General features: G+C 50.7%; 53 protein-coding genes and 2 riboswitches (2 of these 55 cut by a window edge). Of the genes, 32 read left to right on the top strand and 21 right to left on the bottom strand.

The genetic code is table 11. The annotated features are described in order from the left end of the window. On the bottom strand, positions 1–360 hold the 5' portion of the coding sequence (locus M1D61_RS17755) for a futalosine hydrolase (protein WP_458119937.1). Its footprint begins 321 nt before the window's first position; only the first 360 of its 681 coding nucleotides appear in the window; it begins with the start codon at positions 358–360; the stop codon falls past the left edge of the window. 241 nt (positions 361–601) lie between these two features. Between M1D61_RS17755 and fdhF the strand changes: the two genes are divergently transcribed. From fdhF to M1D61_RS17740, 3 genes are all read left to right on the top strand, one after another. Next, a complete protein-coding gene (fdhF, locus tag M1D61_RS17750) occupies positions 602–3,586 on the top strand; it encodes a formate dehydrogenase subunit alpha (RefSeq protein ID WP_458119936.1) in 2,985 nt (994 codons plus the stop codon). Next, entirely contained in the window at positions 3,570–4,145 is a 576-nt protein-coding gene (locus tag M1D61_RS17745) for a DUF1641 domain-containing protein (protein WP_458119935.1), read from the top strand. The genes fdhF and M1D61_RS17745 overlap by 17 nt, the downstream gene beginning before the upstream one ends. 250 nt (positions 4,146–4,395) lie before the next feature. Then, complete coding sequence (locus M1D61_RS17740) at positions 4,396–4,995, top strand: methylated-DNA--[protein]-cysteine S-methyltransferase (protein WP_458119934.1); 600 nt, start codon at positions 4,396–4,398, stop codon at positions 4,993–4,995. A 268-nt stretch (positions 4,996–5,263) separates the two neighbouring features. Here the strand turns inward: M1D61_RS17740 and M1D61_RS17735 are convergent, their stop codons facing one another. Together M1D61_RS17735 and M1D61_RS17730 are read right to left on the bottom strand one after the other, a co-directional pair. Next, complete coding sequence (locus M1D61_RS17735) at positions 5,264–6,067, bottom strand: transglutaminase-like domain-containing protein (RefSeq protein WP_458119933.1); 804 nt, start codon at positions 6,065–6,067, stop codon at positions 5,264–5,266. 139 nt (positions 6,068–6,206) lie between these two features. After that, positions 6,207–6,288, bottom strand: a riboswitch (cyclic di-GMP riboswitch). Positions 6,289–6,458: 170 nt separating this feature from the next. Continuing rightward, entirely contained in the window at positions 6,459–7,109 is a 651-nt protein-coding gene (locus tag M1D61_RS17730) for a sortase (RefSeq protein WP_458119932.1), read from the bottom strand. A gap of 416 nt (positions 7,110–7,525) precedes the next feature. On the opposite strand from M1D61_RS17730, the gene M1D61_RS17725 reads away from it, so the two are divergent. Both M1D61_RS17725 and M1D61_RS17720 read left to right on the top strand, forming a co-directional pair. Further along, positions 7,526–8,902 (top strand): alpha-L-fucosidase, encoded by a 1,377-nt coding sequence (locus tag M1D61_RS17725; RefSeq protein WP_458119931.1) that lies wholly within the window; start codon positions 7,526–7,528, stop codon positions 8,900–8,902. A gap of 240 nt (positions 8,903–9,142) precedes the next feature. Continuing rightward, the gene (locus tag M1D61_RS17720) at positions 9,143–9,781 is read left to right on the top strand and encodes a LysE/ArgO family amino acid transporter (RefSeq protein WP_458119930.1); all 639 of its coding nucleotides are present in this window, start codon (positions 9,143–9,145) and stop codon (positions 9,779–9,781) included. A gap of 284 nt (positions 9,782–10,065) precedes the next feature. On the opposite strand, the gene M1D61_RS17715 is transcribed toward M1D61_RS17720, so the two are convergent. The 3 genes from M1D61_RS17715 to M1D61_RS17705 all read right to left on the bottom strand — a co-directional run bounded on the left by M1D61_RS17715 (position 10,066) and on the right by M1D61_RS17705 (position 12,958). Then, the gene (locus tag M1D61_RS17715) at positions 10,066–10,938 is read right to left on the bottom strand and encodes a sugar phosphate isomerase/epimerase family protein (protein WP_458119929.1); all 873 of its coding nucleotides are present in this window, start codon (positions 10,936–10,938) and stop codon (positions 10,066–10,068) included. 104 nt (positions 10,939–11,042) lie between these two features. Beyond that, positions 11,043–11,900 carry a sugar phosphate isomerase/epimerase family protein gene (locus M1D61_RS17710; RefSeq protein ID WP_458119928.1) on the bottom strand — a complete coding sequence of 286 codons (858 nt, stop codon included), beginning with the start codon at positions 11,898–11,900 and terminating at the stop codon, positions 11,043–11,045. Then, positions 11,897–12,958 (bottom strand): Gfo/Idh/MocA family protein, encoded by a 1,062-nt coding sequence (locus M1D61_RS17705; RefSeq protein WP_458119927.1) that lies wholly within the window; start codon positions 12,956–12,958, stop codon positions 11,897–11,899. Before M1D61_RS17705 ends, M1D61_RS17710 begins: the two co-directional genes overlap by 4 nt. A 250-nt stretch (positions 12,959–13,208) precedes the next feature. Here M1D61_RS17705 and M1D61_RS17700 point away from each other — a divergent pair, with 250 nt between their 5' ends. From M1D61_RS17700 to M1D61_RS17680, 5 genes are all read left to right on the top strand, one after another. Next, positions 13,209–14,081 (top strand): helix-turn-helix domain-containing protein, encoded by an 873-nt coding sequence (locus M1D61_RS17700; RefSeq protein ID WP_458119926.1) that lies wholly within the window; start codon positions 13,209–13,211, stop codon positions 14,079–14,081. A 119-nt stretch (positions 14,082–14,200) separates the two neighbouring features. Further along, on the top strand, positions 14,201–14,419 hold the full coding sequence (locus M1D61_RS17695; RefSeq protein ID WP_458119925.1) for a hypothetical protein: 219 nt from the start codon (positions 14,201–14,203) through the stop codon (positions 14,417–14,419). A gap of 11 nt (positions 14,420–14,430) precedes the next feature. Further along, positions 14,431–14,961, top strand: coding sequence for a hypothetical protein (locus tag M1D61_RS17690; protein WP_458119924.1), 531 nt, complete (start codon positions 14,431–14,433; stop codon positions 14,959–14,961). 43 nt (positions 14,962–15,004) lie between these two features. Then, a complete protein-coding gene (locus M1D61_RS17685; protein ID WP_458119923.1) occupies positions 15,005–16,234 on the top strand; it encodes an RtcB family protein in 1,230 nt (409 codons plus the stop codon). Between the two features lie 538 nt (positions 16,235–16,772). Then, on the top strand, positions 16,773–18,068 hold the full coding sequence (locus M1D61_RS17680) for an MFS transporter (protein ID WP_458119922.1): 1,296 nt from the start codon (positions 16,773–16,775) through the stop codon (positions 18,066–18,068). 199 nt (positions 18,069–18,267) lie between these two features. On the opposite strand, the gene M1D61_RS17675 is transcribed toward M1D61_RS17680, so the two are convergent. From M1D61_RS17675 to M1D61_RS17665, 3 genes are all read right to left on the bottom strand, one after another. Then, on the bottom strand, positions 18,268–19,113 hold the full coding sequence (locus M1D61_RS17675; RefSeq protein WP_458122550.1) for an SDR family oxidoreductase: 846 nt from the start codon (positions 19,111–19,113) through the stop codon (positions 18,268–18,270). Positions 19,114–19,435: 322 nt separating this feature from the next. After that, positions 19,436–20,548, bottom strand: a complete 1,113-nt coding sequence (gene uxuA / locus M1D61_RS17670; protein WP_458119921.1) for a mannonate dehydratase — start codon at positions 20,546–20,548, stop codon at positions 19,436–19,438. Positions 20,549–20,613: 65 nt separating this feature from the next. Next, entirely contained in the window at positions 20,614–21,549 is a 936-nt protein-coding gene (locus tag M1D61_RS17665; protein ID WP_458119920.1) for an AraC family transcriptional regulator, read from the bottom strand. Positions 21,550–21,851: 302 nt separating this feature from the next. Here M1D61_RS17665 and M1D61_RS17660 point away from each other — a divergent pair, with 302 nt between their 5' ends. Both M1D61_RS17660 and M1D61_RS17655 read left to right on the top strand, forming a co-directional pair. Further along, positions 21,852–22,769 carry a PD-(D/E)XK nuclease family protein gene (locus M1D61_RS17660; protein ID WP_458119919.1) on the top strand — a complete coding sequence of 306 codons (918 nt, stop codon included), beginning with the start codon at positions 21,852–21,854 and terminating at the stop codon, positions 22,767–22,769. A 104-nt stretch (positions 22,770–22,873) separates the two neighbouring features. After that, a complete protein-coding gene (locus tag M1D61_RS17655) occupies positions 22,874–26,344 on the top strand; it encodes a PAS domain S-box protein (RefSeq protein WP_458119918.1) in 3,471 nt (1,156 codons plus the stop codon). A gap of 113 nt (positions 26,345–26,457) precedes the next feature. Here the strand turns inward: M1D61_RS17655 and infC are convergent, their stop codons facing one another. Beyond that, entirely contained in the window at positions 26,458–26,934 is a 477-nt protein-coding gene (gene infC, locus M1D61_RS17650) for a translation initiation factor IF-3 (RefSeq protein ID WP_458119917.1), read from the bottom strand. Between the two features lie 220 nt (positions 26,935–27,154). On the opposite strand from infC, the gene M1D61_RS17645 reads away from it, so the two are divergent. The 14 genes from M1D61_RS17645 (at position 27,155) to M1D61_RS17580 (ending at position 40,635) form a co-directional block, all read left to right on the top strand. After that, positions 27,155–28,654, top strand: a complete 1,500-nt coding sequence (locus tag M1D61_RS17645) for a copper amine oxidase N-terminal domain-containing protein (RefSeq protein ID WP_458119916.1) — start codon at positions 27,155–27,157, stop codon at positions 28,652–28,654. 725 nt (positions 28,655–29,379) lie between these two features. Next, positions 29,380–30,378 (top strand): hypothetical protein, encoded by a 999-nt coding sequence (locus M1D61_RS17640; RefSeq protein WP_458119915.1) that lies wholly within the window; start codon positions 29,380–29,382, stop codon positions 30,376–30,378. Between the two features lie 315 nt (positions 30,379–30,693). Then, the gene (locus M1D61_RS17635) at positions 30,694–31,674 is read left to right on the top strand and encodes an aldo/keto reductase (protein WP_458119914.1); all 981 of its coding nucleotides are present in this window, start codon (positions 30,694–30,696) and stop codon (positions 31,672–31,674) included. Between the two features lie 798 nt (positions 31,675–32,472). Further along, complete coding sequence (locus M1D61_RS17630) at positions 32,473–32,775, top strand: hypothetical protein (RefSeq protein WP_458119913.1); 303 nt, start codon at positions 32,473–32,475, stop codon at positions 32,773–32,775. A 55-nt stretch (positions 32,776–32,830) separates the two neighbouring features. Further along, positions 32,831–34,783: an asparagine synthase-related protein gene (locus tag M1D61_RS17625; protein WP_458119912.1), complete on the top strand. Its 1,953-nt coding sequence runs from the start codon at positions 32,831–32,833 to the stop codon at positions 34,781–34,783. A 29-nt stretch (positions 34,784–34,812) separates the two neighbouring features. Beyond that, positions 34,813–34,950 carry a paeninodin family lasso peptide gene (locus M1D61_RS17620; RefSeq protein WP_200897658.1) on the top strand — a complete coding sequence of 46 codons (138 nt, stop codon included), beginning with the start codon at positions 34,813–34,815 and terminating at the stop codon, positions 34,948–34,950. A gap of 66 nt (positions 34,951–35,016) precedes the next feature. Then, positions 35,017–35,157, top strand: coding sequence for a paeninodin family lasso peptide (locus M1D61_RS17615; protein ID WP_458119911.1), 141 nt, complete (start codon positions 35,017–35,019; stop codon positions 35,155–35,157). Between the two features lie 62 nt (positions 35,158–35,219). Then, a complete protein-coding gene (locus tag M1D61_RS17610) occupies positions 35,220–35,354 on the top strand; it encodes a paeninodin family lasso peptide (RefSeq protein ID WP_458119910.1) in 135 nt (44 codons plus the stop codon). A gap of 57 nt (positions 35,355–35,411) precedes the next feature. Beyond that, the gene (locus tag M1D61_RS17605) at positions 35,412–35,549 is read left to right on the top strand and encodes a paeninodin family lasso peptide (protein ID WP_458119909.1); all 138 of its coding nucleotides are present in this window, start codon (positions 35,412–35,414) and stop codon (positions 35,547–35,549) included. Positions 35,550–35,925: 376 nt separating this feature from the next. Next, the gene (locus tag M1D61_RS17600) at positions 35,926–36,768 is read left to right on the top strand and encodes an aldolase (protein WP_458119908.1); all 843 of its coding nucleotides are present in this window, start codon (positions 35,926–35,928) and stop codon (positions 36,766–36,768) included. A gap of 101 nt (positions 36,769–36,869) precedes the next feature. Further along, a complete protein-coding gene (locus M1D61_RS17595; protein ID WP_458119907.1) occupies positions 36,870–37,172 on the top strand; it encodes a lasso peptide biosynthesis PqqD family chaperone in 303 nt (100 codons plus the stop codon). After that, positions 37,153–37,617: a lasso peptide biosynthesis B2 protein gene (locus M1D61_RS17590; protein ID WP_458122549.1), complete on the top strand. Its 465-nt coding sequence runs from the start codon at positions 37,153–37,155 to the stop codon at positions 37,615–37,617. The genes M1D61_RS17595 and M1D61_RS17590 overlap by 20 nt, the downstream gene beginning before the upstream one ends. Before the next feature lie 31 nt (positions 37,618–37,648). Continuing rightward, positions 37,649–38,842, top strand: a complete 1,194-nt coding sequence (locus M1D61_RS17585) for a nucleotidyltransferase domain-containing protein (RefSeq protein WP_458119906.1) — start codon at positions 37,649–37,651, stop codon at positions 38,840–38,842. Next, positions 38,839–40,635 carry an ABC transporter ATP-binding protein gene (locus tag M1D61_RS17580; RefSeq protein ID WP_458119905.1) on the top strand — a complete coding sequence of 599 codons (1,797 nt, stop codon included), beginning with the start codon at positions 38,839–38,841 and terminating at the stop codon, positions 40,633–40,635. Before M1D61_RS17585 ends, M1D61_RS17580 begins: the two co-directional genes overlap by 4 nt. 139 nt (positions 40,636–40,774) lie before the next feature. Here the strand turns inward: M1D61_RS17580 and M1D61_RS17575 are convergent, their stop codons facing one another. Continuing rightward, a complete protein-coding gene (locus tag M1D61_RS17575) occupies positions 40,775–41,701 on the bottom strand; it encodes an aldo/keto reductase (protein WP_458119904.1) in 927 nt (308 codons plus the stop codon). A gap of 106 nt (positions 41,702–41,807) precedes the next feature. Between M1D61_RS17575 and M1D61_RS17570 the strand changes: the two genes are divergently transcribed. Continuing rightward, positions 41,808–42,665, top strand: coding sequence for a helix-turn-helix domain-containing protein (locus tag M1D61_RS17570; protein WP_458119903.1), 858 nt, complete (start codon positions 41,808–41,810; stop codon positions 42,663–42,665). 71 nt (positions 42,666–42,736) lie between these two features. On the opposite strand, the gene cysC is transcribed toward M1D61_RS17570, so the two are convergent. The 8 genes from cysC to M1D61_RS17530 all read right to left on the bottom strand — a co-directional run bounded on the left by cysC (position 42,737) and on the right by M1D61_RS17530 (position 48,912). After that, entirely contained in the window at positions 42,737–43,357 is a 621-nt protein-coding gene (cysC, locus tag M1D61_RS17565; RefSeq protein ID WP_458119902.1) for an adenylyl-sulfate kinase, read from the bottom strand. 209 nt (positions 43,358–43,566) lie between these two features. Continuing rightward, positions 43,567–44,295 carry a polysaccharide deacetylase family protein gene (locus M1D61_RS17560; protein ID WP_458119901.1) on the bottom strand — a complete coding sequence of 243 codons (729 nt, stop codon included), beginning with the start codon at positions 44,293–44,295 and terminating at the stop codon, positions 43,567–43,569. 313 nt (positions 44,296–44,608) lie between these two features. Further along, on the bottom strand, positions 44,609–45,418 hold the full coding sequence (locus M1D61_RS17555; protein WP_458119900.1) for a hypothetical protein: 810 nt from the start codon (positions 45,416–45,418) through the stop codon (positions 44,609–44,611). A gap of 119 nt (positions 45,419–45,537) precedes the next feature. After that, positions 45,538–45,631, bottom strand: a riboswitch (cyclic di-GMP riboswitch). Positions 45,632–45,835: 204 nt separating this feature from the next. Next, positions 45,836–46,612 (bottom strand): peptidylprolyl isomerase, encoded by a 777-nt coding sequence (locus M1D61_RS17550; protein ID WP_458119899.1) that lies wholly within the window; start codon positions 46,610–46,612, stop codon positions 45,836–45,838. A gap of 180 nt (positions 46,613–46,792) precedes the next feature. Next, the gene (locus tag M1D61_RS17545) at positions 46,793–47,716 is read right to left on the bottom strand and encodes an AEC family transporter (RefSeq protein ID WP_458119898.1); all 924 of its coding nucleotides are present in this window, start codon (positions 47,714–47,716) and stop codon (positions 46,793–46,795) included. Positions 47,717–48,048: 332 nt separating this feature from the next. After that, the gene (locus M1D61_RS17540; RefSeq protein WP_458119897.1) at positions 48,049–48,288 is read right to left on the bottom strand and encodes a hypothetical protein; all 240 of its coding nucleotides are present in this window, start codon (positions 48,286–48,288) and stop codon (positions 48,049–48,051) included. Between the two features lie 16 nt (positions 48,289–48,304). Continuing rightward, the gene (locus tag M1D61_RS17535; protein WP_458119896.1) at positions 48,305–48,550 is read right to left on the bottom strand and encodes a hypothetical protein; all 246 of its coding nucleotides are present in this window, start codon (positions 48,548–48,550) and stop codon (positions 48,305–48,307) included. Next, the gene (locus M1D61_RS17530) at positions 48,547–48,912 is read right to left on the bottom strand and encodes a GIY-YIG nuclease family protein (RefSeq protein WP_046213228.1); all 366 of its coding nucleotides are present in this window, start codon (positions 48,910–48,912) and stop codon (positions 48,547–48,549) included. The genes M1D61_RS17535 and M1D61_RS17530 overlap by 4 nt, the downstream gene beginning before the upstream one ends. 331 nt (positions 48,913–49,243) lie before the next feature. Between M1D61_RS17530 and M1D61_RS17525 the strand changes: the two genes are divergently transcribed. The 4 genes from M1D61_RS17525 to M1D61_RS17510 all read left to right on the top strand — a co-directional run bounded on the left by M1D61_RS17525 (position 49,244) and on the right by M1D61_RS17510 (position 54,687). Continuing rightward, the gene (locus M1D61_RS17525; RefSeq protein WP_458119895.1) at positions 49,244–49,951 is read left to right on the top strand and encodes a M50 family metallopeptidase; all 708 of its coding nucleotides are present in this window, start codon (positions 49,244–49,246) and stop codon (positions 49,949–49,951) included. Beyond that, positions 49,948–51,312, top strand: coding sequence for an N-acyl-D-glucosamine 2-epimerase (locus tag M1D61_RS17520; protein ID WP_458119894.1), 1,365 nt, complete (start codon positions 49,948–49,950; stop codon positions 51,310–51,312). Before M1D61_RS17525 ends, M1D61_RS17520 begins: the two co-directional genes overlap by 4 nt. A 41-nt stretch (positions 51,313–51,353) precedes the next feature. Next, positions 51,354–52,526 (top strand): pectin acetylesterase-family hydrolase, encoded by a 1,173-nt coding sequence (locus M1D61_RS17515; protein ID WP_458119893.1) that lies wholly within the window; start codon positions 51,354–51,356, stop codon positions 52,524–52,526. 88 nt (positions 52,527–52,614) lie between these two features. Next, a complete protein-coding gene (locus M1D61_RS17510) occupies positions 52,615–54,687 on the top strand; it encodes a class I SAM-dependent methyltransferase (protein ID WP_458119892.1) in 2,073 nt (690 codons plus the stop codon). A gap of 414 nt (positions 54,688–55,101) precedes the next feature. On the opposite strand, the gene M1D61_RS17505 is transcribed toward M1D61_RS17510, so the two are convergent. Together M1D61_RS17505 and M1D61_RS17500 are read right to left on the bottom strand one after the other, a co-directional pair. After that, positions 55,102–55,308: a hypothetical protein gene (locus M1D61_RS17505; RefSeq protein WP_458119891.1), complete on the bottom strand. Its 207-nt coding sequence runs from the start codon at positions 55,306–55,308 to the stop codon at positions 55,102–55,104. 17 nt (positions 55,309–55,325) lie between these two features. After that, the gene (locus M1D61_RS17500; protein WP_458119890.1) at positions 55,326–55,835 is read right to left on the bottom strand and encodes a hypothetical protein; all 510 of its coding nucleotides are present in this window, start codon (positions 55,833–55,835) and stop codon (positions 55,326–55,328) included. A 688-nt stretch (positions 55,836–56,523) separates the two neighbouring features. Here M1D61_RS17500 and M1D61_RS17495 point away from each other — a divergent pair. After that, positions 56,524–57,671, top strand: the 5' portion of a protein-coding gene (locus M1D61_RS17495; RefSeq protein WP_458119889.1) for an MFS transporter. It continues 82 nt past the right edge of the window; only the first 1,148 of its 1,230 coding nucleotides appear in the window; it begins with the start codon at positions 56,524–56,526; its stop codon lies beyond the right edge, outside the window.

Below are 57,671 nucleotides of genomic sequence, written 5' to 3'. Positions count from 1 at the left end.
CGCCGCGATAACCGACGAGCCAAAACCCAGCTCATCGACCGAAATAAATCCATGTTCCGGTGTTCCGGAACCGAGATCGGCCGCGATTATTCGGCTCGACAGCACAATAGAGCCGTGAGCCGCATGCGGTTCGAACCCGCCGCCAATCCCTGCACTGATGACCAGATCGTACGAATCTCGGGCGAGCAGAAGTGCCGTACGCGCAGCCGCTGAGGCTGGGCCGACACCGGCGAGCTGGACATCAAACCGCTGTCCGGCTGCATCGCCGATTCCTCGCAGTACCGCTTCGCGTTCTGCTTCGACTGCAGTCATGATTAGTATTCTGGTGGATGATGTATTGTTAAGGCGTGAAGCCTCCATATCAGCGTACCTCCTTCAACCCATGCGGGCTCTTCCAAGCAAGCTTGTCTTCTAACGTTACTCCTGTTACGGAATATTGTAAAGTAAGTAAACTTAACAGAATACTGGCACAATTAAAAATGACCATTCATATAAATAAAATAACATATACAGCGATCTGTGACATTCATGCATACTTTTACTGGAAACGGGTAATAGGTTTCAAAATATCCTATTACACAGACAGAGGTGAAGCGGCATCATGAAGATGGATGGTCAGGAGAATATTGTGATTCATGTCGATGGACAGTCGGTCGTGGCTCAGCCTGGTATGACCATTGTTCAGGCAGTCAATACAGCACCGGATCTGTATATTCCGCAGATCTGCTATAATGAGCAGCTCGGACCGATCAATACCTGTGATACATGCATGGTGGAAGTGAACGGAGAGCTGGTACGCTCCTGCAGCACAGTGATTACGCCAGGAATGAACATATCCACCCAGACCCCGCTCGTCAAGGAAGCCCAGCAGGAATCCATGTCCCGAATACTACGCAATCATGAACTCTACTGCACGGTCTGCGATAACAATAACGGTAATTGCGTGGTACATAACACCACGGAAAAGCTGGGCATTGAGCATCAGACCTATCCTTTCCGCAATAAACCCTATGAGATCGACAACACCAACCCGTTCTATCGTTATGACCCGGACCAGTGCATTCTGTGCGGCCGCTGCGTAGAGGCCTGTCAGGATCTGCAGGTCAATGAGACGCTGTCGATTGACTGGAGCCGTGAGCAGCCGCGCGTCGTCTGGGATGATGATGTGCCGATCGATCAATCGTCCTGCGTCTCCTGCGGACACTGTGTAACCGTCTGTCCGTGCAATGCACTGATGGAATCGTCCATGCTTGGAGAAGCCGGATTCATGACCAATATCGACAGCAAGCTGATGGAGCCGCTGATCGATCTGACCAAGGCGGTGGAGCCGGGATACTCCGGCATTTTCCAGATTTCCGAGATCGAGGCGTCCATGCGCAATTCGCGTATCGAGAAGACCAAGACGGTATGTACATACTGCGGGGTCGGATGCAGCTTTGAAGTGTGGACCAAGGACCGTCATATTCTCAAGATTGAGCCGTCCATCGATGCGCCGGTCAACGGCGTATCCACCTGTATCAAGGGCAAATGGGGATGGGACTTTGTCAATAGTGAGGAGCGTCTGACCCGTCCATTGATCCGTCAGGGTGACCGGTTCGTGGAATCAACGTGGGATGAAGCGCTGGCACTGATCGCCGAGAAGCTGGGCGGCATCAAGGCGCAGCATGGTTCCGACTCGATCGCCTATATCGCGTCTTCCAAATGCTCCAATGAAGAAAATTATATTTTCCAAAAATTTGCCCGTTCGATCATGGGCACTAATAACGTCGATAACTGCTCCCGCTACTGTCAGTCGCCAGCCACTTCCGGGCTGATGCGTACGGTCGGCATGGGCGGAGACAGCGGAACAATGGTAGATATCCAGCAGTCCGAGCTGGTCATTATCGTCGGTGCCAATCCGGCGGAATCCCACCCGGTACTGGCGACCCGGGTCAAGCGTGCGCACAAGTTGAACGGCCAGAAATTGATCGTATCCGATATCCGCAAGAATGAAATGGCCGAACGTGCCGATCTTCATCTGCATCCAAAGCCGGGATCGGATCTGGTATGGCTGTCGGCGGTGACCAAATACATCATCGACCAGGGCTGGGAAGCGAGCAGCTTCCTCGATACCCGGGTAGAAGGGTACGAAGAATACCGTGAATCGCTGGCACCATACACGCTCGATTATGCGGAGCAGGTATCCGGTCTGACCCGTGAACAGCTGATCCGGACAGCAGAGATGATTCATGAGTCCGGTTCGGTCTGTATCCTGTGGGCGATGGGCGTAACCCAGCACCGGGGCGGTACAGATACATCGACAGCAATCTGCAATCTGCTGCTGGCTACCGGCAATTTTGGTCGTCCGGGTACGGGTGCTTATCCGCTGCGCGGTCATAATAATGTGCAGGGCGCCTGCGATTTTGGTACGATGCCAGGCTATTTCCCCGGTTATGAAAAGGTGACGGATGAAGCGGTCCGCAGCCGCTATGAACAGGCATGGGGTGTACAGCTTCCGGCAGAGCCGGGACTGGATAACCACGAGATGGTCGATGCGATCGAAGAGGGTACGCTCAAAGCCATGTATCTGTTTGGAGAGGAAATGGCATTTGTCGATTCCAACTCCAACTTTGTGGAAGAGATGTTCGGCAAGCTGGAATTTTTCGTGGTACAGGATATTTTCTTCTCCCGTACAGCCCAGTTTGCGGATGTGGTCCTGCCGGCTTCGCCAAGTTTAGAGAAGGATGGAACCTTTACCAATACGGAACGCCGCATCCAGCGCTTCTATCAGGTATTCGAGCCGATGGGTGAGTCCAGACCGGACTGGAGAATTATTCAGGATGTGGCCAATGCACTGGGAGCGAACTGGAATTACACTCATCCAGGTGAAATTATGGCGGAAGCGGCCAGTCTGGCCCCGCTGTTTGCCGGTGTCCGTTACGATCGTCTTGAAGGCTGGAACAGTCAGGTATGGCCGGTACAGCCGGACGGCAGCAGCACCGAGCTGCTGTACACGGAAGAATTTGCCTTTCCGAGCGGCAAGGCGCGTCTGTTCCCGGTCAGCTGGACCCTGCCGTATGAACCGGAAGCCGAATACGATCTGCATCTGAATAACGGTCGTCTGCTGGAGCATTTCCATGAAGGCAATATGACCTACCAGTCCCCAAATATTCGTCACAAGGTACCATCCACCTGGCTGGAAGTATCGCCGGAGTTGGCTGCCGAGCGCGGCATCGAGACCGGAGCCAAAGTGCGGCTTGTCTCCCCGTATGGGCAAGCCAAACTGTCGGTTGTCGTAACGGATCGGGTCAAAGGCAAAGAGCTGTACCTGCCGATGAATACCCAGCATGCCGGTGAAGCGATCAACCGGCTGACCAGCAGTCATACCGACAAAATCACCCATACGCCAAGCTACAAGGAAATCAGCGTACGGATGGAGGTGCTGGAAGACCGCGGCGTATCACCGCTGCCGCAGGTGAATCACCGGTTCGCTCAGCGTCGTCCGCAGATCAGCGTCCGGGTCGAGGACAAGTGGAAGCGTCAGGATTATGAGCCGATCGCGGATACCATTCGGAAGGAGCGTGCCCAGTATGGCCAGAGCCATTAACCGGATTGAACGCCATGAACCGACAGAAGCGGAAGTGCAGGCAGAATCGCTGACCCAGATCATCAAAGCGCTCAGCGACAACAAGGAAGCAATCCTCAAAACGTTCGATATTATCAAGGAGCTGGATCAGGCAGGAATGCTCGATATTGTCAGTGCATTACTCAAAAACCGGACAGAGGTAGGGGTACACGGAGTGAATCTGATCAACTCGCTGAATATTCCGCCGCTGATCCGTAATGCCTTTACCCTGAGCCAGATGGTTGGCAAAATCGATCCGCTGGAGATGGATCGATTGCTGAATGCGCTTGGTAACGGATTAAGCCATCTTGGCGATATGGACCCTGCCAACCAGAAATACGGCGATCACCGGGATAACGAACCGCCGGGTATGCTGCATCTGCTCAAAACGATGCGTGATCCGGATGTGCGTACGACGATGGCCTTCGGGCTGCAATTTCTCAAATCGATGGGCGGCGAGCTGAACAAGCCAAAGCCCGATCCGTCCGAGGTTTTCTCCGATCCAAAGCGCAAGGAGAGTGAGACGCATAAGGAAGTATAAAATCCAAAGAGCTGCAATTTTCAGCCGATGCTGAGAGCTGCAGCTTTTTGCTCTATGTAATTTTAAGATTCATAGTATTTATGCATTCTCATTTTATGATTTTTGGCAGGATCATCATAGCCGATATAAACTTTAAATTTTCCGACCAAATCAGGATGTTAGGCGAATAAGAGCGCAACATTTTAGACATCCAGCCATGGTATAACTAAGTTAGAAGCAATCATATGCGCAGGACGAGGAGGATATGAATATGCAGCATGCAGATAATCCGGTGATGTACTATACCCGGATCGATGATAAAAAATGGAATCTTCCAGTTGCTGCAACAGCAGATGGATTATGCTATGTCGGTTCACCGGGGCAGCCGCTGGAAGATCTGGTATTGTGGGCGAACAGTCGGTTTCCCGGATATTTGCTGGTAGAAGATGAGCAGCGGATGGAAGCATACACGTTGTCACTGATGGATTATTTGCATGGAGAGCGTGCAGGATTTGAAAAAATCAAACATGATCTGCGAGGGACACCATTTCAGCTGGCGGTATGGGCAGCATTAAGCCGTATTCCGTATGGTCAGACGCTATCGTATTCGGCAGTTGCGGAAATGGCTGGCAAACCTGCAGCTGTCCGGGCAGTAGGAACCGCGATTGGAGCCAACCCGGTACTGATCACCATTCCCTGCCACCGGGTCATTGGCAAAAATGGTGCCCTGACCGGCTACCGCGGAGGCATGGAGATGAAGCAGAAATTGCTGCAGCTGGAGCAGTCTTCGGCAGAACAGGCAGATACAGATGAAAATATCTCTTTAGGTACACCACTATTATTTCTGGAGGCCCAAAAGACTTCGCTGTAATGGTTATTCGTACATTTCATTACTACAATGGGAATACCATTTGTGGAAGAGACGAAGGAAGGAGAATGATCGAAGGAAGGGAAGTGCTCAAAATAAAAACCCATGCAGATCATCTGCATGGGTTTTGTTGTGCTTAACAGGTAGTTAAAGGAAGAATGTTTATTATTAATCAAATCAATGATTCCTTAAAACAGGGCCGAACCATTCATATATTACAATTGTATATTATCTAGGCAGCAGAGGCTGCAATAGGGCTGTAGCTATTCTATTAGTATACTTTACTGGTATGATACTTGGCAGCATCTTTGGCAAAAGGTACCTGCTTGCCGTTTTGTTGAAGCGAAGCATCTACGGTTGCATCGACAGTAACCCATTTACCATTCAGATAGACTTCATTCCAGGCATGGTATTCCTTTACTGCTGATGCAGTGCCCATTACCAGCTTGGCAGGGATGCCCTGGCTGCGCAGCATCGCTGCATTCAGAGATGCATAATCGTAGCAGATTCCTTTGCGGGAAGACAATGTTTGCTGTGGATCGGGTATATATACAGTCGGCAATGTGCCAGCTAGTTGATAATCATATTTGATATTAGCAGTGATGTAGTTGTAGATGGCCTGAGCCTTTTGCTGATCGGTTATGGCATTCTGGGTCAGCTTGGCTGCGAGTGAAGTCACTGCGGGACTGTTTTTCCAATCAATGTTCTGGGTGGAAGCGAGATAGACGCTGTTCTCGCTGCTCAACTGCACCTGCAGGGAATCGGAATATACTTTTTTGTAATTGTTACCTGCGGTATTTTCCAGCACGCTTACCTGATACGTACCGCTGCCCAGCTGCAGGGGCAGGGAAGTATCTGCACGGGAAGAATTCAGGTTATACGTATAGCTGGTATCGTTTTTGGTAATCATAACTTTGGTGCGTGTATTGGATGGTGCTTCATAATGAACAGCAACGTATCCCTGATTTGCGTTGGAAGTGTCCAGCCAGTTGGAACTCTCGGCTGCAAATACAGAAACTGGGGTTGCTGCAAAAAGCGATAAGGTTGTCAAGCAAGTTAGCAAAAGTTTCTTCATAACGAAAATCCTTTCAGAGGCTACTAGCCAATCCGAACAACTATCACCATAACACGCTGTTATCCGTCGTTTGACTATACCATTATATTCTATAAAGTGTAATATTTTACAATAGAATGATGTGAAAAGAGCTTTTCCGTTCGGTAGCTGGCTGCCAACCCTGCGGGTAAGGCCCTGTAGCTTTGCGTCCCTGTCTTTAGACAGGTTTGCCGTTATCGTGTAAAAGCTCTGAAATAAGCAAGTTACATATCAACAAATATTCAATTGATGAATAATCATATATTTTATGGGTAAACGAAATGTTACTAGTTAGTTATAATACCATAGTATCACAGTGGTAATTCGACTAAAAGCGCCAAACTATAATGTACGCGAAATGAATAAATTGCCATTAATTTGCATTATTGTCGACGCGTATCGCATGTACAATCAAGCGATGTGTCGGGTTAATGAGCGGATCGCAGGTTACAAGCGTCAGTTCCTGAGAATGATGATCGCTTTCCAGCACTGAGACTTCGGTAGGTTCCACAATACGAATCCGGTCTACCTGGTAGTTGTACTGCTGACCGGAAGATTCAATCTGAATCTGGTCTCCGACTTTTACTTCACCCAGACGGTTGAACAGGCGTCCTGTTTTATGGGCACGATGAGCAGCAACGGCAAAGTTTCCTTTTTGTCCCAGCTGATCGGTCTCGGAGATATGGACAGCGGCGCTGCGCATATTTTCACGAGTCGCACCTTCCACAACCGGAAGCTCTACGTCGATTACCGGAATACGAATGACCCCCAGAATCTGACCATTTACCGGTGTTTCTGTCTTGCTATTTATATTATCGGCAGCAGCACCCTCATTTAGTAGAGCATTTACTTCAGAATAGCCAATTTTTAAATTTTTTGTCGTATCCTGAGGAGAAGCCCCAGCTTCCAGCTCTGCCTGGCTGAGCAGACGTTGCTGCTGCCAGTCGTCATACCACTCATTCGCCTGTGGATATACGATCACCAGAACGCCCAGAATAATCAGCGTATACGCCCACTTTTTCATATAGATGTTAATCCTCCTGCAGCTTGGATTTGTCGAAATTACCCGGTGTATTCCAAGGATAACACTCTATATCGGATATAAAAAGGATAAATTCCCTCTACCTATTAATAACCATATATTGTAATTTGATAAGCTAAAATCAGGAATTATTTGGCATTTTTGTTTTTGTTGGTCAGTTGGATTTCAAATTTGTAATATATGCTTTGAATCTTGCATTAGAGGGATTTACCGATTCAGGAAAATGATATAATGCAATAAGATATAACATTATAATGTTTGAAAGACCAGCTGTGTACAATTGGAACCAGCCTAGTCACAGCCGATCATTGGCCAGACGGACAATCAGGTATATTGATTCAGTCAACACAGATACAAGACCAATCTAAACACGCTGCAGGCGGAATGGAGATGGATGTATGAGGACTGGGAATAATGATGACAATGCAAAGCAAATGACAGAGCAGTGGAAATGGTTCACGGACAGCCGGTTTGGGATGTTTATTCATTTTGGACCATATGCGCAGTATGGACGCGGAGAGCAGGTGCTTTTTCGCGAGCATCTGGACCATCAGGAATATGCACAGCGCGCGTGTGCCTGGAACCCGGAGCATTTCAATGCCCGATTATGGGCGCAGACGGCGCGCCGGGCCGGGATGAAATATGCCTGTATGACTACCCGGCATCATGACGGGTTCTGTCTGTGGGATTCAAAGTATACGGATTACTCGGCAGCTGCCCAGGCATGCGGACGGGATCTGGTGCGTGAATTTGTGGAAGCGTTCCGGACGGAGGGGCTGCGTGTCGGACTGTATTATTCATGGATGGACTGGCGGATTCCGGCGTTCTTTGACGGGCCGGGTCTTGATCCTGAGGGCTGGCAGGACATGAAAGAATATATGCATAACCAGGTGGAGGAATTGCTGACGGAGTACGGGCAGATCGATCACTTTTTCTTTGACGGGGTGTGGCCGCGGACGGCGGAAGAGCTGGGCAGTGTGGAGCTGGTGCGACGGATGAAGGAGCTGCAGCCGCATATTCTGGTCAATAACCGGCTCGGGCCATCGGAAGGTACGAAGACGTATGCGGATGGAGGAGCAGGAGCCGGAGATTCGGAAGTGCTCGGTGACTTTGGCACGCCGGAGCACCAGATTGTAGCCGATCCGAGCAGGCTGTGGGAATCCAATCAGGTAACGACCTGGCGGCTGTGGGGTTATGCATCCGGAGAGCGCTGGCGCCCGGCGGATGTGCTGCTGGATATGCTGTGCGAATGCGCGGAGAAAGGCGGGAGCCGGGGTGGCAATCTGCTGCTTAATGTCGGTCCTCAGCCGGATGGCCAGCTGCCGTCGGAATTTGTGCAGCGTGCTCTGGCCATTGGGCAGTGGCTGGAGGTGCATGGAGAGGCGGTATACGGATCGGATGGAGGTGGTGTGACGGAGTTCGTCACCCGGGGAAGACAGACGACGAGCGGGAACAATCTGTATCTGATCATTCGCTTCTGGGATGGCGAACCGATACTGCGGCTGGCAGATCTGGTATCACAGGCAAAACGGGTAACTCTGCTGACGACCGGACAGGATCTGGTATTTGAACAGCAGGAGAACGTGCTGTGGATCAAAGGACTGCCCAAAGAACGGCCAACCGCACTTTTCCCGGTCATACGTGTGGAATGTGATGGGGTACCGGAGAGTAATGTATGGGGGAGGCAGCGATTATGGGAAGGCAACCCGTCGCGGATCGCCGACTGGGCGAGGACGAGAGGCACGTCGGTGTATGCGGATGGTCAGCAGAGATAGACCGGGGAAAGGGGGAAAAGAGATCGCTATGCTTTCATTTTGCTCGTCTGGATAATCAGGTTCCGGGCAGCAGCGTTCCAACCGGCTGCCACAGCCGGTTTAGACTGTACTTCACTGTTCCTCTGAAATATACAGGTATAATTAACGTCGATGCATAAAAAAGCGGCAAAAAAAGTCTGGCTATAGGCAGCCTGCCGATCCCGCGTTACACTGGGTATTGTGAATAAGGGGGAAGCGCATATGGCTGGTGTACTGCTGCATGCTTTTATACTGGCACTCGGGCTGATTTTGCCGCTCGGTGTTCAGAATGTATTTATTTTTCAGCAGGGAATGGTACAGCGCAAAATATGGAAAGTTCTGCCGGTAGTGATTACCGCCGGATTGTGCGATACGCTGCTGATCGGTCTGGCGGTCGGCGGGGTATCTGTGCTGGTGCTCGGGCTGCCATGGGTCAGATCGGCGCTGATGATCGTGGGAGTTCTGTTTCTTGCATATATGGGCTATGTTACCTGGCGCAGTGCAGCGGTAGATTCTGCAGCAACGGATGCCGGGGGAGGACAACAGGATGAGGCTCATGCTCTGCCGGCGCGCAAGCAGATTCTGTTCGCACTGTCGGTGTCACTGCTCAATCCGCATGCCATTCTGGATACGATCGGTGTGATCGGGACCAGTTCGCTGCAGTATGAGGGTCAGGAGAAACTGGTATTTATGCTTACCTGTATTACGGTATCCTGGATCTGGTTTGCCCTGCTGGCTGCTGCAGGTATGATCGTCGGAACGCTGGATCGCAGCGGGCGCTGGTTCCGGATATTGAACCGCTGCTCGGCTCTGCTGATCTGGGGAATTGCTCTGTATTTGCTGGTATCGCTGCTAAGGTAGGCTGTGAAGCAGAGCGAGATGTTGGAAGAACATGATTTTAAAAAGGAAAAATGAATTTTAAAAACAAAAAGCTGATTTCATCCGCTATCTGCAGCGATGAACTCAGCTTTTTGCATATGGTCGTTATTAATAATGTGTCTGTTATGAATAAATGATGATCCATAGGCGGGATTGCCGATATCGGATCGTCTCTATTTCATATTAAAATGTGCAACCCGAATAATCACGTTTACCGAGGGCTTGCAGGACCAGGGGAGAAGCATCTCACTGTCCCGGAATATTTTTTACACCTTTGCCTTGAACCCCTGGATAAATTCAACAGCCTGGCGGATATCCTGCTCCGGCTGATTGCCAACCTCGCGTTCGATCGTCAGATAGCCGATGTAGCCGATATCCTGCAGCGCGGCGAAATACGCCTTGAAATCAACGCTGCCTTCACCGAGTGCAACTTCTTTGAACCCGATACTGCCATCCTCGAAGGCGGCGACCTGTTCGTGACTCAGATTGCCATACACATCATGCGGATTGACTTCGCGGGTGCGGATACCATCTTTGACATGGGTATGCACGATATAGTCGCGCAGCGTATACACGCCCTGGACCGGATCGTCGCCCGTGACCATTACCATATTGGCCGGGTCAAAATTCACAGCGACACCTTTGCTGTCGAGGGAATCGAGGAACTGCTTGAGCCTAGCAGCCGGTTCCGGGCCGGTCTCGATCGCAAAGTAGCCGCCTAATTCCGAAGCGAATGCTGCCAGTTCATTGCAGGCTTTTTGCATGATAGCATATTCCGGGGCAGAAGTGTCTTCAGGCACGATGCCGATATGAGTCGTTACAATCGGAGTTCCGAGTTCCAGCGCCAGAGTGAGAATCTTTTTGGATTTTTCGATTTTCCAGATGTTATCCTGCTCGCTCTGGAAGCCGTTGCCGCCAAAGTCTGCACATAACGCAGAGATTTCCAGTCCGAGTCCAGCCAGATATTCCTTGAGATCGAGGCGGCGGTCGATACCGAGATTATCCGGGTCCATAACGCCTTCGGTTGCCCAGATCTGTACGCCGTCTGCACCGACTTCTTTGGCTTTGAGCAGATTCTCACGCAGTTCAAGTTTGAATGCATCGGCGATGACACCGATTTTGCCAAGTTCTGTTGCCATGGAATCACTTCCTTTACAGTTTTGGTAGAAGAAAAATAAGGTTGCCAGTAGACAGACCCAAAGGCATGCTGTGCGGTACTAGGCGATCCCTCTCTTTTCGTCACTTATACCTCGTCCCAGATCCGCTGTACATTTTCCATTCCGATGCGGGCGCCGGTCATGCCATCTTCCATGCCTTCAAATTCAACCGAAATATAGCCGTCGTAACCGGACGCCTTGATAATGTGCAGGATCTTCCACATATCGAGATCGCCCTGTCCGATAATGGCGCCGCGCAGATAGACGCCGCTTGTACTGGTGAACCAGCCAGCTCCCGGGTTGCGGTGGGAGGGACGCAGGTAAAAGTCCTTGATGTGCACCATGGAGGCATACGGCAGATTTTTCTGCACAGAAGCTACCGGATTCTCGTCCGCACATACAAAATTACCCACATCCAGCGTCGTGCGATAGTTGGGACGGTCAACCGCCTGAATCAGTGCCTGCACCCGGTCAGCGTGCTGGATCAGAAATCCGTGATTCTCGACGCTGGTGGTAATCTCATATTTGGCGGCATAGTCGGCGATTCGGCGGCAGGCATCTGCGAGCCGGTCCAGATGGCGGTTAAAGTTGGCGATGGACACATCCGGTGAAGAGGCCACATCATGGCGCATCAGCTTCACACCGAGCCGAGCCGCGATATCGACTTCGCTCATGACCCGTTCGATTTCCTTTTCATAGGCACTCTGGTCATCGGTCAGAAAATTGGCACCGATTGCATAATTGGACAGCTCAATCCCCTGCTGGCGGGCACGTTCGGCGATTTGCAGTGTCAGCTCCGGATGGTCGGACAGGCTGTAACTGAGCGGCACAATCTCCACATGCTGGCCGCCCAGTTCAGCCGTATAATCGATCACATCGAGCACGGTCATGGCCCCGGAGCTGAGCGCTCCATGCAGGCTGTACGTACTGAGTCCCAGCTTCACAGGATCACCTCCCGGCGCAGATGAGCCGATTCATAAATGGCTGTCAGCATGCGCATCATCTGTACGCCGTCTTCGACCGGACTGATCGGCTGGCTGCCGGTACGCACACACTCGACGAAATGACGAATCTCATTCTCGAATGCTCCTTCAAAATAAAAGCCGGGATGGTCGGTCTGCGGCTGGATATTGAGCACGGTGTTGTACTTTTCCGTCGTAATGGAGACGGCAGGATCGACCTCGAATCCGCCCTTGCTGCCGTACAGGCGGATCATGCCTTCATTTTCCTTGGCATGAAGACTGAAGCTGACATCCACCATCAGGGAAGCACCATTTTTGAAGCGGATCATGACGTTGGCCATATCTTCCACATCGTTCTTGGTCGCGTCGTAGTCGGCTGCTTTGTAGTGGGATAAATGCTGGATATGGGCGCGGTTACCGAGCTCGTAATACGTATTGCCGCTGACCGAGACGGGTTCGGGGCGTCCCATCAGATACCAGCACAGATCAATGACGTGTACGCCGATATCGATCACCGGACCGCCGCCGGAGCGTTCGATATCGCTGAACCAGCCGCCGGGATTACCGAAGCGACGGATATAGGAAGCCTTGGCATAATAGATATCTCCAAAGTCACCCTGATCGCTGAAATGCTTGAGCATCTGAGCATTATCGTCATAGCGGCGAACGAATCCGACCATGAGCAGCTTGCCGGATTCCCGTACAGCGGCTTCGATCTGATGTGCTTCTTCCATCGTGCGGCAGAGCGGTTTCTCGACGAGTACATGCTTGCCGGCCTTGAGGGCGGCGATACTGATTTCGGCATGTGTATTGTTCCAGGTGCAGATGCTGACGGCATCGATCTCCGGATTGGCGAGCAGTTCATTGTAGTCGCTGTAGGCACGGGCGCCTGCATAATGGGCAGCGACCGTTTTGGCTCGTTCTTCATTTTTATCGCAGACGCCGAGAATGCTCACGCCCTCATGATTTGCATAAGGCTTCAGATGATACTCCGAGATGCTTCCGGTTCCAATGACTCCAATACCAATCGTCGTTTTCATGTGCAGTATCTCTCCTGTTCAGCGGAAGTTATGTAGATTGAACCGATTATATAATCCGGCTATGGGAGAGGTCATGAATGGATTTGCGGTTTATTTGGACAATTGTGCTATCCATGATCTTTACGGTATAGTTAAAATTGGAAAAGAAGCCTACATATACTGTTATTTCAATGGAAATCATTCGACGACGTACAGGGAGCTGACGCGTCATCTGCTGTCAGACCCGTACGGTATCAAAGGAGGATGGCCCGTGAACTGGCCGGTGGATCTGCAGGAACCGATGAGTATGCCCGACCCCTATTTTCCGATCAAGCTGAACTTCTGCAAGTCTTATGAGTACGGGCAGGTGATGTTCCCGCATCACTGGCATCGTCATATGGAATTTCTGTATTTTGAGAGCGGCGAAGCGATCATTGAGTGCAATGCCGAGCCGGTGCATGTACGGGCCGGTGATCTGATTGTGCTGAACAGTAATGATCTGCATCAGGGGACGAGCCTGTCCAATCATCTGATCTATTATGCGCTGATCGCCGATCTGAATTCGCTGCAGAGTCCCTCGCAGGATGCGGTGGAGACCCGGTTCATCACGCCGATGAGCCAGAACCGGCTGCTGTTCCGCAGTCATATTAGCGGGGATGAGCGGCTGCAGCGGTGCATGTCGGAGATTGTGGAGGAATTCCGCAGCCGGGAAATCGGACATGAATTATCGGTAAAATCGTACATGTATCAGCTGCTGTCCCTGCTGGTACGCGGTTATGTCGCGAATATCTCGGACTGGAAGCATACCGAGCACCGGATGAAAAATCTGGAGCGGTTCACTCCGATTCTGCAGTATATTGAAGAGCATTACGCTGAAGAGATTACGATCGATCGGCTCGCCGGATTGGCAGGGCTCAGCCGGTTTCATTTCAGCCGTCTGTTCCATGAACTGACCAACCGGACGGTGACTGAATATATTAACCGGGTGCGGATCAATCGGGCGGAGTATCTGCTGCTCAATACGAGCATGACTGTCTCGGAAGTGGCGATGGCTGCGGGGTATAACGATATTTCCTATTTTAGTCGTACGTTCAAAAAATACCGTGATTTTGCACCGTCCGAGACACGAATACTGCTCTCCTGATCGCTATCCAGTGCGCCAGTCTCGCAGTAGGGACAGGAGCAGCATGGAGCAGAATAATGACTGGTTTGAAGAATTGTGCTAATTTTACGGCAACTCGGGAATAAGGGAGATTGGAAAGTATGTTAAGTATGTTGTTATGGGGCGGCATGATTTTTCTGGCGCTCGCGGTATTGTTGAGCAGCCAGATCATGGGCGGAGGATATGCCCGTTGGTCGATGGATGAAGAAGCCGCAGAGACCTACCGGAACCGCAAAAAAGTGCGTATGCGCTGGGCGCTTCGCTGTATACTGGTGGCGATAATTTTATTTGCTGCAGCACTGGTTATATATAATCTGTAAACGAAACAGCATTGATAGAAGGACTTGGGATTGCGCCGTTCCATATTCTGGCGCACAGCAGCGGTTCATTGATGGATCGATCGCATGAATGGCATATGCAGCATGCGGCTGAACTGGCGGAATACTGTCCGCTGTTTATGTCGACCGAATACCGGGTCATGGATATTGAAAACGATCCGGACAGCGAGCAGGAACTGATTCGCTGGTGGACAGAGATGACCGAGGATGGGCATGAAGGAATCGTGCTCAAACCGGAATATATGACGATGTATGATGGAGACCGGCTCATCCAGCCGGCGATCAAGGTCAGAGGCCGCAAGTATCTGCATATGATCTATGGTATGGATTATCTGCAGCCGGAGCATCTGAAAAGATTAAAGCAGCGCAAAACGCGTAAAAAAGAACGCCATGCACTGATGGAATTTGCGCTTAGCTTGGAGTCGGTTGAACGCTTCGTGCGCCGTGCGCCGCTGGAGCGTATGCATGAATGTGTGCTCGCTGCGCTGAGTCTGGAATCGGACGCTAACGATCCGAGATTATAGATATACCAGCAAACGAACATTTATATAAAGGAGTGTGAATAAAATGGCATTTCAAGTGATAGAAGGTGTACGCATCTGGGGTGAACCTGATCCTGGAGCATTGAGTCAGGCGGTGACCTGCTCGCGGACCGGTAATGTGGTGCAAACGCTGCTGATGGCGGATCATCACAAAGGCTACAGCCAGCCGATCGGCGGTGTAGTTGCTTACAGCGGTCAGATCTCGCCGTCAGGCGTTGGCTATGATATCGGCTGCGGCAATAAGGCGGTGCGCACCAATCTGATGGCAGCGGATATTCGTCCGCAGATCAAGGCGGTGATGGACCGGATCTCAGCCAGTATCTCTTTTGGCGTCGGTCGGGTGAATCAGCAGCGGGTCGATCATGAACTGTTCGATGATCCGGACTGGGATGTGTATCTGTCCGCAGCAGGCCGCGAAGGGCATGACAAAATGAAACGGCTGGCCCGTGAGCAGCTCGGTACGGTCGGCAGCGGTAATCATTATGTCGATCTGTTTGAAGAGCAGGAGACCGGCAGACTGTGGATCGGGAACCACTTTGGCAGCCGTGGATTCGGTCATAAGACAGCCAGCGGATTCCTCAATCTGGCGGCAGGTCGGGAATTCCTCGGCAAGGCACCGGGAGAACATATGGATCAGCCGCCGGTACTGCTGGATCTGAACGATGAGCTGGGGGATATGTATTACCGGGCGATGAAGCTGGCCGGGCGGTATGCGTATGCCGGTCGGGATTATGTGATTGACGAAGTGCTGAGACTGCTTGGTGCCGAGGCGGATTTTGAAGTGCATAATCATCATAATTTTGCCTGGAAAGAGCAGCATAACGGGCAGGAGACGATTGTGGTACGCAAGGGCGCCACACCATCTGCACCGGGACAGCTTGGCTTTATCGGCGGCAGCATGGGTGATATTTCGGTGATCGTGCAGGGCAAGGACAGTGCAGAGAATGCGGAGGCCTTTTACAGTACGGTACATGGGGCTGGTCGGGTTATGAGCCGTACTCAGGCTGCCGGTAAAATGAACTGGAAAACCCGTACACGCTCCGGCGGACAGATTACACGCGAACAGATGAAGCAGGCTGTATCCAGCTTTGGCGTGGAGCTGCGCGGGGCAGATACGGACGAGAGTCCATTTGTATACCGCAAGCTGCAAACTGTCCTGGATGCGCACAGCGAGACACTCGATGTGCTGCATGTACTTAAGCCGATTGGCGTATGTATGGCGGGTGCCGATGAATTTGATCCTTATAAAGACTGAATACGCTTTACAATAGTAATAAATGGAACAGATAAATATACTATTTTGGATATGGAAAGAGCAAAGCGTTATCTCGCTGTGCTCTTTTCTGTCTATCTGGAAGAAGCAGAAGAGCGAAATAGCAACATTTTGAGTTATAAATATCTTAAATAAGTTAAATATTTTATTTTAATCGTAATTACGTTATTATTATATGGATAAAACCAGATTAATCCATTAATATAATATTCAGGTTTAGGGGATAGAAATCTATTTTTTTATTTTTTGCCTAGTCAATCGGCTGTACGCATGCGATACTTAAAATTGACAAAAGCAAAAAGAAAATCATATACTATTTCTAATTCTAAATTATGGATATAATTACTATTTAGAACAATTTAATACCATACATATTTAGCAAGTTTGTTGTATATCCATACAGCCTGACCTGTTTCGATATATTGATTGCATTTTAATTTAAAGCGCTTCAATTTTTAGAATCCATACCATATCCATGTATTTAGAAGATCAAGGATTAGCAAAGAAAGGGATGGGGTTTTTGATTAGAAAATCGTTTTATATGTTATGGGGTACACAGACCGTATCGAATATCGCGGATATTGTGTATACGCTCAGTCTGGTGACACTGGTATTTACAGAGAGCGGCTCGTTGTTGACGACGATCTTTATTCCATTGTTCCGGATGCTGTCCAAAATGATCAGCGGGTTGATCGCTCCGCTGGTCATGTCTAGGAGCCGACTCACTTCCATTCTGATTGGATCGCAGCTGGGGCAGTTTCTGATCTTCACGGGGCTAATCTTTTATTTGTGGACGAGTGTTGAACCGTTGTATCCGATTATTTTCATGGCGGTGTTTGGGATGTCCTTTCTGGATGGATGGACCGATCCTGCGCGTAATGCATTGATCCCGAGGCTGGCGACCGGTGACGGTCTGATGCGGGCCAATGGACTGATGTCGGTGAGCGACCAGATCGTCAAGTGCTCCGGCTGGGCACTCAGTGGCGTGATCGTCGCTGTGATCGGGGCGATTCCGACGATGTGGATTGCGTCGGTCAGTTACTTTCTGGCGATGTTTTTTACGGCATTTATCCGTGATCCGTATGCGGCAGCCGGGTTAAGGGAGGCCCACTCCGCAGATTCTGCAGCGTCCGGTGCAGAGGGGGAGCCGCGTAAACCCACTTACGGGCAACAGCTCTCCGAAGGATGGAAAATTCTGGCCACCAACCGGCGTATCCGTACGCTGGCGATTGTCGATAATATCGATACGCTGGGCGGAGCAGCCTGGCTGGGTGCGTTTATTCTTGCCTTTGTCGTGCAGGTGCTGCATAAAGACGTAAGTTGGTGGGGATTTATGAATACAGTCTTCTTTATTGGATCAATTGCAGGAGGCGTGTTTATTATAGCCCGTGTGAAAAAAATACAAAAGAATGCATATCTGCTCATGCTGCTCAGTCTGCTTGTTTATGTAGTGGTTACATTCTTCTTTGCTTTTAATACGATTCCTATGCTGGCCCTTATATTGCTGGCCATATCAGGACTGCCTGTACAAATCGCTGGTGTCATTCGTCAGACACTGATCCAGCAAAATCTGACGCCGGAAGAGACGCCGAGCGCCATGTCTGCCCTGAGTGTGCTGAGTAACTTCACATTCGCGATTGCGATGCTGCTGCTGGGGTGGATTGCCGATCGGTTTGGGATGCGGGATATGTATGTAGTGGCGGGACTGATGACCACTGCGGCTGTTGTGCTGGGATTTGCCTATCGGGCGGTGTTCCGGGAGCAAGTGGCAGGGGGCTATGCGGCGGAAGAGAATGTTGTGGTAAACAAAGCCTGAGATGTGCCAATGTAAATGTACTGATTGAGCATTATTTACTTTCATAACTAAAGGCATAAAAAAAGAACATACACTAAAAAGAACATACATCAAAAAGAAGCAACGGCTTTCGCCGACCTGCTTCTTTTTGGCATAGTCTTCTATAGTCATCTTCTACAGTAACATTATACGAATGAGCCGCTTGTTCCACTACGCTGGGCTATACACCGGAGTAGGCCATAAAGCCGCCGTCCACAGGTACGACAATACCGGTAACGAATCCGGAAGTATGCGGATCGGCCAGCCAGAGCAGGGTGCCGAGCAGGTCCTGCGGTATGCCGAATCGCCGCATGGGGGTATGGGCAATGATTTTCTCCGAACGGGCAGTCAGTGAGCCGTCGTCGTTTTTGAGCAGCTTTTCATTTTGTGCGGTCAAGAAGAAACCGGGGGCGATCGCGTTGACCCGGATGCCGGCATCGGCAAAGTGAACAGCCAGCCACTGGGTGAAATTGTTGATCGCTGCTTTGGCTGCGCTGTAAGCCGGTACTTTGGTCATTGGAGCGAAAGCGCTCATGGATGAAATATTGATCACTGTTGCACCCGGGCGGTCGATCATGTTGCGCGAGAATACCTGGGTAGGGATCAGGGTGCCGGTCATATTCAGATCGAGTACCTGCCGGAACCCGTCAATCTTGATATCGTAAAAGGTCTTTTTCAGTTCATCGTCCAGATCGGCTTCCCGAAAGCTCTCCTCGGAAGTGTTGGCATCCGGGTGGTTGCCGCCTGCCCCATTGATCAGAATATCGCAGGGGCCGAGCTGGGTAGTCACCGTGGTCTCAGCGAGAATGACACTGTCTTCGCGGGTCACATCGCAGCCGACCGCTATCGACTGTACGCCAAGGCTGCGAATCTCCTCGGCCAGCTGTTCCCCTTTCTCCACGGTACGATTCAGGATGGCAATATGGCAGCCCTGATGGGCAAGCTCCAGTGCCATCGCCCGGCAGAGCACGCCGGCCCCGCCGGTAATGACGGCAACTTTTCCATGCAATCCTTCATGCAGCGGCAGGGGCTGGGTACTCGACTCGGCAGGCGGCTCATGTTCCTTGGCCTTTACGGTACGGATTACTTCGCGCAGTGTCTTGTCTACCAGCGAGCTGCCGGTAGAGGGAGCTGCCGGAGCAGCTGGCGGCTGGGGAATATCGGAAAAAGACTGCAATCGCGTATTATCCGCAGATCCGGCAGCCTCAAAAACCGGAATGCGGGAAGCCGCCTCTGCAGATCCGGCAGTCCAAGAAACCGCAGTGTCGGAGTCTGCCTCCACAAAGGCAGGCTCCTTGACGATACCCGAAGCAGCGAAGCGATCGGCAGCTGCAGTTTGCGGCTTATATTTATTCATCGCTGATCCCTTCCTTTCGGTTCGTCGCTGCAGCAAGAGGGCGATTCTGGCGATACTGCAGGGAGTCCCATAATCCCCACAAATACATAATCCCGAGCGCACGGTCATACAGTCCATAGCCGGGGCGGCACTGCTCTCCCCAGAGATGGCGTCCATGATCCGGACGGCAGTACCCGGTGAATCCTTCTTCATGATAAGCCTGCACGATCCCGGCGATATCAACCGTGCCATCTATAGTACGGTGCGATGTCTCCTGAAAATCGCCGTTTTCTTCCACTTTGACATTGCGGATATGTGTAAATGGAATCCGGTCTGCAAACTCATGAATCATCGAAATGATATCATTGTCCGGATTCGCGCCGAGCGATCCGCTGCACAGCGTAATACCGTGCGCCTTGCTGTCATACATGCCCAGGAAGCGGCGGATATTGTCCTGACTGCGTATAATGCGCGGCAGGCCAAAGATCGACCAGGGCGGATCGTCCGGATGAATCGCCATCTGGATGCCGTTGGCCTCAGCTACAGGAATAATCTCGTCCAGAAAATACTGCACATTCCTCCACAGATCCTCTTCCGTAAATCCCTGATATGCTTCAAACAGCTCGGTCAGATGGGAGAGGCGCTCCGGCTCCCAACCGGGCATGGTCAGCGCGGAGTTGGATTGAATCTGCATCACCAGTTCAAATGGGTCCATATTCTCAATCCGGCTGTTTTCATAAAACAGGGAATTGGATCCATCCGGCAGCGGATGATGCAGATCAGTGCGAAGCCAGTCAAAAATCGGCATAAAGTTATAGCAGATCACTTTGACACCGGCTTCACCCAGATGTTCAATCGTCTGCTTATAGTTGGCGATATAGCGGTCACGGCTGGGAAGTCCCAGCTTGATGTCCTCATGGATGTTGACACTTTCCACGACTTCGATATGTAAGCCGTAACGCTCGCTGAGTGTCTTCATCTCCTGCACCCGTTCCCGTGGCCAGATTTCACCCACGGGAAGATCATGCAGAGCCCAGACGATACCTTCCACGCCTGGAATCTGGCGCACCTGGTCCAATGTAACGGTGTCATTATTCTCACCGAACCAGCGAAATACCATTCTCATACGGTTCACACTCCATTGTTGATATTATGCTGCGCATGGATGTCTTGGCCGGTTGTGTGCTTTATTTATACACCTGCCTCCAGCGGTTGACGCATCTGGAGATAGGTTTTGCGGTAATGACTTGGAGAAATGCCCGACCAGCGCTTGAATTGGCGGCTGAAATGAGCGATATCCCGGTAACCGAGCGTAGTCGCGATATTCTGGATGGACATCTGCGGATCGGCCAGCAGCAGCTTAGACTTGTGCAGCACCAGATTGGACAGGTAGCTGCGCGGCGAGATGGCAAATACCTGATGGAAAATGCGGTTACAGTGCGAAGGGCTAATGCCCAGCTCGGCAGCAATATCGTCGATGCCATAATGTGAATCCGGACGCTCGGCGATCTGGCTCGGATTGCGGCTCACGATGCCCTGCAGCCGGGCGGCAATCTGGTGTGCCAGCTCCATATGGGCATAGGTGGACGGTGAGACCTGCGCCGCTTCATTCAACAGAATTTCCCACAACACGCTGAACAGCTCAAAGGAAGCTGCCTGCAGACGAATCCGGCGGGTAATCATGTGCTGGCTCTCATGTTCGGCAGCATGGACGAGCTTCATGATGCACGGCTGAATCTGCTGCGCCGCCATGCTGTCCTTGCGAAAAACAAGCTGATGCAGACGTTCCAGCAGCGACAGGAACACCCGATCATTCATTTCAAAATGAATGCATACATAGACCAGCGACTGATCCCCGACACTGCGGCTCGTATGCGGAATACCCGGCGGCAGAATAACGACATCGCCGGCCTGCTGGGTATAGCTGTGTGTACCCGCTCTCATCTGCTGGGTTCCCTGCAGAACATAATTGATCTCATACTGGTCATGCTTATGACTTGGGCATTCCCAATCCCGGCTAACCTCCCGCAGATGGATACCCAGCAGATTAACCGTCGTCTGTACGTCCGGACAGATGGTCTCAGACAGGCTGATTCCCCATTCCGGTGATATAAAGGAAGTAGACATCGATAACCTCCAATCTCACATTTTATGCTTGAAAGAGTTCTGTTGTAAAAGGCTTCAATGAGCTGTACAGTATCGTAATAAATGGATATGGGTAATTTTGCTAGTCTTATTATTCCCAGCATACATGGATATCATTAAAAATGAAAGGGTTTTCATTAATAACGTTGAAATGAATATTAGGCGAATCCCAGACTGGTTGGAAGCTCTTTGCAATACTCTCTAAAGAGTTATCGCAAAACCTCTGGTATAATGGGTATAATTACGATAAATATCTACAAGTATCTACAGAAAGGCTGTCTGGCATGGCAAAATACCCGCAATGGTCCTACTCACAGTCCAGGGCCAATATGTTTGATGAGTGTCTTCGTAAATATTACTTTCACTATTATGGTTCCCATAACGGCTGGAATGAGAAGCTCGGTTCGGAAGAGCAGGTGCAGGCCTATCGGCTGAAGCAGCTGCGTAATTTCTATCTGCTGTTTGGCGATCTGGCGCACCGGATGTGCGAATCGGCGCTGCGACAGTGGGACGAATCCAAAAGTTCACCGCGGCCCGAGTTTCTGGATACCACGATGCGCAAGCTGCTCAATGACGCGTATGTACAATCCCGCGACCTGGAAGGCTGGTTGCGTAATCCCAAGCATCATATGATGCTGTCCGAAATCTATTATGGCGACGATACCCTGAACAGCCGTATTGCCACAATCAAGCAGCGGCAGGAAGAGTGCGTGCGTCACCTTTATCATAACAAGACCTGGCAGGAGATTACCGGCAGCCAGGTGAATATTCTGGAAATCGAGAAATGGGATACGATGATTCTGTTCGACACCAAGGTTTATGTCAAAATGGACTTGTTATATCGCAAAGAAGATGGCACAGTCGTCATTGTAGACTGGAAAACCGGCCGCGAAGATGACTTTTCCGACCAGTTGTACCTGTACGCCTCGTATGTTCAGGAAAAATACAATATGCCCCTGGAAAATATCCAGATCCGGGTAGAATATCTGGTTACGGGAGAGCATCAGGAATACAGCGTAACCCGTGAAGATATCGCCAAAGTTGAACAAAACATCGGCAGGTACATCGAAGAGATGCGTTCCTGTCTGGATGATGATTATTATAACCGGCCCAAGCCGGAGTCCTACTTTACAGCAATGCCGTCTCTACGCAAATGCAAAGAGTGCAATTTCCGTGAAATCTGTAAAGACCGTGCAGTCTGAGCGTCGGAAGATCTGCCTATTGGAGCAAGCTGACGGGATATGTAATGAGCAATAACTGACCGTGCACTACGTTCAGGGCATATTAATTAAAGGAGGATTGGTTCGTGGATATCTCATCTGCACCAGGCATGTCCTTACTAGCGCATATATATAAGCATACCCCGCAAGGGATTGCAGTCTTCTCGCCTCAAGGTGAATGTCTGCAGGTCAATCCCGCTTTTTGCCGGTTACTGGATTATGAAGAGGACGAGCTGAAGCAGTTTTTGAATATACAGAAGCTGGCGGACAGCTGGCTGTATCAGCAGCAGAACGACACATTGGAGCGGCGTCTGATGCGGCGCGACCAGAATACGATCTGGTTATCCCTGCAAGCGTCACGCTATCCGGATGTACCGGAGCAGGATATGGAGTATCTGGTGCTCTATGCCAGTGAAATTGCCGATCGGGAAGAGGAAGACCTGTATACGATGGTCGCTCGCAATTCATCCAGTATAATCTCCGTCAGCTTGCCGGACGGTACGATTAACTACGTATCGCCTTCGATCAAAAAAGTGCTCGGCTACGAGCCGTATGAAGTTATGAATTCCAAGCGGATGGAGTATTACCATGAGCAGGACGCCCAGGATATGCTCAAGCCGGGCCATATGTATAATGACAGCAAAACATTTATTCGCCGGGCTAGGCATAAAGAAGGGCATTATCTGTGGATCGAGGTCTTTACCCAGACGATGCATAATGCAAGCGGCGAAGTGGAGCGAATTCTCAGTATTGCGCAGGATGTAACCAAGCGCAAAGCCCAGGAAGATATTATCTCCCGTGCCCACAAGCTGGCCCAGATCGGTGCCTGGGATTGGGATATGGTCAATAATCGGATTCATTTCTCCAGGGACATCCGGCGAATCTTTGGCAATGTAATGAAACCGGTGGAGCTGAATACCGATTCGTATATGTCCACCATTCACCCGGACGATGCCGAACGGGTCATGAAATGTATTCTGGATGCGGTTCGTGACGGTACCAATGGGGAAGCCCTTTACCGGATTGTACTGCCCGGTGATATACAAAAAGTCGTGCAGGCTTACTGGGAAGTGATTACCGACAAAGTCAGCGGTCAGCCGCTGCAAATTATCGGCATCGTGCAGGACGTAACCGCCGGCCATCAGATGAGTGAGCAGCTCCGGCAGAGTGAACACAATTACCGCCTGATTACGGAAAATTCACTCGATATGATCTCCCGGCATTATGATGATCAGGAATTCACATTCCGTTATGTATCGCCGGCCAGCATGATTATTCTTGGTTATGAACCCGAAGAGCTGATCGGTCGTTCCTGCTATGAATTCCTGCACCCGGAAGATGTCGACAAGGCACATCAATTCCTCGAGGAAATCAAAGGAAAAGGCAGCCAGCATGATACAATCATTTTCCGCTATCGGCACAAAAAGGGCCATTACATCTGGTTCGAGACCGTCAGCCGGTACGCCTACAACGAGCAGGAAGGCAGCTATGGCTATACCTCGGTCTCTCGTGATATTACGGAACGCAAATATCTGGAAATGGTGCTGCGTGACAGTGAATATCGCTACCGGTCCCTGTTCGAGAATAATCCATCCGGCGTATGTGCAATGGATCTCAAAGGGCATTTCCTGTCGGTCAACAGCAGTCTCGAGGAGATTACCGGCTTCTCTCGTCATGAATTGATCGGGCGCCGGATCTTCAGCTTTTTCTCGGCCGGAGATCTCGAAAAAATTACTCACCATGCCCGGATGGCGGCACGTGGCGTTCCACAGACGTATGAGATTTCGGTGCCGCGCAAGGACGGCTCCTTTTTCCCGGCGGACGTTATTAATGTGCCGATTATGGCGGATACCGAAGTTATCGGGCTGTACGGCATTATTACCGAGACGACCAGGCTTAAGCAGTATATCAGTCAGATTGAGAAGCTGGGCAATGAACGTGCACTAATCCTTGATTCGGTCTCGGAAGGCATATTCAGTGTGGATGCGGAAGGCCGCGGCATTTTCATCAACCGGGCCGGTGCGGAAATGCTGGGTCTGACGATACCCCAGCAGGAAGGCCAGGGTCTTTATAACGCCGATGGCTGGAATCAGGCACTCTATGATGTGGATATCCTGAACGAACAATCGGCGATTATCCAGGCGATCAAGCAGGGAACCCCGCATCAGGCCCAGGAGACGATTTTCTGGAAAAATGACGGATCCAGCTTCCTCGCTACCTACCGGGTGACACCGGTGTACGAGCAGGGAGAATACCGCGGGACGGTTATCGTCTTCCGGGATATTACGGATGAGAAGGAGATTCTGCGCGCCAAGGAATCCGCCGAAAAGGCAGACCGGGCCAAGTCGGAATTCCTGTCTGTGATGAGTCATGAGCTGCGTACACCGATGAATGGTATTATGGGCATGACCGGTCTATTGGCCGATACGGAGCTGGATGAACAGCAGCGCAGCTATCTGGAAATTGTAATGAACAGCAGTGAGACTTTGCTGCAGCTGCTCAATGAAATACTGGACTTCAGCAAGGCTGAAGCCGGAATGCTGACACTGGAACCGGCACCATTCGAGACGACAAGAGTACTCGATTCGGTCGCGGAACTGTTCCTGATAAGAGCTTCCGAGAAGGGGAACGAACTCACTGTCGAGATCGGTCCCCAGGTACCGGAGATGCTGGTCGGTGATTCCGGGCGGATTCGCCAGATTCTGATTAATCTGGTAGGGAATGCGGTGAAGTTCACGGAGCAGGGCCAGATCAAAGTGTCCGTCCGTGCCCTGGAGCGCTCCGAAGGACAGAGTGACCATCCGGAAGAGATCTGGCTTGAATTTGCTGTACAGGATACAGGGATTGGCATTGCCCTTCATCAGCAGCACCTGCTGTTCCAACCGTTCTCCCAGCTGCATCCGGTCTGGAACCGCAAGTATGGCGGCACCGGTCTCGGACTGTCCATTTGTAAAAAGCTGGTGGAGTTGATGGAAGGCAGTATCGGTGTGTTTAGCGATGAGAATCAGGGCGCGATGTTCCGGTTTGTACTCAAGCTCGGTATTGTCCCTTCGCATCAGCAGGACGAAGCCGATAAACAGCAGCCGGTGAGTATTCATGCCGGCGGTCACACCGTCAGGACAGCTGCGGTCAGCATAACGACAGAAATGCCGGAGCTGCGCATACTGATTGCCGAAGATCATCCTTCCAATCAACGGGTGATGCTGTCCATGCTGCAGCGGGAAGGTTACACGGCGGACCTGGTCATGAATGGGGAAGAGGCTGTTCAGGCCTGTCTGGCCAAAACGTATGATCTAATCTTTATGGACGTACAGATGCCGGGCATGAATGGACTGGAAGCTTCCGAAATGATCCGGGGCCATTTTACTGATGAACAGACTCCCCTGATTATCGGAGTAACGGCATTTGCACGTCATGAAGACAGGGAGCGCTGCCTGGCTGCAGGCATGCATAACTTTATCAGCAAGCCGATAATCGGTTCCGAACTGCAGCGGGTACTGCAGGAAAGTATAGCCATGCTCCGCCTGCGACGCCCGATCCGTGATCCGCAGCTGTAAGGATCAGAGACGTCTTCCAAAGTGGCAGCAAGGCGCTGTATAAGAAATAAAAAAGGATCGCCCGGCAATCATTCGGGTGATCCTTTTTTGCATGGATTTTCCAAAATATAGTGTTATACCGGATCGACCTGTACCATGGATTGTTTGCCGCTGACCTGAATGCCGGTCTGGGGTTTGCCGACTTCCTTGAGATCGCGGAGCAGGTCTTCGATAATCGCTTTGGCTTTGGCGGTTTCCTTGCTTCCCTGGGTTTTAACAACGAGCAGGACGGCATTACCGGACTGCAGAATGCGGTGTGCCTGATTTTTCTTGGTTTCATAATCGCGATCTTCGATATTGGCAGTAAGACGAATTTCTTTGACCTTGGCCGGGCGGTCGCTTTTGGCAGCCTGCTGTTTGTTCTGTTTGGCGGCTCCGGCAGCGATCAGCTGACAGGGCGGCGGGCTGCTGAATAGCGAATTGCATACCAGATCGACCTTTAGCTGCCTAGCCATCTGCAGCGCTGCGTTCGTCGGCATAATCCCGAGATCTTCACCGCTTAGACCGGTCAGATGTACTTCGGATGCTTTGATCTTTTCATTTTTTATCATGGATGATTCCTCCAGCTTGTCTATTGATCTTGTCTTATTATCAGTTACACTAGCTATCAGGCTGTATTGTACCATAATCGCTCTCCCGCAAGGCACAGCAAGCCATGCGGATAGCCAAATATCATACACCCATATTTACATAAAATTACAGAGTTATTTTACAAATGGTTGGGAAGCTGGGATAATGGAAAGGAATTCCGACTACGAAAGGGGATTAATCATGAAAAGGAAATTATGGATTACACTTCCACTGGTACTGCTGTTAATCGTGCTGTCCGGTTGTCAGGCGGTTGGGAATCTGGATATCAAAAATGCCATGATCCGCAACTTGGATGTCAAATCAATGGAATCCAGTCAGACGCTGTCGGTTCAATTGACACCTTCCAGTACAGCCAGTGCAGATGACATCAAGATGGCCACCATCCTGAACTCGCTGCAGTTGAATATTGATAGTGCCAAACTTCAGGCAGACGGCAAAGTTTCCATAAAAGGTGCCGTGCAATACAGCGGCCAACAACTGCCATATCACCTCTATCTGGATGACAGAGGAATGACCATCGATCTGGAGGGCGCGAAACAGCCAATATACATATCTTTTGCCCTCAATGATTCCATGACAGGCCTATCCGGTCTGAGTGGCAGCTTGACGACTACTTCCCTTCAGGGAGAAGAACAGGAATTTGCCAAACAAATCATCTCTTTCCTGTACACCCATTTGCCGAATCCATCCGATATCTCGGTGAGTTCCGTGCAGCAGTCAGTATACGGCGAGACTCTTGATCTGACTCAGCTGCATGTGGAGCTGACAGGACAGGAATTAATCACACTGGTCAAACCGTTCCTCACCAGCATTTCGCAGGATGAGCAGGGAATCCGTGAGCTGATTGGTGTATTCTATGACTTTATGGCCTCTACACTCGAAAAAGCCGATGACCAATCATCAATGGACACGATGGGAAGCAGAGAGGAATTTGTAAATAGCGGATACAAGGAAATCAGCAAAATGCTTACACTCGTTCTGAAAGAGTATGACAGCCAGCTGGCTGAATTGCAGGAATCGCCTGAATTTAATACTGTGTTCGGACCGAATACACGTGTCAGTACCGATGTATATTTCGATAAGGATATGTATATCCGCAAGCAGTCCATGGAGTTGACGATTGCACTGCCGGATACGGAGTATACACCATTTAGCTCAATCGGTATTACAACAGCAAGCGAAGTGTGGAATATCAATGGCGATGTGACTGCCGATCCGGTGGATACTGCAGGTGGTGTACTGCAAGTGTCCGAGAAGACAACGCCAGGTACATTCCTGCGTAACTTTGAGGAGACGTCTCCACTGTACATGCTGCTCAACAGCATGAATGGCATCACTGTAAAAACAGTTTATTTTGGAGACTATGGTGATTATAACGATGTTATTACCCGCAATCGTGTAACTCTGGTCCCGGCCAAGGATCTGGCAGAAGCGCTGGATGCCAAAATGGAATGGAATGCATCCGCCAAGCAGCTCACACTGACCGATGATATTACTGGCACGGTGACTGTACTGAAGCTGAATTCCAACCAGGCTGTAGTCGATGGACAGACCCAGACACTGTCTTCCAAAGTGATCAACGTCAAGGGCAAGGTTTATGTGCCCCTGCGTTCGGTAGCTGGAATTCTGGGTGCGACCGTGACTTCCGAAGGAACTGCCTTCACAGTAAACCGTAAATAAATTCACATTTGTGCAGAAGCATATAATAATAACGAAAAGGACCATATCCCATGGCGGATTGGTCCTTTTTATTATATGAATATTTACATAAAAATGCATATTCCTTGTCGAAAAAAGTCAATGAAAAGGCAGCACAGAGAAACAGAGACGGAAAGAGCGCATAAAAATGCCTGTTATTCGGTCAAATTCAGTCATTTAAAGGTAAAAAACGAAAAAAAAGATAAATGAGTAATTCGCATCATCTCAATTAAAGCAGATGGAGGTAGAATTTATCCATAAATACTTTTTATTAGAAATATATAGGAGTCGCAGCAAAAATAGTCCTCTATTGATGAGCAGAGACTGTACATAGTTCTCTCCAGTACACCTAACAACTGTGAAACCTGTATATTCTAAAAATAAGGCATGGGAGGAGGCAGCCATCCTGTGGCTGGGCAAAAAACAGGGATGATAAAAGCGTGAATAAAAATGGAAAAATATAAAATAATATGTAATCAAGTGAGTCAACAATCTAAAATATGGTTATTTAACCGTCAGGGAAATATTCATTCATTTTTTGGGGAGAAATGGATGTAGACAGTAACATCAGTCTTTAAACTCAGACGGTTCTATGGGAGTGGAACTGTAATTGGTACTCGATGATGTATTGCACTTCTACAGAAAGCTATCCCATCCGCTTTATCACAAATATAAAGAACGATTGAATTCAAAAGGAGAGATTTAAAATGGGATTGCTTACTTTTAAAAACGGAATGGTACTGGCTGGCGCATTGTTTCTGGGGACTGTCTTTCAGGGTGGAACAGCGCATGCATTGCAATATGGTGGAGATATCGTACCGGCACTAAGCAGCAGTGTTGGCAGCAACGGTACAGCCAAAGCCAGTGTAGAAGAAACAGGCTATGAAGCATGGAGAGCTTTTGACAATAACGGAACTGGCGACAGCTACTGGAGAGCACCGGCAGGCGGCATGTCCAGCCTGTCTTACGAACTGAACCAGAAGCAGGTTGTCAATAAATATACAGTACAGGCAGATACGTATGATGCGGCAGATGCACCAAAAAAATGGCAGTTCGCCGGCAAGATCGGCAACAACTGGCTCGTAATCGATGAGCAGTCCAACCAAAGCGGCTGGGCAAAAGGTGAAAAACGTACGTTCGAAGTGGATAATGATGTTGCTTACTCGGGTTATGCCCTCTTCATTACCGGCAACAACGGCAGCAAATGGGTAGGCATCAATGAGCTGGAACTGGCCCAGTTTGACGGCAATACCAATGTCATCCCGGCCATGAGCGCTCCTTCAGCGACACCCGGCAATACAGGTCTCGCAGCTGGCAGTACAGCTACAGCATCTGTGAATGCAGAGTCCGCCTGGAAAGTATTTGATCATTCACTGAGCAGTGACAGTGCCTGGACATCCGATGCACAGCGCTATGTAGATGCATCCCTGACCTATACATTTGCCAGTCCAAAAGTGATCAAAGGTTATGCGATCGCGGTAACCAGCAAATCGACGGCTCCGGTATCATGGATGCTGGTAGGCTCCAATGACGGCAAAGAGTGGGAAGAAGTCATTCATGAAGTGAAATCCTCCATGCGCTGGGAGCCAGGCCAAAAGAAAATCTATGCTGTAGATAACGATAGTGCCTACAAGGCGTACAAACTGATCATTAACCGCAACTCCGGCCCGACTCAGATTGTAGTGAATGAATTGGAATTGTATTAATAAAGAGTAAACGTAGAGAGCAGCAGCAGTTTGAATACCGTTTTCTCTATATATAGTAGAGCGATAACAGAAGTATGGAACATAAGATGATATAGGTACGATATGTAAAAAGGAGCAGCCTCTGCATAGGCTGCTCCTTTTTTGTTGCGGACAGGGTCTGGACCTTATCGGATAAGCTCGGTGTACGTCCATTGAAGGGAATCGCCATATCTTCTGCCTATTTTATGGGTAATAATACGATAGCTTGTGCTCACCGATGCAATTATGAGAACATAGGATAGAATAAGAGCGCTATCATAGACAGGAGGAAATACAATGACCAAGATTATGCCACTGGCCCGGCGCGGAATTTCAAGCAGTCGTCTGGCTCTGGGCTGTATGCCTTTTGGAGGCGGCTGGGATCAGACGCCATTTACCGATGAACATGTCAAGGAAGCGGAAGCAGCGGTGGATGCTGCGCTGTCGATCGGCATCACCATGTTCGATCATGCGGATATTTATACAAAAGGCAAAGCAGAGCAGGTATTCGGACGTGTGCTGCATAACCGCCCGGAACTGCGCGAACGGATCGTCATCCAATCCAAATGCGGGATTCAGCTGCAGGACGATGATCTGCCTGGCCGTTTTAATTTCTCCAGGGAACATATTCTAAATTCAGTCGATGGGAGTCTGGAGCGTCTGGGCACCGAGTATCTGGATGTACTGCTGCTGCACCGCCCGGATCCGCTGGTGGAACCGGAAGAGGTAGCCGAAGCTTTTGCTGCACTCAAAGCTTCCGGTAAAGTACGCTATTTTGGCGTATCCAACATGAGTGCTGCACAGATTGCTTTCCTGCAGCAGGCGATACCGGATTCCTTTGCCGTTAATCAGCTGGAGATGAGTCTCGGACATCTGCACTTTATCGATCAGGGTGTACATGTGAATCAGGCGGCGGGCACAGCGGTAAACTTTGCAGAGGGATTGATGGAGTACTGTCGTGCACAGGATATTCAGCTTCAGGCCTGGGGACCGCTCGCACAGGGCAAATTCTCCGGCCGCAATGCGGAAGAGGAACCAAAGCATATTCAGGAGACGGCCCGGCTCGTACAGCAGCTGGCGAATGAAAAGGAGACAACTCCCGAAGCGATTGTGCTCGGCTGGCTGATGCGTCATCCGGCAATGATCCAACCGATTATCGGTACGGCCAATCCACAGCGGATCCAGGCCTGCCAGGATGCTGAACGCCAATCTCAGCTGATGACCCGGGAAGAATGGTATACTCTGTATGTAAGCGCAAGAGGGGAATCCTTGCCATAAAAGATTCGAAAAGCAGTTGCAAAGAGCAGGGCATAACTACAGCCCTGCTCTTTTTTTCTTGAAAATGATACTTAAAAAAGTAAATGGCCCAGCTGATTGAAGACAGGGTGACAACATAAAAATAAATGGGATAATAGCTAAAAGATTACATAGGAGGTCAGTAAAAGGCATGAATACGGATATAAACTCAGTCAGATAGCTAAAATTTTAAATATTTTAATTAGGTATATAAAGGGAACATACGATCTTTTGTTGGGATAAATAGCATAATTGATTACAATTAAAATGTCTTTGTAACAAAAATGTAATAAAATTAAACGCTTACTATTGTCCTATTACCAAAGAGAATAAAAATAAAAAAAGTAACAATAGACCATGATTATAAGTTAGCAAATACCCTTATGATATAAGGTTTTTTGCAATTATTTTTACTTAAAATACCATAAATGTTAGATAAGAATCTATACCAGCCTAGGTCTCTCAGCATTTGTTCATTCAAAGAAAAAAATAATTTATCTTAATAATTGGAAAATTTATCATGTAAATTATTCGATTAGAGTATATAATATGTTACAAATCAATAAAGTTATTCAAAACGAATAACAAATGGGTAAAGGTAACAATGAGTAAATTTGCTCGGTGATTAATTAACAACCTGTATACCTGTTAAACAAACCGTTCATCCAAGCAGAGTTTGTCGAAGCGATGATTTTACGTTTTTTCGTAAATGGTTCAGGTCTAACAACAGATGTAATTGTTCGCAGCAGATCAAGAGAGTGGACAGGAGGGAGAAATCAGATGATAATTGCGGATGATAAAACTAACTTATTAAATAAACAGTTGATTCGTGCGCAGCAATCAGACGGATTCAGGCCCCTGGCTGCCAGCGGTTTGAATGGCAGCAAAACAGACAAGTACATATCTTGTACCTTGCCCGATGCCTTGCTGACGGAGACAGAGGTATACCAGGTAATCTCTTTTATTGAGCATCATCAACGGCGTCTCCTGCATTATAGGAAGCAGCACGATCAACTCAAGCAGTACAGTAAAAAGCTGCTGCATGAGATGCCGAGAGTTTATTATTCCACACCAATACAGTAACTGATTTATAAATACACAGATATTGAAATAACTAACCACCAAAGGGGGTGCAGGCATGAGTGCAACAGCTGGAATCTGGGACATGGCAGGACGGCATAACAGCGAAGAATTGCAGCAGCAGGGCAATCGTATGATGCAGAGTATGGAGAAATATCCTGCTGATGCTTCGGCAGTATGGCAGGGGGAGCATCTTTTCCTCGGCTGCCATGACCAGTGGGTGACACCGGAAGCGGTGAATCAGCAAGTGCCCTACTATGATGCGGTTCGACGAATGGCGATCACGGGCGATGTCATTATCGATAATCGTGAGGAGCTGTTCGGCCAGCTGGGATTAAATGCTTCCCTGATCGATATACCCGATATCATGCTGCTGCTGCATGCCTATGATAAATGGGGCGAGCAGATGCCTCGTTATCTGAACGGCGACTTCGCCTTTGCTATCTGGGATGAATCCAGACAGCAGCTGTTTTTGGCCAGAGACTGGTCCGGTAACCGGACGCTCTACTATTACCAGACCGCAGAGAAGTTCATGTTTGCCAGTACGATGGAAGCCCTTTTCCAGACCGGGGATGTGAGCAAGAAATTATCCACTCCGTGGATGGCGGAATTCCTGACGACAGTCGCTATGGAAGAATCGACCGATATTCAGGCAACAGTATACGAGCAGATCAATCAGCTGCCTCCGGCACATGCGATGATACTGTCTGCAGACAAATCATCCATTTACCAGTACGGAACCCTGCTGCCGGATGAACCGCTGCGGCTCAAGTCGGATGGCGAGTATGTGGAAGCATTCCGCGACGTATTTGAACGGGTCATACGAGCGAAGGTGCGTACCCGCCATGGCGTAGCAGCTACACTGAGCGGTGGACTTGATTCCGGCAGCGTCGTCAGCTATGCCGCGAAAATTCTATCCGGTCAGAACAAGCCGATTCATACATACAGCTTTGTGCCCATTCCCGGCTTCAAAGACTGGACCTCCTCACGCCTCATGGCCAATGAACGGCCGTATATTGAAGAGACCGTGAGACATGTCAGCAAAATCCATCCTGTGCATGATACGTATATGAATTTTGCCGATCGGAGTCCCCTTAGTGAAGTGGAACACTGGCTTGCCCTGATGGAGATGCCTTACAAGTACTTTGAGAACTCTTTCTGGATTCGCGGCATTTTCGAACAGGCGCAGAAGCAGGGAGCAGGTGTACTGCTCACGGGAGCACGGGGGAACTTTACGATCTCCTGGGGACCGGCGATTGAATATTATGGTGAGATGCTCAAGAAATTCCAGTGGATTCGCCTGTATCAGGAAATGAAGCTGTACAGTCAGAATGCCGGCATACGGCGCAAGAAGATCATTCAGCAGATTCATCAGTCCGCCTTTCCCCAGTTGAGCCGCAGTACCCGCGATCTGGGACGGCCGGATGCGTTGAAATGGATTAATCCGGAGCTGGCGGAGCGAACCGGAATGGCGGAGCGAGTACGACGGGCCGAGCTTGATCTGGTCGGCAGTGATACGATGAGCGATCAGGATATCCGGCTTGGCAAGTTCTCCAACCTGGCGACGGCCAACAAGGACGGTGCAGTCACCTCCAAGATCTCAATGGGCTACGGTGTCTGGGAACGCGACCCAACCAACGACCCGCGGATTATCAAGTTCTGTCTGTCGGTTCCATATAACCAGTATGTGCAAAATGGAATGGATCGCGCGCTTATCCGGCGTGCAACAGCCGGAGATCTGCCGGACAAGATCAGGCTCAATCAGAAAGTACGCGGTCTGCAGCCTGCCGACTGGGTACAGCGTATGCTGCCGATGTGGCCTGCTTTTACGAGCGAGATCCGCGAGATCTGCCGGGACCCGGCAGCTGCGCAGTGGATGAACACCGGCAATATTATGGAAGCCCTGAAGGAAGTGGGAGATTCACCAACCGCTGAAGCGGCATTTAATCCGGCTACACGCTTGCTGATGCGCAGTCTCATCGTGGGACGCTTTATCCGCAGCTTAGCATAGCAAGGTATACCCTATAAAGGAGGTGAATAATGAACATGACAAAAATGGAATGGCAAGCTCCAGAAATGCAGGTCCTGGATGTGAATGAAACTGCAGCTGGTAAAGGCTGGAGAGTCATTGACTGGGTTACTTACGATGATGCCGATCTGTACAACCCGGGCAGCTAATTGTCGCATGTTAAAGGGGTAAGTTGCACGACCAATCTATCCAAAACATTTGAGGAGGAAAATCTCATGAAAAACGAAAAAATGCAATGGCAAGCTCCAACGCTGGAAGTTTTGGATGTCAATGAAACAGCAGCCGGTAAAGGCTGGAAAGTCATTGACTGGGTTACTTACGACGATGCGGATCTCTACAACCCAATTGGCAGCTAATCTATTTACATGTAAGTAACAGGCTCACCCCTGAATCCAAAACATTTGAGGAGGAAATATCAATGAACCAGGAAAAAATGCAATGGCAAGCACCAACCTTGGAAGTTTTGGATGTTCATGAGACTGCGGCAGGTAAAGGCTGGAGAGTCATCGACTGGGTTACTTACGACGATGCGGACCTGTACAACCCGAGCTGATTTCCATATCTTATCCATAGCAAATCATTCTATTTAACGAGTAAGGAGGAACACAGGATGAAAAACGAAAAAATGCAATGGCAAGCTCCAGCGCTGGAAGTTTTGGAAATGAACGAAACTGCGGCAGGTAAAGGCTGGAAAGCAATTGACTGGGTCACTTATGATGACGCAGACCTGTACAATCCGGGCAGCTAATTGATTTAGTGCCAGGTGAAGGCTGAAAGGTCATCGACGAAGTCGAATATAAATGATGCAGATTTGCGTAAGTCTTGCTGATTGTTTTTGGTAAGCAACCTGTGTTGCTTCGTAAGACCGGCAACAATGTAATTCTCAAAGTGACCCTTATACCCCAAAAATGTATAAGGGTCCATTTTCTTCAACAGGACTTTGGCATGATGGAATCACCGGTGTGCATTAAGTTCCTGAAGCAGTAAGCAAGGGAACCTATCGGGAGGTTATTACTATTAACACGATCCAACAAACCGTATACCAAGCCTTTGGTCTGCGAATTAAAAGCGAAATTTCCTTGCCTGAGCTACAGCAAGTTAATAATACAAATAGATCAGCTGATGTGACTGTCCGCTTTGCGGATCTATCCCAGTGGGCGGAAGCGATCTCTACCCGTGAGACCAACTTTACGATGCAGCCGCCAGGCTTTATGTTCCAGATGCCGGATACCGGCATTTTCTGTATTCATGAGGGCAGTAGTATCGTAATTGACCCATCCCCTCAGGTCAGTGAAGCTAAGCTGCGCCTGTTTGTATTGGGCACCTGCATGGGCATTCTGCTGATGCAGCGTGACATTTTCCCGTTGCATGGCAGTGCGCTGCTAATCGAAGGTCAGGCGTATGCCTTTGTCGGTCATTCGGGAGCAGGGAAGTCGACGCTTGCGGCTACTTTTATGCAGGCTGGCTATCCGCTGATCACCGATGATGTGATTGCCGTAAATTATGAGAATGGAGTACCCCATGTGTATCCGGCCTACCCGCAGCAGAAGCTGTGGCAGGAGAGTTTGAATCATTTCGGGATGTCATCGGATCAGTATTCGACCTTGCATGACGAATATGATAAATTCGCAATTCCGGTCGGCGACCGCTTTTACAATCAGCCGGTGCCGCTGGCAGGAGTGTTTGAACTGGTGAAGACCGATGCACCGGAAGCGAGAATTACGGAATTGAACCGGCTGGAACGGCTTCATATTATGCTGGCCCATACGTTCCGCGGTGCGATCGTGCCGCGCCTGGGGCTGAAGCAACGTCATTTTTCCCAGATTGCCGCACTGGCAGGGGAACTGGACGCGTACCAGATCGAGCGCTCGACAACGGCTTTTACCGCACCGGCCATCATGGACAAGGTACTGGACATTATCCGCTCCAAAAATCACGCCGCATCCCGCTCCGGCAGCAATGCCTGAAGGCAGAGAGATGAATGGGCCGAGGAGATAAAAAGCCTACCCTATATCGAGATACCAATGTCTGACCATATACCAGCTTACGAGCGAAAGGGGAACCATTAATGTCTAAAAACCTGATCAATGCCGAACAGAAAATCACCCAGAATTCCAACTATATCGCCAGCGATATGAATGGAGAAAAAGTCATGTTGGATATCGAATCCGGCAAATATTACAATCTGGGCGCTATTGGAGGCCGAATCTGGGATATCAGCGAAAATCCTGTTACTGTCGATGAGATTGCAGCTGTACTGGTACAGGAATACGAAGTTGAACCGGAAGTATGCAAGCAGCAGGTGAGAACATTTGTAGAAAAAATGCTGCAGGAAGGGCTGGTTGAGGTCAATGGCGCAGCCGTTCGCTAAATTGTCCAAAGTAGCCAAACTGCGCAGCTATCCGGCTTCGATGCGCAAGCTGATGCTGGAAGCCCTGTTCTACCTGGCCTGGGGGCGTATCATGAAGATGCGTCCTTTTGCCAAAGTATCGCCTTCTCTCGGTGATTACATGCAGGAGACCCCGTATGAGTCGGATCGGGATGCCCATCGTGAGGCGGTACAGATCTCCAAAGCGCTGCATCTGGTCAGTCCGCATGTGTTCTGGGAAACGGAATGTCTCGTTATGGCCTTTGCCGCGATGAAAATGCTTGAACGCCGCAAGCTGCCGAGCACGCTCTATCTGGGCATGCGTCGTGACGCCAAAGGCAGCAATGCCGCCCATGCGTGGCTGAGAAGCGGACGCTTTTACTTAACCGGCGCCAAGGAAATCGAACAGTATACGGTTGTCGGACGTTTTGCCAAGCAATTTAACTGATTATTACGAATACAGAATAAAGGAGTAAGCCATGAATAAGGAATGGGGCCTTGATCTACGGAACTTCCCTGTCGAATTGAAACTGATGCTGGATTCAATGAAGGATAAGCCTGCTGACCTGTTACTGGCTGGCGTGGAATCTGCGCTGGACTGGCAGGAGTTCAGTTCGCTGTCCATGCACCACCGGGTCTATCCGACCATCCATGCGCATCTGTCCCGGCAGAGCGAACTGCTGCCTAAGGAAACGATGCAGTGGCTGAATCACAGATATCACCATAATACATTTACGATGCTGCAGCTGAGCGGTCAGATGCAAAAGGTCAGCCAGAAGCTCTCGGATGAGAATATTCCGGCTCTGCAGCTCAAAGGACCGGTACTGGCCCAGCTGCTGTATGGTGATCTGTCCCGCCGCACGTCCAAGGATCTGGATGTGCTCGTACCTATGGACCGCATCGAAGAGGCGGAGCAGGCGCTGGTAGAGCTTGGTTATACCAAGACCCAGGCAGTAGACCGGACGCTGGATAAGTGGAAATGGCGCTATAATCATGAATCCTACACCCATGAACGCACCGGGGTGGAAATCGAGCTGCACTGGCGGCTGAACGGGGATGCCGGCGCCGAGCAGAGCTTTGCTGATCTGTGGGAACGCAGACAGACGCTGACATTTGGCGGAACAGCGGTGCATATGCTCGGCAAGGAGGATTTGCTGATCTACCTCGCTGTTCATGGAGCACGTCACGCCTGGTTCCGGCTGCGCTGGCTGGCCGATATAGACAAGCTGGTCCAGATGGATATCGATTGGGAACTGCTGAGCCGTCTTGTTCGCCAGTACAAATGCAGTCATATTATCGGACAGGCATTCCTGCTGTCGGCTTCCCTGCTCGAGACACCGGTAACGCTGCAGATGGAAGTGCTGATGAATCGGCCGCGGGCGAAGGATCTGGCCCAGCGGGTCATTATCTTTATTCGGGAAAAGGTAAGCCTTTGCCCGGAACCCGAGACCGAGCAGCTCGCGAAGAAATACCGTTCCTACCAGTACGCACTGCGTACAAATGGACAGAAAGCATTGTTCTGGTGGCGCAAAATGACACCGGATGCCTGGGATATGCAGACCTTGCCGCTGCCTAAGCCGCTGCATTTCATGTATTATCCGCTGCACCCATTTCTGCTGCTGTACCGTCGTAACCAGCGCCGCAGTGCCTTGCAGCGGGAGGTGGGACAGTGAAAGAGCTTCGCAGCTATGTAGATGAACTCCGTCAATATGGCGGTAAACGGATCTATTTCTATATCGGTCTCATGCTGGTCATCAGTCTGCTCGATATGGTCACCCTGTATATGCTGGTACCGCTGCTCAGCCTGATTGGTGTATTTGGCGGCGGAGGCAGCAGTACGCTGCCGATGGCTGGACTGTTCGAACCGCTCAAGCAAATGCCGGTCACCACGACGCTGATCATTATTTTGTCCATCTACAGTCTGCTGACGATTATGCAGGGACTGATGCAGCGCAAGCAGGCGATTATGGGCGCCGAGATCCAGCAGGGATTTATCAAAAGCCTGCGTCTGCGTGTATATCGCTCGATTATGCGCTCCAACTGGTCGTTTTTCCTGCGCAAGCGCAAAGCGGATCTCAGTCATATGTTGACTACCGAACTGGCCCGGGTCAGCCAGGGTACCAATCTGGTGTTGATGCTGTCCACTTCGCTGCTGTTTACCGTGATTCAGATCGGATTCGCCATGGTGCTGTCATTCAAAATGACGCTGCTGGTAATGATCGGCGGCGGATTGCTGGCGCTGTATTCGCGCAAATTTGTTCGCAGATCCAAGTCCTACGGGGACAAGATGACCCAGCTGTCGCAGGACTATTTCTCCGGGATTCAGGAGAACCTGAATGGTATCAAGGATATCAAAAGCAATATGCTGGAAGCATCGCATTTTGACTGGTTCCGCAAAATGGCCAACAAGCTGGAGTATAACCTGATCCAGCAGATTCGCTTGAATTCGGCGACACAGCTTATCTACAAGCTGATCTCGGTTGTGTTTATCGTGGGCTTTATCGTATTGTCTGCACAGGTATTCAAGCTGCAGCCAGAGCGTTCGGTGCTGATCGTACTGATCTTTGCCCGGTTGTGGCCGAGATTCAGCGGGATTCAGTCGTATCTGGAATACATAGGTGCATTGCTGCCTGCCTTCCGCGCACTGTCCAAGCTGCAGGCCGAATGTGAACAGGCCGAGGAATCGTATCGTCCGGTCGGCTACGGTCAGGGACCGGTACAGCCGCTGCAGGAAGGAATCCGCTGTGAGCAGGTATCGTTTCGCTACAGTGAGGAGCATGGCAATGCCCTTCAGAATATCAATCTGTTCATTCCGGCAGGTCAGATGACCGCTGTCGCCGGACGTTCGGGAGCAGGCAAGAGTACGCTGATCGATATGCTGATGGGGCTGATGGAGCCGCAGGAAGGCCGGGTTACGGTAGATGGAGAGGTACTGACCGGAGAACGCCTATTGTCCTGGCGCAATTCGATCGGTTATGTCGCTCAGGAGCCGTTTCTGTTCCACAGCAGTATTCGTGAGAATCTGCTGCTCGTGAAGCCGGATGCGAGTGAAGACGAGTTGTGGGAAGCATTGTCTTTTGCCGCCTGTGAAGAGTTTGTGCGGCAGCTGCCCGCTGGACTGGATACGGTCATTGGGGACCGGGGAGTTCGCCTGTCCGGAGGAGAGCGTCAGCGTATCGTGCTGGCCCGTGCCATTCTGCGCAAGCCGGAAGTGCTGATTCTCGATGAGGCGACCAGCTCACTCGATACGGAGAATGAAGCCAAGGTGCAGCTCGCTCTGGAGAAGCTGAAAGGCAAGATCACGCTGATCGTGATCGCCCACCGTCTGTCCACGATTCGCAACGCCGATCAGGTCATCGTCATGGATCAAGGCCAGATCGTACAGCAGGGCGGATTCAACCAGCTGTCCAACGAGACCAAAGGCACGTTCCACCAGCTGCTGGCGTATCAGACGGCTGCACAGTAACAGTCATTTATAATAGTTTAACAAAAAGGAACAGACGACTGCATAAGCAGTTTAATCTGTTCCTTTTTTGAATGGTAACAAGCAGGTTGGATCATAAAAATTCGATAGGAACGGCTTATTTGATGCTTTCTTTCCAGCCTTATTTCAGATCCAGCCAATCTACCTCTTCGCGGGACAGGGCAATACGTGCACCCTCATCACACGACAGCAGCTCTTCACGATTCTGTGCGCCGATCAATGCACATGTTGGAAATGGCTGATTGAGCACATAGGCGAGTGCAATCTGGATCGGAGTCGTCTGTTTCTGTCCGGCTAGCTGCTCCGCTCGGTGCAGGCGCTCCCAGTTGCCGTCGCTGTAGAACACACGCACCAGATCTTCATTGTCCCGCACTTCCGGGGTGAAGCGTCCGGTAAAGAAACCTCTCGCCTGGGACGACCAGGACAGCAGCGGCAGCTGCGTCTGTTCATGCCAGTCCAGCATCTGATGATCAGCGGATACACAGCCTGGCCAGAATGGTTCATTGGCTTTGGCCAGACTGAGATTCGGACTGTTGAAGCTGAAGCCGGTGAGTCCATGGGAAGCTGCGTAATCATTCGCTTCCTGCAGACGCTGCCAGGTCCAGTTGGAAGCCCCAATCGCTCCGACCCGTCCGGCTTCCAGATGTTCGTTAAGCGCTTCCAGAATAGTGCCTACAGCAACGGATGGATCATCACGATGCAGGGCATACAGCTCCACAAAGTCGGTCTGCAGCCGCTCCAAGCTGGTGAGCAGATCGCTGCGGATCGCTTCGGCATTCACCCGCGGTCCGTTCTGGTCATGATGCGCACCCTTGGTCAGTATCACGATGGATTCCCGGTTACTGCGCTCCTGCATGTATTTGCCGAGCACTTCCTCGCTCTCGCCGCCGCAGTAAATATGGGCGGTATCTACCGTACTGCCGCCAATCGACAGAAAAGCGTCCAGATTGTCTGCAGCTTTCTCGTACGTATCATGCCTGAAATAGTCAGTGCCTTTGATCAGCCGGGAGACCGGTTTGCGGGCGCCTTCAATATGGATATATTCCACTTGACATCGCTTCCTTTCGCAGAGCAAATTTTACTTGTATATTGTGATTATAATGAATTCAAAAAGGCTTGGAAATGATAATATATTGAATAAGGTTAACACAATATTGTCATTAGAGAAGGTGAAGAAGATCAGACAGACGGTACTGCTTACGCTGCAGGAACAGCCGTATTTTTGTCTCCCTGAGTCGGTCGGACACTACCATCAGCAGCCGGAACATTCCGTGCTGAGGGAAGAGGGAGCGCTGAATAACTTCAATATTCATTATGTAGCTGCCGGGAAAGGATATGTGGAGGTGGAAGGAACGGTGCATGAGCTGCGCAGCGGTCAGGCGGTGCTGTATTTTCCGCATCAGCGTCAGCGGTATTACAGCAGTGAAGATGATCCGTGGGATGTACGGTGGGTTCATTTCTACGGGGAACGTCTGCATGACTATATGATCGAGCGGGGATTTCACCGGCATCTGCTGTGGACGCTGCGTCAACGGGAGGCATGGGAGATGGCGCATCTGGCTCTGTTGGAAGAGGCAGAGCAGCACCGGATGCTGCACCCGGCACTGTTATCCACCCTGACTTATGCCGTACTGGCGGAATTTGTCCATCAGGCAGTGCCGCTGAAGAACCGGCGGGCCGGCCAGGCAGAGAACCGGATATTAAGCCTGCTGCCGCAGATGCAGCAGGAAGCCTGTGAGCCTTTTCTGCTGCAGGACTGGGCGGACCGGGCAGGTGTGAGTGTGCATTATTTCTGCCGTCTGTTCAAAAGTGTGGTCGAGATGACGCCGCTGGAATTCGTCACCCGTTCGCGATTGCAGATGGCCAAGCAGTGGCTGCTGGAGCGACCGGACCGCCATATCGGCCAGATTGCTGAGGATGCGGGCTATCCGAGCGTCAGCTATTTTAATCGGCAGTTCCTGGCCAGGGAAAAGATGACCCCGACCGAGTACCGCAGACTGTATTGGAGCTGAAGCTGCTTCTGGTCGATCAGCCAGATCCTTTTATATGGCTGTGAACGGGAGCAGCTTCAGCAGTCAGTGGATTAGCGCGATACATCCATGCTTGGCACGCCTGCCAGCTCCAGCGTCTCCATGATCAGCATGACGGATTCCTCGACAGACAGGAACTCGGTGTTAATAACCAGCTCTGGTTGCTCCGGTACCTCATAGGGAGCACTGACCCCGGTAAACTCGGGAATCTCACCGCTACGAGCCCGGTGATAGAGTCCCTTGGGATCACGCTGTTCACACACTTCCAGTGAGCAGTTGACATAGATCTCGCAAAAGTCCTGCGGCTGGAACATCTCCCGGACCATCTGCCGGTCGGACGCATGAGGCGAGATCAGGGCAGCGATAACGATCTGTCCGCTATCGAGCAGCAGACGGGCGACTTCTCCGATCCGGCGCAGATTCTCCCGGCGATCCTGTGGAGCAAAGCCAAGGTCACGGTTCAGCCCCTGCCGCACCCGATCGCCGTCCAGTACATAACAGAGCTGGCCGCGCAGGAACAGCTCCTGCTCCAGTGCAAAAGCGAGTGTCGACTTGCCTGATCCGGGCAATCCGGTCAGCCACAATACCCGTCCTTTTTGCCGATAATGCCGTTCGCGATCGGCACGTGTAACAGAAGGATAGCCTGCTGTTACATGACGCTGTGATTCTGTCATAAATATGCTCCTTTATTCACCAGATGGATTTACTTTATCATAACAGCAATGCTTCCTGATTGTCTCTAGGCGATATCTGCGGATACAGGGAGGAATGACAATTCCGGCAAATAAAATCCCCCCATCCGCAGCGAAAGATCCTTCGCTGTGGATGGGGGGTGGAGGTCGATCTATGCTGATGGCTGTATTCTGGGAGCCATTACAGCGGATTAGCGTCTGTCATTCCAGAAGTTCAGCGGGCTTACCTGCTTGTCCAGTATTTTGAACTGGTAGCCTTGCGCCTTGAGCTCTTTGAGTACGGATGGCAGTACTTTGAGGGTGGCCGGCTGATCATGCATCAGTATAACCGGGTCCATGCCGCGGCGTTCAGCGGATTTCACTTCGCTCATGACGTTGTTGCAGACCTTCTGGTGGTCTTTTTTGTATTTCCAGTCTAGGGAATCCACATTCCAGTCCCACAGATGGAAACCGCCGGTACTCAGCATAATATCCCGGTAGGATTTTTTGAGATACGGCTTGCTGCCATAAGGGGTACGGACGAGGCTGGTGTACTTGCCGGTTACCTTATGCAGGCTCTCGTTGGCACCTTTCATTTCCTTGTAGGCGCTGTATGGAGAGCTGTAGAACTTGCTAACCACATGAGTAACACCATGCAGTCCAAGCCCGTTGCCTTCTTTGACAATTCGCTTGGTCGCTGCAGGAAAATGCTCCATATGCGGTCCAAGCATAAAGAAAGTCGCTTTGGCATTGTACTGATCGAGAATATCAAGCAGCTGCATCGTATGTGCGGTAGGTCCATCGTCAAAGGTCAGATAGATCACTTTGGATGAATGCGATTTGTTTTTGCTGGCGCCTTCCGACTTGGCAGCAGTTGCTGTCTGGGGAATCAGCAGTACGGCGATGAGTAGAACGAGTAACCATTTTTGCTTATGTAACATGAATAAGACGCTCCTTACCTGCAATTTTCTGTATCCATCATAACAAGACAGGAAGCCATGAATCTTCCGTAAATAGATACTATTGCATAACATTTTTGTTACATTAATCGCCAGGAAACTACAAAAACGTCAAATTGCAAATATTGCAAATTAAAAAACCGGGCCTAAAGACAGATTGGTGGGCTGTAAGTCGCATCGTATCTCTACGCAATATACAGACTATTGCAGTATATGGACGATTACATAAAATAAACTGAAGCAGCGCGGAAGAGAAAGACTCTTTTCCGCGCTGCTTCGGTTATAGATTCTATTCTTATTGCTGCAAGAGTGCTGACCAGCCGGCATAATCATGCACGGCAATTCCGGCAAACGACTCATGTGTGCCAGCCTGCTTGACCACTCTGGCAAGCTGGTTATTCAGATAGGCAGAGCCTTCTTCGTAGAAGGTGATATTATCGCCTTCCGCAGAAGGATTGGTCTCTACCCCTACATAGACAGGTGTCCCGAGAGCATCACCTTCGGCGAGTTGGGCTTCGGCGACATCCAGAATTCCGGAGGCGGTATCACGGTAAGCCATGATCGTAATGGAATCGTACTGCTGCATCATCCAGCTGCTGAGCGTCGCAGATTTGTCAGCGTTCAGCAGGGTATGCAGCCAGAACGGGATATCGGCGGAAGCGGGGATATTCAGCGTATATGCAGCCTGTACGACCTGCTGCACACTTTGCTGCCAGCCGGCGATAACGCTGGACTGGTCACTGCGCCATTCAGGCAGCAGATAAGGCTCGATATCAATATGGATACCGCTGAACTTCTCATCTGCAGAGGCATTATTCTGATACGTGGCAATCCAGTCAAGCGTGGCCTGAAGTTCATGACGCCGGGAATCCAGCGCCCAGGAGGGGGCTCCATCTAATGCCTGCACGGCAATTCCTTGTGCAGAAGCGGCAGAGATGAAGCGTTGGTAGTAATCAGCCTCCAGATCGGCATTGACCTGCAGGTAGATCAGATTCACGTTCTGGGCTGTTGCAAAAGATAAAATACTGGCCGTAGAATCCACAATGAGCTGTGTGTTCCACAGCCAGGTCGCTTTCTGAGTCGATTGGGCATGAGCGGGTGTCATCGGGAATCCTCCTAACAAGAGTAATAATACTATAGAGAGGATAACCATTTTGTATCGGAAATATACGGTATTTCTCATGGTGAATCGGACTCCTTCGAGTCATACCCCATCAGGTATTCATCGGCAACCGGCTGTCATAGTGTGACCCTGCCCTCACACCTTAGACCCTTGGCTTTGCGTATTCACCTTTCGGTGAATTTGCCCTGATCAAATATGATAAAAAATATAGTCAGCATCAACTGCTGCATGCATTCTCAAGGAGATTGCATAGCCTATATATCGTCAGATTAGCTAAGTTTCTAAATAGAATATTCGTATTTAGACGACAAAAATTGACATTTTTATTGCGGACGTATTATTGGAACAAAAACCAACAAAAAACCGGCGCAGTGGAAAGCGCCGGTTCAGTGTGCTGTCTTATTTTGTTTTCTCGGGTTCCGGATAGTCCACACCTTTGGTGTCTACCGTTACTTTTTTCATTACAGGCGGAGTCTCCGGTTTGTCATTCGCGTCTCTTGGCAGATTGACGATTTTGTTGACTTCATCCATGCCGCTGATCACTTTACCAAATGCGGCATACTCACCATCCAGATGCGGAGCGTCCGCTACCATCAGGAAGAACTGGGAGCCGGCAGAGTTCGGATCGCCTGCACGTGCCATCGACAGTACGCCTGCCGTATGCTTCAGATCATTTTGCACGCCATTGGACTTGAATTCGCCCGGAATGCTGTAGCCCGGATCACCGGAGCCATCGCCTTTGGGATCGCCACCCTGGATCATGAAGCCCGGGATGACGCGGTGGAAAGTAAGGCCGTCATAGAATCCTTTTTTGACGAGAGAAATAAAGTTGTTGACGCTGTTCGGTGCAGCTTTGGGATACAGCTCGATCTCGATCTTCTGGCCGTCGTCCATTTCAACGGTAACGATTGGATCATTGGCCTGCTTGAAGTCGGCGGAATTGTCGTTTGCGGATTCGGTCTGTGCCGTATCTGTCGCCGCAGAGCCGGCCTCGCTGGAGCTTTCCGTAGAACCGGTGCTGCCGCTGGAGCCGTTTGTCTCCGTGCCTGTGGAAGTTCCGGTCTGGCCGGAAGTGGAACTGCCTGTTCCATTGTTGTTGCCGCAGCCTGCGATGATCAGGAACAGCGCTGCAAATACGAGTACAAATACAACATTTTTACGCGATTGGCGTAGCATAGATGTGCTCACTCCTTATGGGTTGTAAGTTCCTCGGCACGCAGTCTGCCGTTACGCGAAATGGTCGGCATTTCACCGGGATATGACGCATAACAGACAGGCCGTGCTGCAGGACATATACTATGACTTTAAACCAAGGCAGGGGGATGAAGCAAATATGGATATAAACGGATAATTTATTTACCGCAGATGTCCGGACAGGGCAATAACCGCCGTAATCGTAAATACATTGACAATTGTGGAGATTAGTACCGTCTGAGCGGCAAAGTCCGGTTCATTGCGATATTCTTCCGCAAGTATCGACGTGTTGACGCCTGTCGGCATGGCGGAAGCGATGAGTAGCGCCTGAGCCGGAATACCATGCATATCGAGCAGTAGAATCAGCATCAGCCCGATCAGCGGGCCGCCGAACAGCCGCAGTACCATGCTGATATAGATATCACTGCGATAGAGCCGCAGCGGGTACTTGACGATCTGCGCGCCAAGCGTGATCAGCGCGATCGCTACCATGGACTGCTGGGCATAGGTGAGCGGCTGGGCGAGTACGGTCGGCAGCGGAAGCGCCAGCGCATGCATAATCAGGCCGAGCGCGAGCGCATAGGGGACCGGCATTTTCAGAAATCCGATAATGACGCTGCGATAATTGCCCTGCAGCCGGGAACCCTGGATGGAGATAACTCCATATGTAAAGGTCAGCAGGCTCTGCAGCGACATGATCAGCGCCTGCATGGAGGCCGCCAGCGGCTCTCCGCTGAAGACAAGCTGATTGACCGGCAGACCGTAATTGCCGGAGTTGTCCAGCATGATGCTGTTATTAAAAGCCGCCTTTTTCCCGGCCTTGTAGCCCATGATTTTTGAGGTGAGGGAGCCGAGAATGTACAGAATCAGCACATACAGCGCATAAAAAAGAATAACACTGCCGAGCAGCTCGGGATTCATATTGGAATGATACAGGCTCATAAAAACTGTCGCCGGGGTAATACAGTAAAAATTGATTTTGGATAATGTGTACAGATCCAGCTGGAAAATCCGCTGCAGCACCGAACCGACGATGATCAGCACGATGATCGGCAGAACCACGCTGTACAGAATGGTTAAAAACAAGGGATTCACTTCTTTCTATGTGTGTTATCGCTATAGCTGTTGCCATGAAGTACTCCTGTGCCGGTGTCTCTCTGTCCCGGCAGTCTGGTAAAAAGTATAACATAATCTTCCATGCGAAAAAGGCAATCATGGGATTTGACAGAAGTTACTCTTCCAAATAAAAGGGGGCTGTAGTTATGTATATACGGTTATATATATAAGGGAAAAACAGCTTCTCAATCATCCCGTATGCGGATATGCAGGGCATCTCGCTGCACAGCAAAAAGGCAGAAATCCATGTACCCGATTTCTGCCTGATCCAGGCGGATTGAACTGTCCGTCTGCTGACCCGTCTATATCCATACCAGTGTGTCCTTACTGTATCCAATCGGCCAGTGCCCTGCTTCATACAGCCGGATCATTGTCTGCCAGCAGCTGCCCAGACCATAGTAACATTCCACTGCGTACTGCCGATAAGCATAAGCGGCTGCCTGACGTGCAGCTGTCTTAAAATCATGAGGCCGACAGACTAACGTATCAGGCCGTGCACTGCGGGTCTGGCGCAGCACCGCCTGATTGATCTGCTTGCGCATCTCCAGCAGTTCCGGCTCATGAGAAGATGCCGGGTTCTGTTGGAGACGAGGGCAGCCAGCGTACCTTCTGCTGCAGCTTCATCCATTCCGACAGTACCGGCTCTATGAAGGCCTCCCGCACATCCGGCAGCTGCATATTATAAAGAAAAGGCGAAGCCGGGTAGGAGATCAGCGTTGCCAGCTCTTCGGTTGGCGGCTGACCGTGGGAAGCGAAAAAGGAAATCCCGGCGATCCGCTCCAGCTCATGATCCAGATCCATCATACGGAAGTGTTTTTCTGGAGCGGCAGATACAGATGAACACCTTCACTGCGCAGACGCTCGGTCCATTCTTCTTCCTTTTCCTGCAGCTTGTCCTTCATTCGTTCATACGGATTCTCCAGCGGTTTCAGCACTTCCAATACATTCACCTCAAACTGATCCTTACCCAGCCGTGTCCAGTCCGCTTGCAGCTCCCGATGAATAAAGCTCCCCAGCTCCAGCGAAAACAAAGACCCATTAATGGTGCGAAGATTAGGCGTACTGGTCACCCATACCTTTTGCTCCGGAATATTGCGCACTTCATAAATGCCAGCCTGTATCGGCATCTCCTTGTACTGCTCCTGCAGTTCTTTTCTGCGATCCATTCTGTTCAGCTCCTGTAATAGACTTTTAATAGATGCATACCAATATAATATAGATAATAATTATAAATGTCTAGTTATTAATTAGACGGGATGGCAGAAATGCAGCTGGAAGGTCAAGCTGTTGGCAAATGGGTAATAATAAGCGTTTGGCACCTAAAATGCGAGGCAATTGTATTGCACGATAGCGAACGTTAAAATAAAGGAAACTACTATTTGCCGCCTATCCCCAGGCGCGCTGAACATATATGGAAACAGACCCAACATGCACAGGGAAGCATTTCCTCCCTTTTTTCCACAAATAGAATGAAAAAGCATATAAGGATGTGGAGTATTGAATAAATGGCTTAAATTGATTTTGCTGCTCGTCGGATCGGCTGTTCTTACGAGGCTGATTCCGTTTTCCTCGCTGTTCCGCAATCTGGATACAATGATCCATGAGTTCTGCCATGCGATCGTGACACTGATGACCTCCGGGCGGGTCAACCGGATTGAACTCAATGCCGATCACAGCGGCGTCACCTATTCGATGATTACGTCAGCCTGGAGCGGACTGCCGATCGGGCTGGCTGGGTATATGGGTTCTTCGTTATTCGTCATCGGGCTGTTCTATCTGTACCACAAGCGGCAGCAGCGGATCGGGATTATCGTAACTGCCGGTATAGCGCTCATTATGCTGCTGTTGTATGTACATCAGGGATTCGGAGTTATCTGGCTGATCGGATTCGTGATTGTGAGCATTCTGATGCTGATCAGTCCGGAGTGGCTGCGCAACGGCTATTATTTGCTCATTATGTTTTTGACACTGGAAGAGTCGGTACTGTCTTCCCTGACCATTCTGATTATGGCGGTCACCCAGCCGGGTGCGGCAGGCGATGCGACCGGATTGGCACGTCAGTTTATGCTGCCTGCTGTAGTATGGGGTATTGTATTCGCCGGGTTCTCGCTGTGGTGTGCCAAAATCTCTGCCCAGCTCTTTCTGCGCCAGCGTAAGCCGCTGCGTATTGGCAGCTCTTCAACATTAGGAGGAGGAGCCAGATGAATGATTTGATCTATCGCAGCCGCCCATGGGCGATGCGAGGCGCAAGTATACAGATTGATCCGTTATTCCCTTATTATGCGGACCGTTCTCCGGACAGTATCGCGGATGAGCTAATGCTCGCTGGTTACCGGACCGTGCACTATTTTGTCGTCAATGAGCAAAAGGTCGACCAGTGGCTCGTCGAAGCCCTCCAGAAAAGAGAGATTGCAGTTTGGGCACTGGTGCTCGGCAACGGAACGTTCAGCGTAGAGCATGCACCGCCATCCTGGGCTTCCTGGAAAATGGAGCTGCTGCGCCCGATCAATGACGGGTTCGAACGTTTTTCCCATTTCTCGGCGGATTATATCCAGTGGAAAAAGGAAGTACTCTCCTATCTGCTGGAAAATGTGCCGTTCGACGGGGTGGAAGTCGCCGAGCCGTATTTCCCGGAATGGAACGGCATTGCGCGCGGAGTATACGGCGATGTGGGACCGCTGGCCAGACAGGCTTTTCGTGAACGGTACGGAGAGAACATTCCCGAATTTGTAGATGAGTCGGCCTCCAATTATTACAAACGTGTCCCCGATATTTACAAAGCATGGACGGATCTGCGTGTCGATGCTGTCAACCATCTGATCGATGAGTTAATGAATGGAGAAAGAGGGGCACGTCAGGTGCGTCCCGATATCAAGGTGGCGACCTGGTCGCTCGCTGTCCGGGAAGCGCAAGCGGCGGAGAAACTGCGCGAGTGGCAGGGACTGGACCCGCTGTCTATGATCGATCGGGTACGTCCGGATATGCATGTACTGCAGACACACTGGCCGGACTGGATGAAAAGGGGAATCGGTGCCGACTATATCCGTGAATACGAGCCGATCGCTGCACCGATTCGGGAGCGATATCCGGATCTGCCGCTCGGCATACAGGCGGATATCGGCTCCAAAGCGAGTATGATCAAAGGACGCCGCTGGGTGGATGATTTTGAACATCAGGCGTATGCCCTTGGCTATCAGACATGGACCGCGTATGAATACCATATTGGCGGCTATATGTATGCCGAGCCACCTTTGCCGTCTTCCGGGCTGCTGCTCGATGAAGATGAAGTGATGATCACCTACAATAAGCGGATTAACCCCGATTCGGTCGGCAGTGTACTGCTGTACCCATTCACCGGTCTGAGCAAGCCTTGGGAATGCAAAGTCAGCCGCTCGGCAGTGGACGGCAACCGGCTGTTCTTGCGTTTTACCCGGCCGCTGCCAGCGGCACCTTTCCAGCTGGAAATCCGTGATATCCGTGACACCCCGGACCTGTGGCTGCTCAAAGGTCGCAAGGCCAACCGTACCCCGCGCAAAACACGGGTGACGGTCATTCGTCAAAGCTAACCTGTATGCTATGCAGAGAGTAATAGAAAAGAGGAAACAACATGATTGTGTCCGGTGTCGAATGGTTGATGCTTGCTGTGGTCCTGATCGCCATTATCGTCTTTATTATCAAGCGTCCGTCGCGTGTCGTCCGTTTTGACGATTCCCCGCTGTATAAATGGAGCCGGGTCGATCTGAGCGGCCGGGCGGTATCGGGCGATGGGTCGTCCTACTATCTGCTGACCAAGCGGGGGCGCAGCAACAACCTGATCGTTTATTTTTCCGGCGGAGGGATCAGCTGGAACCGCCATACGGCGACCAAGCCGTTTGGACTGCGCACACTGCTGCATAACCAGGAGCTGGGGTATTATTTTGCCAATATCCCTTTCTACAAACCGGACCTGCTCGGCGGGATGCTGGATAATCAGCGCAAGGACAATCCGTTCCATGACTGGAATATTATCTATATCCCGTATGCGACAGGTGATTTCCATATCGGGGATCATCAGGTGAAATACAAGGATCGCGGGAAATTGACCTTTACCGCCCATTACAGCGGCCGGGCCAATACGCTCAAGGGACTCGACTGGATGTTCAAGCATGTGTCTGCACCGGACAAGCTGTTTATTGCCGGAGCGAGTGCCGGCGGATTCGGTTCGGCTTTCTGGGCACCGTATATTGCGGAGCATTATCCAGAGGCCAAGCTGTACCATTATGCGGATGGCGCCTATCTGTCGTCCCATCAGTGGCCGCATATTATCGATGAAGTATGGAAAGCCGACTTCCTCCGGCGGTACGGATACGAGATTGAGGACGATATTATCGCTGCCGCTTTCCGGGCCAATCACCGGATGCTGCCTGAAGGAACCGTGCTGTTGCAATCCAATACCGTATACGACAAAGTGCTGCCTTCCTATGAAGCCCTGCTCAATCAGCGGACAGAAGGGCTGGTCAGCGATGATCTGGAGATTACCAATGAGTGGTCGCTCGGCATGCTGAACTCGGCGCGCCGGCTGCAGGAAGAACTGCCGGAGTATTACTTTTTTATCACGGATTACGGGGTGGGCAGCGGCAAGAAAAGACGCGGTACGCCGCATACGCTGTCCCCTTACAAAGTGTTCTATTCCGCCCAGGAAAGCGGCGTCAAGCTAAGTCGCTGGCTGGGTGATATCGTCAATGAAGACAAGCGCTATTCGGTCGGCAAGGAATTCGTGGAATTCCCGGGACGCGAGTAGACAAGGGCTCCCCGGGGCCTGCATCAGACAGGGATGCCGGGGTGACAAGCCCAAACGATTACCATTAACGGAAATGAGGAAAATCCATATGCTGCATGCTCTTGTCGCTATCGAAGCTTATCGTCATGCCGGTCCGACGCTGCCACTCAGCGCGCCCTGGCTGAATCATCTGATCTCGGCAGAGGAACGAATCGTAAATCTGGAGCGGGTCAATACACTCCAGGAACTGAATGAGGCGAATCCGGTGCTGGATTATGTGGAGCGTACGCTGCGCATTCTGGATCAGCTGCGGGTGTCCTACTGGCTGCGTGATATTGTGGAAGAGACACTGATGTGGTCCGAGACGGCCAAGGGCGGTTCGGTACGCGACCGGATACGCTGGCAGGAACAGGGGATTAATTTGTTTGTACATAATGAAGGGTCGGCAGAACTGTATATCCGTGCTGCCGCAGAGCCGAGCGATGATCGGACCCGACTGGTCGCTGCGCTGATCCGCACGCATGGGCTGCTCGGACAGTATCTGCGCGGAGAGGTACCTTTTCATGAGAATCAGGCGTTGACCGGGCTGGTCGCCGAAGGCATACTGTCACCGGAAGAAATGAAAAGCACGCTGCTCGTGCTGAACCGCTGCGTCATTGAGGCGGTATCGACCGAGCTGTGGCAGCGTGTACGGGATGAACTGGTGCAGCTGATCCATGCGATTGCCTATGGAGAGCAGCCGGAAGGGGTGACGGTGCAGGATCGTATTTTGCGTCTGCGTACCGGCAGCGCGGCATACGGGGAGAATACGCTGGAACAGCTGGAGCAGCTGCGCGGCAAGGTCGATATCGATCAGGCATTTGCACAGCTGGCCGACCGTACATTCTGGTATGTGGAGGCCGCGCTGAAGGACTTTTCGATGGAAGAATTCTGTAAAATCTTCCTGCTGATCGGCAGCCAGACCGGAGAGCAGGTGCGTCATATCAGCTTTGAGCGCATGATGCACAGCATGTATTACGACTATCGGGGCACCAAGAAGATCAATCTGTATAAGAAGCGCATTATCGAGAAATATCTGGCCGATTGGGACTGGGATGCGCTGCGTTCTGGCCGCCTGAATCTGTCCAGTCCGCATCTGGAATATGAGCTGGTAATGGAGCCGAATATTGCGGATACGTTGTTCTTCAACTTTGCCTTTTCTCCGGCAGCGGAGAAGCTGATCGAATTCTGCATGGAGGCAGAGAAGTCGCCGCTGTATGAAAAGGCCGTGCTGATGCTGTTCGACCTGTTCGATCTGCGCCGGGATGCCTATGACCGTTTCCACAACGAGGACAGCTATCTGGAGACAATGAACCAGACGATCGATTACAAAAAGCTGCTGCTGCGCGATGTGGTCGGCAAAACTGTACTCGATATCGGTCCGGGCGGCGGCGTCATGCTGGATCTGCTCGAAGCGGAAATGCCGGAAATACGTGCGATCGGCATCGACATTTCCGAGAATGTGATTGAGTCGCTGAACCGCAAAAAGCAGCGGGAAGGTCATCGCTGGGAAGTGATCAAGGGCGATGCACTGGCGCTACAGGAATATGTCACTCCAGGCAGTGTAGATACGATTTTGTTCTCTTCAATTCTTCATGAGCTGTATTCCTATGTTCCGTTTAATGGCCGCAAATTCAATCTGGAGACGGTGGCGGCAGCACTGCGCAGCGCCTTTGAGGTGCTGTCAATCGGCGGCCGGATCATTATCCGGGATGGCATTATGACCGAGCCGACTGTACAGCAGCGCAAGATTACTTTCCTGGAAGAAGGAGGGCTGGCGGCACTGGAGCGGTATGCCGAGGACTTCGAGGGCAGGGAGATCCGGTATGAGATCATCGGGGAGCAGCAGGTAATGATGCCCGTCAATGATGTGATGGAATTCCTGTATACGTATACGTGGGGAGAGGAAGCGTACGTGCATGAAGTGCAGGAGCAGTTTGGCTATATGACGCTTACGCAGTATCGTACGCTAATCCACGAGACGCTCGGAGAACAGGCGAATATAGTGCATATGGAAGCTTTTCTGCAGGAAGGGTATACTGAAGCACTGCGTCACCGGATACGGCTGCAGGATGAGTGGGATGAAGAGGTACGCCTGCCGGACAGCACCTGTATTATTGTGATCGAGAAGTTGCAGGGATAGGATAGGGCAGCAGCTGGCAGGGATAACGGCCATTTGCGCTATGATATTCAGAAATGCAGAAATACAGAAGTACAGCAGGCAGGATGGTTGCATAAAGTCAGGATTGCAGCAGAGACGGGAAGATACAGTATGTTCGAGTTGCAGTTGATTAGGCTCCATATCCCTCATACAATCATCACGGTGAAAAGTAAATGGAAAAGTAAATGCATCATAAAACGAGTTACGGATGCCTCATATCATAAGACATATGACAAGACGCATCACAAAAAAAGCGATCTGCACAGTTTCGGCTGTGTGGATCGCTTTTCATTTTATATCCGCTCATGCGGGCATATCATGTACCCGGGTCGCTTGAAGAGCACCATGTTATCATCGGCATTCATGTACAAATCAAACGAGCGGATGAACTGTCATTCAGCCTTTGGTATCTTCACTGTCCGCATCGTCCTCATTCTTCGGAAGCTCGTTATCCCTCGGCAGCTCATTCTCGATCAGGCGCTTTTGTACTTCGTCCGCACCTGCATCCGGATAGGAATCTTCACGGAACAGGCCAAACTTGGCATCCGTGTCCCGTTCGGTCACCAGATTGTCTTCACTGTGGTCCTGCTTGTGCTCTGTCATCAGGAATCCCTCCTTTTTTAGCGGTCGCGGCGTTCAAAACGGTCCGGATCATCTTCACCGGTAGAGCCGTTGCGCAGATCGGTACCGTGTGCATCCTGGTCGTATGAAGAAGGTACGGACGGATCTTCCGGCGTCTCGCCGCCATTCAGCTCATCTGCATCCGGGATATCCGGCAGTGAGCCGTCGTCGACCATTGAATCATTTTGCGCATTGTCCATGATGCCCTGATCCACGACATTGGTGCCGGTGTCCAGCTCTTCGGCATTTGTATCAAGATCAATCGTATGACGGTGCAGGTCGATATCTTCCGAAGACAGGCGAGGGTCCAGATCCTTTACAGCAGTATGTTCACTGGCCACCGGCTGAATACCTTCCTCATCTCGTACTGTCGGATTGATCAGATCCAGATCATCCGCCGGAATGCTTCTCAGCTCTTCTTCATCCCGTGCAGTCACCGGATCGATTGTACGATAGCGGTTATATTCTTGTGCGGCAGCGTCCCTGTTATTATCAAATTCATTACTCATATGAATCATCTCCTTGGTCGGTATGGACGGTTATAGCGGTGGTCCATTTATTTTAAAAGTCGTATGTGTAGTAGGTCTTACTCGTTCTTACCCTAAATTGTGCGGGATGACATCTTTCTTGCTAAATTCAAGCTGAAGGCAGGGTTGGTTGGGAGACCTCTGCGAAAAGGAATTGTCCTTCCTGCCTCCGGTTAAGATCGGATATTTGGAATCACCCCTGTTCGCGGTAAATATTCGATCTTAAATGTCGGCCTGCAGAACAATTAATTCCCTTTTCTCCGCTCTGTGCAGTCAACGGAAGCGGCTGCATTGATCCTCATTCTTAACAGTTCTCGCAGGTAACTTTCCATTTTCTTTAAAAGGTATGACACAAAACTCCCTTCAAGGCACCAGAGAAACAGTCAGCACGGAGCGGAGGGGAGGGAATTATCCTGCAAACCGACATTTAAGCACCGGATATGTACCGCGGCAGCGGTGATTCAGACATATCCGGTGCTTAACCGGAGGTCAGTAGGATAATCCCTTCCCGCAGCGCTGTTCCTTAGCGAGCATGGCGAACAGAATGAACATGGGCGAACATGGCTATCACCCTGAGCTCATTTGGACTTTCCCTCCATCCAGAGTAAAATGAACGATATAGTCGCGTTTATAGTGCCAAACGCTGTAACGAAAGGATGTGTCTGCCTGGATGGAGTTTCCATGGAAAAGAAATCTCATTGTACTATGGCTCGGCGTATTTTTTTGCAGTACGGCGTATTCCATCTCGATTCCGTTCCTGCCGATTTTTCTGGAGACGGAGCTGGGCGTCACGAATCATCTGGAAATCTGGTCGGGAGTTGCGTTTGGCATTACCTTTCTGGCGAGTGCACTGATCTCGCCGTTCTGGGGATCGCTATCGGACAAGTATGGACGAAAACCGATGCTGATCCGCTCGGGCTTCAGTCTGGCGGTGCTGTATCTGGTCAGTTACTTTGTGACCGATCCTTATGTGTTCCTCGCCGTGCGTCTGTGCCAGGGATTGCTCGCAGGATTTGTACCGGCATCGATTGCACTTGTCGGAACAAATACACCGGAGCACAAGACCGGCTATGCGCTGGGCGTGATGGCGACGTCCGGAGCGACCGGAACGATTATAGGGCCGCTGATCGGCGGGGTGGTCAGTTATTATTTTGGCAACCGTAATGCTTTTTTGTTCTCGGCGCTGATCGTGCTGATCGCCGCACTGATTGCGACGATCTGGGCCAAGGAACATAACTTTAACCGGTCGGCCCAGCGGTCGCATGTGCTGGATGATATCAAGCAGGCCGCGTCCAATCGGCTGTTCATGTCACTGCTGCTGTTGACCGGTGTAGCGAACTTTTCGGTCATGATTCTGGAACCGCTGATTACGATCTATGTCAAAAGTATGGGCGTGTCCACTGGTAACGCCTCACTTAGTGCCGGTATTGTCTTCTCGGCGGTCGGCATCGCTACGCTGATCATGGCGCCGCGCTGGGGACGGATCGGCAGCCGGATCGGATTTGGCAAAGTGCTGCTGATCGGTCTGCTCGGCAGCGGAGTCGGCAATATGCTGCAGTTTTTCTTTACCGATATCTGGGGATTCGGTGCGCTGCGGTTCGGCTACGGGCTATTTTTTGCGGCGGTGCTGCCATCGATTAATGCGATGATTGTCCGGGTAACACCGGCAGATTTCCGCGGACGGGCATTTGGGCTGAATCAGTCGGCTTCCCAGATTGCCACGATGGCCGGTCCGGTCATGGGCGGACTGCTCGGCGCATGGCTCGATATCCGGTTCGTCTTCGTTATTAATGGCCTGCTGCTGCTCGTATGCGCCTT

The sequence above is a fragment of the Paenibacillus sp. Z6-24 genome (assembly GCF_054161335.1).
The sequence above is the reverse complement of the archived record's forward strand: the minus strand, read 5'-3'. Positions and strand labels throughout refer to the sequence as shown.

Excerpts from the sequence above, each read along its gene's own strand:
- fdhF (WP_458119936.1), top strand. The coding sequence starts at position 602 with ATGAAGATGGATGGTCAGGAGAATATTGTGATTCATGTCGATGGACAG.
- M1D61_RS17745 (WP_458119935.1), top strand. The coding sequence starts at position 3,570 with ATGGCCAGAGCCATTAACCGGATTGAACGCCATGAACCGACAGAAGCG.
- M1D61_RS17740 (WP_458119934.1), top strand. The coding sequence starts at position 4,396 with ATGCAGCATGCAGATAATCCGGTGATGTACTATACCCGGATCGATGAT.
- M1D61_RS17735 (WP_458119933.1), bottom strand. The coding sequence starts at position 6,067 with ATGAAGAAACTTTTGCTAACTTGCTTGACAACCTTATCGCTTTTTGCA.
- M1D61_RS17730 (WP_458119932.1), bottom strand. The coding sequence starts at position 7,109 with ATGAAAAAGTGGGCGTATACGCTGATTATTCTGGGCGTTCTGGTGATC.
- M1D61_RS17725 (WP_458119931.1), top strand. The coding sequence starts at position 7,526 with ATGAGGACTGGGAATAATGATGACAATGCAAAGCAAATGACAGAGCAG.
- M1D61_RS17720 (WP_458119930.1), top strand. The coding sequence starts at position 9,143 with ATGGCTGGTGTACTGCTGCATGCTTTTATACTGGCACTCGGGCTGATT.
- M1D61_RS17715 (WP_458119929.1), bottom strand. The coding sequence starts at position 10,938 with ATGGCAACAGAACTTGGCAAAATCGGTGTCATCGCCGATGCATTCAAA.
- M1D61_RS17705 (WP_458119927.1), bottom strand. The coding sequence starts at position 12,958 with ATGAAAACGACGATTGGTATTGGAGTCATTGGAACCGGAAGCATCTCG.
- M1D61_RS17695 (WP_458119925.1), top strand. The coding sequence starts at position 14,201 with ATGTTAAGTATGTTGTTATGGGGCGGCATGATTTTTCTGGCGCTCGCG.
- M1D61_RS17685 (WP_458119923.1), top strand. The coding sequence starts at position 15,005 with ATGGCATTTCAAGTGATAGAAGGTGTACGCATCTGGGGTGAACCTGAT.
- uxuA (WP_458119921.1), bottom strand. The coding sequence starts at position 20,548 with ATGAGAATGGTATTTCGCTGGTTCGGTGAGAATAATGACACCGTTACA.
- M1D61_RS17665 (WP_458119920.1), bottom strand. The coding sequence starts at position 21,549 with ATGTCTACTTCCTTTATATCACCGGAATGGGGAATCAGCCTGTCTGAG.
- M1D61_RS17660 (WP_458119919.1), top strand. The coding sequence starts at position 21,852 with ATGGCAAAATACCCGCAATGGTCCTACTCACAGTCCAGGGCCAATATG.
- infC (WP_458119917.1), bottom strand. The coding sequence starts at position 26,934 with ATGATAAAAAATGAAAAGATCAAAGCATCCGAAGTACATCTGACCGGT.
- M1D61_RS17645 (WP_458119916.1), top strand. The coding sequence starts at position 27,155 with ATGAAAAGGAAATTATGGATTACACTTCCACTGGTACTGCTGTTAATC.
- M1D61_RS17640 (WP_458119915.1), top strand. The coding sequence starts at position 29,380 with ATGGGATTGCTTACTTTTAAAAACGGAATGGTACTGGCTGGCGCATTG.
- M1D61_RS17635 (WP_458119914.1), top strand. The coding sequence starts at position 30,694 with ATGACCAAGATTATGCCACTGGCCCGGCGCGGAATTTCAAGCAGTCGT.
- M1D61_RS17630 (WP_458119913.1), top strand. The coding sequence starts at position 32,473 with ATGATAATTGCGGATGATAAAACTAACTTATTAAATAAACAGTTGATT.
- M1D61_RS17625 (WP_458119912.1), top strand. The coding sequence starts at position 32,831 with ATGAGTGCAACAGCTGGAATCTGGGACATGGCAGGACGGCATAACAGC.
- M1D61_RS17620 (WP_200897658.1), top strand. The coding sequence starts at position 34,813 with ATGAACATGACAAAAATGGAATGGCAAGCTCCAGAAATGCAGGTCCTG.
- M1D61_RS17615 (WP_458119911.1), top strand. The coding sequence starts at position 35,017 with ATGAAAAACGAAAAAATGCAATGGCAAGCTCCAACGCTGGAAGTTTTG.
- M1D61_RS17610 (WP_458119910.1), top strand. The coding sequence starts at position 35,220 with ATGAACCAGGAAAAAATGCAATGGCAAGCACCAACCTTGGAAGTTTTG.
- M1D61_RS17605 (WP_458119909.1), top strand. The coding sequence starts at position 35,412 with ATGAAAAACGAAAAAATGCAATGGCAAGCTCCAGCGCTGGAAGTTTTG.
- M1D61_RS17595 (WP_458119907.1), top strand. The coding sequence starts at position 36,870 with ATGTCTAAAAACCTGATCAATGCCGAACAGAAAATCACCCAGAATTCC.
- M1D61_RS17590 (WP_458122549.1), top strand. The coding sequence starts at position 37,153 with ATGGCGCAGCCGTTCGCTAAATTGTCCAAAGTAGCCAAACTGCGCAGC.
- M1D61_RS17585 (WP_458119906.1), top strand. The coding sequence starts at position 37,649 with ATGAATAAGGAATGGGGCCTTGATCTACGGAACTTCCCTGTCGAATTG.
- cysC (WP_458119902.1), bottom strand. The coding sequence starts at position 43,357 with ATGACAGAATCACAGCGTCATGTAACAGCAGGCTATCCTTCTGTTACA.
- M1D61_RS17560 (WP_458119901.1), bottom strand. The coding sequence starts at position 44,295 with ATGTTACATAAGCAAAAATGGTTACTCGTTCTACTCATCGCCGTACTG.
- M1D61_RS17555 (WP_458119900.1), bottom strand. The coding sequence starts at position 45,418 with ATGACACCCGCTCATGCCCAATCGACTCAGAAAGCGACCTGGCTGTGG.
- M1D61_RS17550 (WP_458119899.1), bottom strand. The coding sequence starts at position 46,612 with ATGCTACGCCAATCGCGTAAAAATGTTGTATTTGTACTCGTATTTGCA.
- M1D61_RS17540 (WP_458119897.1), bottom strand. The coding sequence starts at position 48,288 with ATGCGCAAGCAGATCAATCAGGCGGTGCTGCGCCAGACCCGCAGTGCA.
- M1D61_RS17535 (WP_458119896.1), bottom strand. The coding sequence starts at position 48,550 with ATGATGGATCTGGATCATGAGCTGGAGCGGATCGCCGGGATTTCCTTT.
- M1D61_RS17530 (WP_046213228.1), bottom strand. The coding sequence starts at position 48,912 with ATGGATCGCAGAAAAGAACTGCAGGAGCAGTACAAGGAGATGCCGATA.
- M1D61_RS17520 (WP_458119894.1), top strand. The coding sequence starts at position 49,948 with ATGAATGATTTGATCTATCGCAGCCGCCCATGGGCGATGCGAGGCGCA.
- M1D61_RS17515 (WP_458119893.1), top strand. The coding sequence starts at position 51,354 with ATGATTGTGTCCGGTGTCGAATGGTTGATGCTTGCTGTGGTCCTGATC.
- M1D61_RS17510 (WP_458119892.1), top strand. The coding sequence starts at position 52,615 with ATGCTGCATGCTCTTGTCGCTATCGAAGCTTATCGTCATGCCGGTCCG.
- M1D61_RS17505 (WP_458119891.1), bottom strand. The coding sequence starts at position 55,308 with ATGACAGAGCACAAGCAGGACCACAGTGAAGACAATCTGGTGACCGAA.
- M1D61_RS17500 (WP_458119890.1), bottom strand. The coding sequence starts at position 55,835 with ATGAGTAATGAATTTGATAATAACAGGGACGCTGCCGCACAAGAATAT.